Below are 57,671 nucleotides of genomic sequence, written 5' to 3' on the forward strand. Positions count from 1 at the left end.
CGATGAACTTCGTTCCACAACATGAACCGCCGTATACCGAACGGTACGTACGGTGGTGTGAGAGGACGGGAGTTAATCACTCCCTCCTACTCGATCACCGGTTAACTAATTAGTTTCTTTTTCCTTAACATCCCGGTTGTGATGGGCCATTCTGCTGGCCGCTGCCGCCACAATGCCGCAGACCAGGTCGTCCAAAAAGGTGTTCACCCTTCCCGGTGTGGTGTCAAGGTTTTTAATAATTCCCGGCTTAACCTTATCCAAGTAACCGAAATTGGTTGAACCAATGGTGCCGTACAGCGTTCCCATACCCAGGGCTAAAATTTCGTCAATACCGTATAAGCCGTCATCCTTACGCAGTATAGAAAGTAAAGGTTCCTCCAGCATTCCTTTTTCTGCCAGCTCATCCAGCGCAATACCGGTTAAAATGGTATGCTGAATTTCTCTTTTATCCAGCACCGCTAAAATACTTTCTTCGCACTCCTTCATGGTCAGGTCGGGAATATAGGGCTTCTGCAAATCGTACAGTATCGGCACCATGTCTTTTATTTCCACGCCCCGGTCTTTCAATTTTTTGATCACCTGCTGTTTCATTTCCATCCCCCGCTTGTCCGTATTAGTTGTACTGCATAATTATATTATACTGCATATTGTTACAATTTTCTTTGGAATATTTTTTTTCCGTCTTCATATAATCGCCATAAATGTCTGAAAATTGAACAGGTATAGGATGTTTTAATTATGCATTTTTTCAAAAAAATATTCTTCTTAAGCAGGAATTTAGAAAAAGGTGCAGAAGTATATAATGTCAACGTCAAATTATTAAACACCTGGTTGTCAAGTGTTAATGAAAAATTTTCATCGACACGAACTTCGATGTTCATTAAAAAATTAGAGGTGGTGCAGTTTGGAAGCGCAGCATGACTTTAACCTGCGCGTGAGAGATATAACCATTATTCCGGTAAAAAAAGCTGTCAATGATAAAAGGTTGAGGATATTAAAAAACAGTGCTTTGGGAGTAAATGAAAATGACCCGCTGCTGGATGTGCTGTCCAACGAGCAGTATAACGGGCAGCCGCTGCTGGTGGTGGCGGCAAACGGGGAAGCCAAGGGTTTGATTACCCCGGAAATATTAATTAAAGACTTATGTAAATTCTACAGCCGGTTGTTAAAATACTTGGAATCTAAGCTGCTGGAAGGCGGGCGGGGAAAAGCATCCGGGCCTTGTTCTGCTTTAAACAAACTGGTGGGCCGTTCACCAAAGATAAAGGAAGTAATTAAAGTGGGGAAAAAGGCAGCCCGTACCGATGCTCCCATTTTAGTGAGGGGGGAAAGCGGCACCGGGAAAGAGTCTTTTGCCCGGGCCATTCACCTGGACAGTCCCCGGAAAAATGCCCCTTTTATTACCATTAACTGCGGCGCCATACCCGCTAACTTGTTTGAAAGTGAATTATTTGGTTACGCTGCCGAGGCTTTTATCGGTGCGGGGTCTAAAAGCAAGCCGGGGATGTTTGAACTGGCTGACGGCGGCACCATTTTTTTGGATGAAGTGGGAGAGCTGCCTTTGGAAATACAGGTTAAACTGCTGCAGCTGCTGGAACATAAAACCTTTGTTAGAGTTGGATCCACCAAGCCCACAGAAGTGGATGTAAGGGTGATAGCGGCCACCCACCGGGATTTGGAAAACATGATTAAAAATGAACAATTCCGGGAGGATTTATATTACCGCCTGAGCGTGATAACGGTGGATATGCCCCCGCTTAGAGAGCGAAAGGAAGACATTCCCGAGCTGGTACACCTGTTTTTGCAGGAGTTCAGCCAAACCTACGGTAAGGTTATCAGCAGGGTAGAACCGGAGGTGACCGGTGCGTTTTTGGATTACTCCTGGCCGGGTAACGTGCGGGAGTTGAAAAACGTGGTGGAAAGACTGGTGGTTTTGGCGGAAAATGATGTAATTAATGCAGATTGCCTGCCGGAAAACCTGCGCCGTCATACGTACATATCAGTTTCCACACCGGATGGAGGCAGCTTAATGAACGTGGCGGTGGAAGCAGAACGGCAGTTGATTTCTAAAACCCTGGAAAAGGCTAAGGGTAACAGGTCGGAAGCGGCGAGAATGCTGGGAATACCCCGCAGCACACTGTATTATAAACTGCGGCAGCTGGGTATACCGGCTAAAAGTCAGAGGGGTAAACATTCTAAAACAGGGGGTGAAAAAAAGAAATAGAGCCAAAAATAAAAATATTATTTAGTTATTTAACTGCTGTTATATTGAAATAATGGGGAGGCAAAGATATGAAAAAAAAGGGTTTGCTGTTAACGATAATGGTTCTTTTGACGCTGGCGCTGTTAGCTGCCGGCTGCGGTGGTGAAAAAGACAGCAAGGATACCGCTGCTTCCGGTTCCGGCGGCGGGGATACTATCAAAATAGGTTTTTTGGGTGCCACAACCGGTGACCAGGCGGATTTCGGTAGTAAAACCCTGGCCGGTATGAAGATGGCTGCCGAAGACCTGAACAAAGAAGGCGGCGTGCTGGGCAAGAAAATTGAAATTGTGGAAGAGGATCACGGCAGTAAACTTAGTGAAGGCGTTAACGTTGTTCAAAAGCTGATCAACCGTGACAAGGTGGTAGCCATTGTTGGTGACCCCACCACCGGTATTACAAAAGCGGTGGCGCCTATTGCTGAAAGCAGCCATGTGGTACTGCTTTCTGCCGGTGCTGTGGGTGCCAATGTTGTTAACACCGAAGACGGTAAGCTGCGGGAATATGTGTACCGCAACACATTGCTGGATGCCGTTGCCGCTCCGGCGGTAGTAAAGTATTTAGCTGAAGAACTGGGCTGGAAAAAGGTGGCGATTGTTACTACCAAAGACCTGGATTACAGCGTTGGTTTGACTAAAATCTTTAAAAAAGCATTGGCAGACAACGGTATTGAAGTTGTAACCGAAGAAACCATCATGGATAAAGACCGCAACTTTGCCGCCACAGTAACGGCTATTAAGCCCCACCAGCCTGACGGTATCGTGTTTACCGGTTATTATACTGCCGGTGGACTGTTTATGAAAGAAGTTAAAAAACAGGGTCTGGATATTAATATGGTTGGCGGCGACGGGCTGTTGGGCTCTACCCTGTGGGAAATGGGTGGCGAAGCTGTTAACGGCAGCATGGTATACTGCGGATTTGAAGCTGACCCCTCTATGGCCCAGGGGAAAACCAAAGACTTTATTGAGCGCTACAGTGAAGCTAACAACGGTGAAATGCCGAACATGTTTGTAGCCCAGGGTTACGATGCTGTAATGATGCTGGCCGATGCCATTAAAGCGGCCAACAGTGATGATCCGGTTAAATTTAAGGAAGAAATTAAAAAGCTGAAAAATTGGCAGGGTGTTTCCGGCACCATTACCATCAGAGAAAACCACGAGCCGCTGAAGAGTCCCGTTTACCTGCTGGAAGTTGTAGAGGGTGAAAACGGGCAGCAGTTTAAGGTTAAAGCTGCTATTCCGGTGGAAGGATAAACTTTCTTAAACCTAATGTGTAAATATGGGCCAATGGCCATTGTGTTTTCGCAATGGCCGTTGCCCTGTTTATACTACCTGAATGGAGGAAACGTTGCATGTTTGAACAGCAAATAATAAACGGTTTAACCCTGGGGGCGGTTTATGCATTAATTGCTTTGGGATACACCATGGTATATGGAATTATTCAACTTATCAACTTTGCCCACGGAGAAATATACATGATTGGGGCTTTTGTGGGAGTTATGATGGTTACTATTTTGGGCCAGGGTTTTTTTGTGTCCATTATAGCGGCCATGATGGTTTGTATGATTTTAGGTGTGCTGCTGGAGCGGGTGGCATACCGGCCGCTGCGAAAGTCAACCCGCTTGGCGGCATTAATTTCGGCCATCGGTGCTTCTATTTTTTTACAAAATGCCATGATGCTGTGGAAAGGTCCGCAACCCGTGGGGTTTCCCCAAGTAATTAATGATGCCATTTATCATATTGGTTCCGTAGAAGTTACTAAGGTGCAGTTAATTATCCTGGCTACCTCGGCGGTATTGATGGCCATATTAAACTACATCGTTAAATATGTGAAAATTGGTAAAGCCATGCGTGCTGCCTCCCAGGATTACGATACGGCATCACTGATGGGTATTAACATTAACCGGGTGATTTCTTTTACCTTTGCCATCGGTTCTGCACTGGCTGCTGCCGGCGGGGTGCTGGTGGGCATATATTTCAACACTGTAGAACCGTTAATGGGTGTTATGGCCGGGTTAAAGGCCTTTTGCGCCGCTGTGCTGGGCGGAATCGGCAGTATTCCCGGTGCGGTGCTGGGAGGCATCTTCCTTGGTGTGGCTGAAACGATAGGTATTGCCGCCGGTTTCAGTACTTATAAAGATGCCATAGCTTTTTCACTGCTGATTATTGTACTTTTGTTTAAGCCTACCGGATTATTAGGCAAGCCAATTCAAAGGAAAGTGTAGGTGACACGGGCATGAGTGCCTTTTTAGAATCAATATTGGATCCTTATTATATACAAGTTTTAACCCTGTTGGGTGTCTATATAATTGCGGCGCTGGGCCTTAACCTGATTACGGGGGTCACGGGAATGTTTTCATTTGGCCATGCGGCGTATTTTGCTGTGGGTGCTTATGGAGCAGCTATATTAACTGTAAAATACCAGTTTCCCTTTTACGGGGCCCTGTTGGCCGGGGGAATAATGGCGGCGCTGGCGGCAGTAATCATTGGTTTTCCCGCGCTGCGCCTTACCGGTGACTATCTTGGTATCGTTACCCTGGGGTTTGGTGAAATTATTAGGGTTGTTTTTTTAAACCTGGATATTACCGGGGGGGCACTGGGTTTGGCCGGTATAGCTAAGGAATCAAGTATTGTGCTGGTTTATACCCTGGTGCTGGTGACAATATATGTAATGTATGCGCTGCAAAACTCCCGTTTTGGCCGGGCGCTGGTGGCCATCCGGGAAGACGATATTGCAGCAGAGGCCATGGGTATTAACATATCTGCCTATAAAATTAAAGCCTTTGCCATCGGCTGTTTTTTTGCCGGTGTTGCGGGGGCCTTATATGCCCACCTGCTGCTGTTTTTAAATCCCACTGATTTTGGATTTGCTAAATCATTTGAGTTTTTATGTTTTGTGGTATTGGGCGGGCTGGGCAGTATTCCCGGTGTTATTTTGGGCACCTCCGTGTTAACGCTGGCACCGGAATTTTTACGTTCACTGTCTGATTACCGGATGCTTATTTACGGTGCCTTGATGGTATTAATGATGATATTCCGCCCCAACGGTTTGCTGGGCGGCGTGGATCTGCAGCGGTTAGTTTTTAAGAACAAGTATAAAAGCCAAGCGGGCCGGAGCACTGCTGCCGGGGGCTAAAGATTGTAAGCGGAGGGAGTGATGGATATGTCGGCGTTGCTGGAATTGCAGAATGTAACTATCCGCTTCGGGGGCCTGACGGCAGTGGATGGAGTGGACATGAAAATTGACCGGGGGACAATCAGAGCGTTAATCGGACCTAACGGAGCGGGCAAGAGTACCATATTTAATATTGTAACCGGGATTTATTCACCCACCGCCGGTAGGGTGCTGTTTAACGGGCAGGAAATTACCGGTTTGCCGCCCCATGTAATTACTAAAAAGGGTATTGCCCGTACCTTTCAAAATATAAGGCTTTTTGGCAAAATGACGGTATTGGATAACGTAAAAATCGGCCAGCACTGCCGCAGCAGTTGTGATTTTTTAAGTGCCGTAACAGGATTTTTCAACCCGAAAGTAAAAAAAGAAGAAAAGGAAATTGAAGAACGGTCGTTAGAAGCTTTAGAATTAATGGAATTGGCCGATAAAAGATATGAGTACGCGCAGAGCCTGTCATACGGTGAGCAGCGGCGTTTGGAAATTGCCCGGGCTTTAGCCACTAAGCCTTCACTGCTGCTGCTGGACGAGCCGGCAGCGGGCATGAACCCCCAGGAAAAACAAACATTAATGAAGATGATTAGAAAAATTCAAGACATGGGGTTAACCATATTTTTGGTGGAACACGATATGAAGTTTGTGATGAACCTGTCGGACCGCATTGCCGTTCTGGATTACGGGCGGAAAATTGCCGCCGGTTCGCCGGAAGAGGTGCAGAAGAACCCGGATGTTATTGCCGCCTACTTGGGAAAGGATGTGGATTAAATGCTGTTAGAAGTAAATAACTTGCATGTTTCCTATGGTGCCATCCGGGCGTTGGCAGGAATTTCCTTTACCTTGAATAAGGGGGAAATAGTGGCTTTAATTGGTGCAAACGGTGCCGGCAAAAGCACCACGCTGTGCACCATATCCGGGTTAATAAAACCTGCCCAGGGTTCAATAATGTTTAAAAATATGGATTTGGTAAAAATGCCCCCGCACAAAATTGTTAATTTGGGAATATCCCAGGTGCCGGAGGGCAGGCGGGTTTTTCCCGACATGACGGTGCTGGAAAACCTGGAGATGGGTGCCTATACCCGGAAGAATAGGTCGGAAATAAAGGAGAGCTTAAAAAATGTTTTTCAGCGCTTTCCCCGGTTGGAAGAGCGCAAGCACCAGCTGGCGGGCACTCTTTCCGGCGGGGAACAGCAGATGCTGGCCATGGGCCGGGCGCTGATGTCCAAGCCCGAGGTTATGCTTTTGGATGAACCCTCCATGGGACTGGCGCCCATGCTGGTTAAAGAAATATTTGAAATTATTAAAGATATTAACCGGTCAGGGACCACCATCCTGCTGGTGGAACAAAACGCCCACATGGCACTGTCCATTGCCCACCGGGCTTATGTTTTGGAAACGGGAGAGATTGCCCTTTCCGGCCGGGCGGAAGAACTGGCTAATAATGAACAGGTGCGCAAAGCATACCTGGGCGAAGATTAAAAAAGTAGGAGCAATCCTACTTTTTAGTCTATATATAACATATAACCAAACATTTTCATTGCTGGTGGTAAATGGCACGAGGGAGGATTAAAATGAATCAGTATGGCCTGTTGACCGTGGAAGAAATGCTGGATGGAAACTTTGTGGAAGTGGCCCCGAATATAACAGTAAGTGAAGGCCGTATTGCGGCTGCCAAGAACCAATCCGCTTTGATGGTGGTAAAAAATAACCAGCTGGTTGGTATTGTACTGTACAACAAGCTGTTTAAAACGGAGTTTGACCCCGATACAAGCATCAGTGAAGTGATGCGCACCGATTTTACCATTTTAGAACACGATTCACTGGCAGACGACATTATGACCTATTTGCCGGAACTGAGGTATCACCCGCTGGTGGTAATGGGTGAAAATAATACAATTTTGGGTTTACTGGTGTTTGACGGGTTGTTTGCCCGGTTGGCCTGGCAGTTAAAAGTAACCCAGGCCAGGCTTGAGGCGGTATTAAACACCGTTGATGAAGCGGTGTGTATAATAGATGAAAATGACACGGTGGTGAACTGGAATCCCCGGGCAGAAACCCTGTATAACATCAAGGCGGGAAATATTTTAAATCACAATATAGAAGAATATTTTTCTAACTTGATGGTTACCAAAGTGATTAAAGAGCACCAGGGTGTACGTTCTGTTTATCACCAGCCCTGCAGGGATACCCATGTTTTAATCAGTGCCAGTCCGGTAAAAATTGGCGGTCAAGTGGTGGGCGGCGTTTCCGTAGAGCGGGATATTACCGAGGTAGTACAGTTAAATAAAGAATTAAACCATGCCAGCAGCCAGGTGAAGGAACTGCGCAGCGAGATCAACCGCATTACCGGCGGCCGCAATCCCTTTGCCCGCATTAAAGGGCACCACCATAAGCTGTCTGAATTGATTAACATGGCCAAAAAGGTGGCCAGGACCAGCGCGGCGGTTTTAATCAGGGGCGAAAGCGGAACAGGTAAGGAGTTGTTTGCCCGGGCCATTCACGATGCCAGCGACCGGGCGGATAAACCCTTTGTAGTGGTAAACTGTGCTGCCATACCGCCAACGCTATTTGAGAGTGAAGTGTTTGGTTACGAAGGCGGAGCCTTTACCGGGGCAGACCGCCGGGGTAAAGCGGGATATTTTGAAAATGCCAACGGCGGCACGCTCTTTCTGGATGAAGTGGCAGAACTGCCGCCGGATTTGCAGGTAAAACTGCTGCGGGTGCTGCAGGACAAAAAATTCTACCGGGTGGGCGGTTCCACTCCCATAGAAGTGGATGTGCGCATTATTGCCGCCACCCACCGCAACCTGGAGGAAATGCTCAGCAAAGAACTGTTTAGAGAAGACCTCTACTACCGGTTAAATGTGGTTACGCTGGAAGTGCCGCCGTTAAGAGAGAGAAGGGACGATATTCCCGAGCTGGTGTATCAGTTTACCCAGGAATACAGCCAGCTGTACGGCAAGCATATCTCCAGGTTGGAACCGGAAGTGATGGCGCTGTTACTGGCCTATCCATGGCCGGGCAACGTGCGGGAGATGAAAAACGTTATCGAGCGTATGGTAATACTGGCGGAAGATGATGTAATTACCGAAGAGTGTGTGCCGGCAGCACTGAAACAGCAGGGTAAACACCAACTGCCCTATCAATCGGGTTTGGTATCGGTGACAGAACAAACAGAGAGGGAACTGATCCTGCGTACGCTGGAGCAGACCAACGGCAATCGTTCCCAGGCGGCCAGAATGCTGGGCATTCCCCGCAGCACGCTGTATTATAAAATGCATCAACTGGGCCTGATATAAAGCGGTGATGAATCACCGCTTCAGACTGTCGACAAAGTCGACAGTCTAATTTTTTTCGCCCTACAGAACGCCAATTTTTAGTAAAATAAATGTAGATTAAAATAAAAATTTTTTAGCTTTTAATTATTGCAGTATTAAACTGTATAATAATATTATAGAATATAAATACAATAATTAACGTTTGTATAATTTCTTGACATACCGGCCAGCTAACTGGAAAATTTGTTGGATTGAAAAAGGAGATTATAAATGACTGCCAAACCGGATACCAGGCTCGATAAAGTATCACTTTTAGAAATATTGGTCACCTTTTTGCGCATTGGTGCTGCCTCCTTCAGCCTGGCAGCACTGGGAGAGGCCAAAAAATTGCTGGTGCAGCAGAAAAAATGGTTTAGCGATGAAGACTACCTGCAGGGGGTGGCATTGTCACAGCTGATACCCGGTGCCCCTGCCTTTAGCTTAATGACCTACCTGGGTTACCGCCTGCGCGGTTTTTGGGGGGCCATGATTTCCGCCTGTTCCTATATGCTGCCGGCCTTTTTACTGATGGTGCTGCTTACACACTTGTACCAGATTTATGGTGATTTAGACCTGCTGTCCAACCTGTTTACAGGCTTGGGTGCCCTGGTGGTGGGCCTGGTGGTCAACACCGTGCTGGGCCTTTGGCAGTCCGGGGTAAAAAGCAGGCAGAACCTGCTGCTGGCTGTTATGGGTTTTGCGTTAATTTACTTTGCTAAACTGAACATATACTGGATACTGCTTTCGGCCACGCTGTTAAGTATAACCTTTATCATTTTAGCCCGGTACAGCAGCTGGTGGAAGAACTGCATGGCGGCAGAAAGGGGGATAAAGCAACAGCAGCGGTTTACACCTCAGCCAATCAACTGGCAGAAGCAGTTCATTACAGTGGGCTGGGTGACGGCATTAACAGCCGGTGCCCTGGTGCTGTTTTGTCAAAATGAAGTATATATGAATTTAGGTAAATCCTTCAGCAGCATAGGCGGTCTGGTCTTCGGCAGCGGCTATGCCATGCTGCCGTTTTTCCAGGAAGCCTCGGTGGACCGGTTTGCCTGGATTACCAGCCGGGAATTCACGGTTGCTTTAGCACTGGCCCTGGTAACGCCGGGCCCTATTACCAAAATAGTTACCTTTGTAGGGTACAAAGCCGCCGGCCTGCCGGGAGCCCTGGTGGCCACCACAGCCATGTACCTGCCGTCGTTCTGTGTGCTGAACTTAACCACAGACCTGTACAGAAGGGCTGGCCAGGTTACAGCGGTAAGAATGCTTATTAAAGGGGTGGTGGCTGCTTTTATAGGCACACTGTGGGCGGTGGTAATCAGATTAACCACTGACATTCTGGTGGATATACCAACAGTGATATTTGCATTGGCCGCTTTTGCAGTGCAGCGTTATACCAGGATAGATACATTATGGATAATAATAGCTGGGGCAGTGCTTTCGTTAATAGTGTTCAATGTTTTATAAGGTTTAGAATCAGTAATGGTGAACCGTACCCATTAAGTAACGGCGGTTTTAACTGAATGCTAGGTATATCGATTAGTGTATAGGATTGGCATGTGATATGCTTATAGCCATAAATAAAATAATTTTATTTTAAAAAATATATAGTCAGCGGCCGTAAAATGCGGGTTAAAAAGCTGGCTAAAAAGATCAATACCCTTCCTGGGGAAGGAAAAGGGATGACCCGAAAGGCGAAGCGGCTCTTTAACCGGCTGGATGAGAAACTTATCCTGTACAACGGGTTAACCAGGTATAAATTAGGAAGTTTTTTATTCTATCTGGCACGACTTAAAGCAGCTGGCTTTGCTGAGTAAGTGACCCCGTTTAACTGGAGTGCGGACAAACCGGTAGGGCGGTTCTAACAGAGCGCGGGAAGTGAAGGTCAACCTTCCGCGCAGCGGTAAACCCATGCCCGCTGCGTCCAGTTCTCCCGTCCGGGTGGGACTCCCGGACCCAAGGTCTCCCTGTTGCAATACCTGCTTATGAGAGCAGGTAAATCCAAACAGAAAGGAGCGAAAGCCTGGTCATGGGGAAGCCGCTTGACTGTTTTAAAAACAGTTAAGTTTTTTGAACCAGGTAAACTACCGTGACAGCATTACGTAGAAAGAAGACAGTTATCATAGTTTTAATGGTGCTTGCATTAGCTGCTGCCGTATTTAACGTAAAAATTCTTTACCTTTTTCAAGAAGGTAATCCCTTACCCGTACTATGGGGAATCATAAAACTGGAATTTACCGATGCTGATATAGTTCCATTTGCAGAAGATAAACTTATTCAGGAAGTTGGCCCTGAAACTCCACTCACTAACTATCTAGCTGAACGCGGCTGGACTTTTAAAGATAGGCTGGGGGCAGGAATTTTCTACAAAAAAGATAATGCTGACCTTTCCGTAGAAGCCCGTATGTTTACTCGTTATTATGTAGTATACGAGCTTGAACATCCTTTGTAGAAGAAGGTGATGCTGTAAAAGATGCCTGCTTTTCCGGGCAATGTAATTGTAGACCGGGAACACATGGACGGATTCCATGTGGAGGGGATACCCTTTCGGGTATACTTGATGCTGAGTTAGAGAACATTTCGACAGTAGGAAACACAGCATAAAGGGTAGTGACGATTTATATTTATGGGAGGTACTTTTTGTATCTCCCTTTATTCTTTATAGTTTTTATTACCTCATTTGCCTACTAAAATTTTACTCTAAGCAGCGGAGTTTATTTTAAATTTTTTTCAAACAAAATAAAACTTAGTCCGTATATATATTACGAAAGGGTGAATGGGGTTTGGATATAGAAAATATGATTGATATTTATAAAGATGATCTTTATAAACTATGTCTTAAGTTAACCAATAACAAAATAGATGCTGATGACCTTTTTCAAGATACTTGGTTAAAGATATATAATAATTTTTATAAACTAGACGAACAAAAATCTATAAAAAATTGGATATACACTGTTTGTATCAATACTTATAAAGATGTTTATTCAAAAAAGAAAAGATGGTTAAATATAATAACTGATTTTTTTAATTTTAAAAGTAAAGACGAAATTATGGAACAGCAAAGCGTAGACATAGATGAAACTCAAACAATAATATGAACCGTAACGCAGGCAGCGGTTTAGTGAATTTATTTTATAAGATATATTGACATTGACCTTAGGGCAGGCTTTAAACTAAAAATACACCGGTGTAAAGGAGAAAAACATGTATACCATCGGCCAGTTTTCAAAAATATGCAAAGTGACAGTAAAGGCGCTGCGCCATTATGAAAAAATCGGGTTAATTACCCCGGATAAAGTGGAAGAGAGTAACAAATATCGCTATTACAGTAAGGAACAGGTATCCTTAATCAAAAAAATCTCTTTTTTAAAGGAATTAGGTGTTCCTCTAAAATTAGTTAAACAAATAATTGATAAAGAAACTATTCCGGATGAGATAAAAGTTCTTTTAGAGGAGCATCGAAAGATTCTGCTGGAACAACTGGATCTTTGTAACAGTAGGTTGGTTAAACTGGCCTGGTGGGAAAAAACACTGGAGGGAAAAGAACTGACCGAAGCTAAAAATTACGATATTCGTATTAGAGGAGTAGCGGAAACCCCTGTTCGTTCATTAAGGAAACATATAAAGGCAAAAGAGATAGCACCCATGATAAGATCGCTCCTGGAGGAAATAAATTCTCTAGGTGGAGTGCATGCCGGGCCTCCGATAATGCTTTTCTTTGATGAAGATTTCAACCCCGAAAATATGGACATGGAAGCAGCTTTGCCGGTATTGGATGTAAACTTGTCTAACAAAACCCTGCCTGCCGTTTTAGCAGCAACCTGCATATACGTAGGGCCTTATGATGGCCTTGAAGACGCATACGAGGCTGTGTTTGCATGGATTAACCAAAACGGATACCGGGCTGAATATCCTACCAGAGAAATATCTTATAATGATCCCCAAACCACACCACCTGAACAGCTGGTTACTGAAATAATTGTACCGGTGACCAAGGTTTAAAGCGGCAACATAATACTTCTTTATAAAAGGTCAATCACAGAAAAAATGTGATTGACCTTTGTCAATTATATAACTGGTTAATCTTTACTTTTACAAGTGAATTTTATATAATCATCGTTAACCAGTAATGTAAATATGGTTAACGAAAGAGGTGTGAAGCTTGCCGGGCTATTTTATTACCGGTACGGATACCGGTGTGGGGAAGACCTTTGTAACGGCATTAATGGCTAACTTGCTGCAAAGGCAGGGACGGAAAGCAGCTGTATACAAGCCAATTGAAACCGGGGGGAAATTTGAAAGACAGCGATATGTATCCAACGATATGGAATTTGTCAAAAATTTAGCCAAACTGCCGCAGCCGGTGACAGAAATGAATACTTACTGTTTACGTGAAGCTGTTTCTCCCAGTTTGGCGGCGGAACTGGAAAACAAAACTATAAATTTAGATTTGATACTAACTCACTTTAATAAACTGCAGGCCAATTATGACTGGGTTTTAGTTGAAGGGGCAGGGGGTATTTGCGTCCCCGTTTCCGGTACTGAAATTTTAATATCTGATCTAATAAAATTATTAAATTTACCGGTAATTGTGGTTGCCAGGCCAAATTTGGGGACCATTAACCATACAGTGCTGACCGTTAAATATGCCCAGAGTATGGGGCTGGTGGTTAAAGGTGTTATTATAAACTATACGCAGAGAAAAGCAGCAACTGTTGTTGAAAAAACAAACCCGCGATATATTGCAGATATTACCGGCGTACCCGTTTTAGGTATCATTCCCTATATGGATGCTGATGAACGGGTTGGTAAATTCTCTGCTCCGGAACAATATTTGAACTGTGAAAAAATCTTTAAGGTGTCAAAATGACTGATTTCTACGGTGAGATGCAAAAAGAATTAGATATTTTAAAAGCCAGCTCTTTGTTTCGCCAAACCATAACCGTTGAAACACCTCCCGAACCGTGGATAGCAGTTGGCAGCCAAACCATGCTGAACCTTGCCGGAAATAACTATCTTGGGCTGGCAAATCACCCGGTCTTAAAAGAGGCAGCGGTACATGCTTTGCAAAAATATGGAACGGGAACAGCCGGTTCCAGGCTGGTGGTGGGAACTTCAGCTTTGCATGAAGAAGTTGAAGAAGCGCTGGCCCGGTTTCAGGGCCGGGAAAGTGCTCTTTTGTTCAGTTCGGGCTATTGTGCCAATTTAGGAGTTATCCAAGCTTTGGTAGGTAGAAACGATTATGTTTTCAGTGACAAGTTGAACCATGCCAGTATTGTTGATGGCATTATACTCAGCAGGGCAAAGCTAAAAAGATACCGGCACAAGGATTTGGATCATTTAGAAAAACTGCTTAAAAATACAACCGCACCCGGGCGAAAACTGATTATCACCGATAGTATTTTCAGTATGGACGGTGATCGGGCACCAATAAAGGAACTGGTGGAATTAAAGCAGCGATACGGTGCAATGCTGATGCTGGACGAAGCCCATGGAGAGGGGGTTTTTGGTCCAAAGGGCCGGGGGTTGGCTGCCCATGAAATGGCAGCTGAGCACATTGACATACATTTGGGAACGCTGAGCAAAGCATTTGGCTGTTTGGGAGCCTATGTGGCTGGCAGTAAAACACTTGTGGATTACTTGCGCAATAAATGCCGTTCTTTTATATATACCACATCTTTACCCCCGGCGGTGTTGGGAAGTATTCTGGGTGCTCTTAAAGTAATTGCCGGTACAGCAGGGGATAGATTGAGAAGGGATTTACGTAATAAATCCAAATGGATGATTAATGAACTGAATAAATTGGGATTTTCTACTTTGGATAGCGACAGTCAAATTATTCCCATTTTGATTCCGGGAAATGATAACGTAATTAATTTTAGTAAAAAGTTAAGGCAGAGGGGGATTTTAGCCCTGCCCATTAGGGTTCCCACTGTACCCAAAAATAGCGAGCGAATCAGGGTTTCTTTAATGGCAACCCACAGCATGCAGGACTTGACTTATGCTGTTGAGCAGTTTGCAAACATTAAAAGAGAGGAAAGGGTTTAATGGTGACAGAGCTTGTTTTTTTACCGGGCTGGGCTCACAGGCCGTCTGTTTGGGTTAAGCAGCAGGTGTTTGCTGAAAGATACCGCTGTCACTTTATCGACCTGGAAGATTACTGGCATAAGCAAAAAATATATAACATTACTCCGGGCCGGTCATTACTTGCTGAAGCTCTAGCAGCGCTGTTAGATGATTTGCAAAATCCGGTTTTGATAGGATGGTCAATGGGGTCTTTGTTGGCCTTGGAAATATCCCTTAAAATGAGGCAGAAGCTTAAAGGATTGATTTTGGTGGGAGCTACTGCCCGCTTTACCACTGATGTTGATTATGCCGGAGGACTGCCGCCGGTTATTGTAAAAAGAATGCAAAGACAGCTGGAAGCGGATATGAATAAAACTTTAACTAAATTTTACAGCCTGATCTTTACTGACGTTGAAAAAGAAGCTGGATTCAGCAGGCAGTTAGCAGATATTTACAATCGAAATAATGCCGATTTTAGCACTGATTTTTTACAGGCGGGGCTGGAATATTTGTTGAAGACGGATTTGCGGGAAGATTTGGCAAAAAGCAGCTGTGGTTGGCCTGCAATACTGCTTGTTCATGGTGGTGATGACAGTATTTGTCCTTTTAAGGGAGGGATAACTTTAGCCAAATTGTTAACTAAAGCAGCAGATGAGGTTAACCTGATTGAACTGCCCAAAGCAGGACATGCCTGTTTTTTTACCAGTGCTGAAGTTTTTAATGAAACAGTTGAAAAATATCTTGTAAAACTGGGTGATTAGATAATGAGTGGTGTTATCAACAAAAAACTGGTTCAGAAGCGTTTTTCCCAGGCGGTTGGCAGCTATGATCAATATGCCTGTATACAAAAAATTATGGCCGGGGAATTACTGCGGCTGCTGGAAGCAGTGAATTTTGCCGGTAAGGTTGAAAAGATTCTGGAAATCGGCTGTGGTACGGGATACTTTACCCAGCTGATTATGCATTCCTTAATGGCAAACAAAAGATTTTCTTCATCAGAAATATTAATTACAGATATTTCTTCAGACATGCTGGAAGTTTGCAAAAACAAAATTAGCAGGCAGTTTGGCTTAAACAATAACCTTTATTTTGTACAAATGGACGGAGAGAAAATAAGTCTTGATAAGCCAGTGGACTTAATTGTTTCTAATGCCGCCTTTCAGTGGTTTCAAGATTTAAACAGTGCTTTGGGTTTGCTGGGGAAAAATTTAAATAAAAATGGCTGGCTGTTTTTTAGTACCTTTGGAGAAAGCACTTTTCAGGAATTGCGTCAAATTTTCAGCTCGGTATTAGGTGATAAGCGGCGGCCGGGGCAGCAGTTTATCTCTGCCCGGGCCTTGGATGAACTGATGGTAAATAACGATTTTAAAGAAGTTAAAGTAATTAAGGATTATTACCGCCAGTACTTTCCTCGAGCAAGGGATTTTTTTGCAGCGATAAAAAAAGTAGGGGCATCAAATGCCTGTACACCCCAAACCGGGTCAAAAGGTTATTTAGGCAAAAAACATTATCGAGATATACTGAATTACTATCAAAAAAATTACAGCACAGTTGAAGGTGTGTACTGCACCTATGAAATTTTGTACTGTTATGGGAGGAAGGCATAAATTGTACTCAAAGAAAACGCTGGAACATTGGGATAAAGAGTATGTTTGGCATCCATTTACTCAAATGCAGCAGTATAGGGAAGAAGAAATATTAATGATAGCCAGAGGGGAAGGCAGCTATTTATATGATTTGGAAGGGAATAAATATCTTGATGCTGTTTCTTCTATTTGGGTTACAGTTCATGGACATGCTCGACCGGAAATTAATAATGCCATTAAGAAACAGTTGGATTTGGTGGCGCACTCCACTCTTCTTGGCCAGGCAAACTTGCCTTCAACTTTGCTGGCCCAAAAACTGGTAGATATAACACCGGAGGGTTTAAATAAAGTATTTTATTCAGATAACGGTGCCACTTCCACAGAAGTAGCCCTTAAACTGGCCTTTCAATACTGGCAGCAAAAAGGTGCGGAATATAAAAGAAAAACTAAATTTATTTCTTTGAAAAAAGGTTATCATGGCGATACCATCGGCTCTGTATCTGTGGGAGGCGTAGATTTGTTTCATGCCATTTTCCGCCCCCTTCTTTTTCAGGGCTATAAGGCAGATGCTCCCTATTGTTATCGCTGTCCCCTTGGTTTGGAAAAAGAGAACTGCGGTTTAGCCTGTACCGGGCAGGTAGAAAAAATAATGAAGAATAATCATGATGAAATAGCGGCGATGATAATGGAACCTGAAATGATTGCTGCCGGGGGCATGCTGGCTGTTCCCAGGGGCTATCTGGCAAAAATTCGTCAGCTGTGCAGTGATTATAATATTTTATTGATTTTAGACGAAGTAGCTGTGGGGTTTGGGCGAACGGGAAAAATGTTTGCTTGTGAACATGAAAATGTATCCCCGGATATTATCTGCCTATCCAAAGGCATTACCGGGGGATATTTGCCTTTGGCTGCCACATTAACCACCGATGAGATTTATAACGCTTTTTTAGGCCTGCCTGAGGAACATAAAAAGTTTACCCACGGCCATTCTTATACCGGTAATCAGCTGGGGTGTGCCGCCGCGCTGGCCAATTTAGATATTTTTGAAAGGGAAAAAACAATAGACAAGCTGCAGCCTAAAATAAGTTTCCTTAATGAACAGTTGAAAAGATTTTGGGAATTGGACAATGTGGGGGATATTAGACAAAAGGGTTTTATGGTCGGCATTGAACTGGTTAAAGATTGTAGAACTAAAGAACCTTATCCCTGCAGCAGTCAGATCGGTCACCGGGTTATTATAGAAGCGCGCAAACGGGGGCTTTTATTACGACCGATAGTGGACGTGATAGAAATTGTACCCCCGTTAACCGTATCTGAAGAGCAGTTAGAATTCATTTGTGAAAATACACTTGCTGCCATTAAAGCAGTTATCGGAAAGGAATAGATTGACCATCGGGAACCCGGTGGAAAAAATAATACCCCGCCATTGTGGCGGGGACTGTTTTCAGCTTGCGTTTTGTTCCAGCGCTTTACGGTATTTTACCAAATCTTCGATTGTGAGTACCGGTATGCTGTGCTTTTCGGCAAAGGCCACTATTTCCGGCAGGCGTGCCATTGTCCCATCGGGATTGGTAAGTTCACACAGCACACCATAGGGTTTCAGCCCCGCCAGGCGCATCAGATCAACGGTTGCTTCGGTATGCCCCTGACGTTCCAGCACACCACCGGGACGGGCTCTTAAGGGAAACACGTGACCGGGGCGGTGGAGATCCTGGGGTTTGGCGTCATCTGCAATAGCTGTTCTTACCGTTGTAACTCGATCGGCGGCAGACACGCCGGTGGTAACTCCCTTTGCTGCTTCGATGGATACGGTAAAGGCGGTTTTGAAGCGGCTGGAGTTGTTTTCCACCATCATCGGCAGCGCCAGCGAACGCACCTTTTCACTGGTCAGACAAAGACAGACAATGCCGCTGCATTCACGGATCAACATGGCCATTTGGGCCTCGGTAATGGATTCAGCGGCAAAAATCAGGTCACCTTCGTTTTCCCGCTGTTCATCATCGGTGACCAGTACGCCCTGGCCGCTGCGCAGCGCATGCAGCGCGTTCTCTACCCGTTCAAACGAGTTACCAAATCGAGTTAGCAGATTCTGATTCATGGTAATCCTCCTTTAATATTTTATAGACTTACCAGAATCAGGGCGCAGAGACAGACAGCTGCCTAAACACACACGGGCAGTCTCGCGCCAGGCGGGATGCCTGTGACTGGTTGCTGCTGGCTGCCTTATCCTCTTTCATCCGGACTTTTACCGTCGGCTCTGGCTTTTCACCAGATCTGCTGACCTCCCTCCGGAACGAAAGGAGCGCTCGCGGGCTCCCCAGCGTAAGCTGGGATACCGCCGGTGGGGACTTTCACCCCGCCCTGAGAATAAGTTATTTAATAATATACAAGTTTTCGAATTGTTGTCAATGGCTGCGGGCTTTCTTTAGGTATTTTTTTCATAAAAAGCTTTAGAACTGTTTTAAATTTCTCATATTACATATTAAAATTCTTAAATAATTGTTAAAAATCCTGCCAAAATCATTAAAATTTTCCGTCGACATCCAGGGGGGTGCTTATCTATGTAGTAAATTATACCGCTTACCACTATCCGGTTACGCACCTCTATCACCTTTCAATATTTGGACGTAACCTTGTGTTCCGTCCATGCGAATATAGTCGCCGTCTTTAATAATCTCGGTTGCTTTATCGATGCCTACAACTGCAGGAATCCCATATTCGCGCGCAACCACTGCCCCGTGAGTCATCATACCGCCGACCTCCATAATCAGACCTTTTGCTGAATTAAAGAGAGGAGTCCATCCCGGATCGGTAAAGGGGGCAACCAATATTTCACCTGGGTTGAGTTTGGCTTCCTCCGGTCTCAGAACCACTCGTGCAACTCCTTCTACAACCCCCGCGGAAACCGGCGTACCGGTCAATGCGCCTTCTGGGGATTCAATATCACGTCGTCTTCCCGTAATCACTTCTCCTTCGCTTGTCATGACGCGAGGAGGAGTGAGTTTTTGGTATTGTTCGTATTTTATTTTTCGTGATTGAACAAGTTCGCGGATGCTGCCGGAAAAACGATTCTCTTCCAATGCTAGAAGTTCTTCCAGTGATAGATAGAATACATCCTGCTCATGTTCCAAGATACCTTTACCAACAAGGGCCCGTCCTTCATCCAAAATGGCTTGCTTGTAAATATCAAAATGCTGAACAATAATGTACTTTGGATGCTCTCGCATTGCCATTCCATTACGAAATACAGTAATAAGGCGGGACATTAGTTTCTTTTTGAGATATCCGCCGCGGATCTTTCCGATACGTGAGAGAATCTCCTTAGCCGCTTGTTCGGCTTCCCTCTCTCCCCGTCTGAACTTCTCCCGATGTTCACCGGGAGCAACACTTCGGATATGGCTCATAATGGACGGTACAAGCAGGGTCGGTGCTTCTCGCCATCGTGGATTGGTTACATCAATTTCACCGGGACAGCGCATCCCGTATTTATCCATAAATTGAACCAGCTTCCTCCCAAATGCATCTCCTCCCCGAATCCGACCAAGCCCTTCATAAAAGGTCTCATCCTTCGCTCTTTGCAGGTAGTCGATCACTTGAGGATACGGCCTTGCTGCATCAGCCAAATCTCCAATCATCAATCCCAGTTCGGTTGTAACATTTCCGGGTAACGATTTCTTTAATTTATTTAACAGGTGAACGCTTTGCTGATCCCCCAACCACTTTTGACTCAGACGTTCGATCAGCTTCCATGCCACAACTCCCGAAAGCGGATAAGGCAGGGCATTCGAGGATAGCAGCAGATTCCCGAGGCTCTCTTGGATTCGTTTGATTCTCTCTGCTCCAAAAACCCCATTCACAAAGCTGTCACATTCTTTAATTGATCGCAGCATGAAATCATTGACGTATTTTATTCCCTGAGAAGGATCCCTGAAAAACAAGTTTTTGATGATGTTTTTGGCAATCGGAAGAACCGTTCGAACCACTTTTCTTTTTACCTGTTTGTTTGGCTTACATTGAATGTCACCGCGTTCGATCAATTCGGATATGGCACTGGCGATTAACTCATCAATACCGCTCAAAACGCGAGGCAAAATCTTTCGAACCGGCTTCAGGCAAAGAAGTTCAGTAATGTCAATAAATAACCTTCCGCCGGCTTCAAGAAATGCATGGCTCTCGGAACGGACCGAACCTTTTTTTCCGAAAGGCATCATGGTGCGCCAAAAGGAAATGGCCAGCGGTTTCATTGCCGCTGTCATCATCTGCTGGTGGCCAAACGAAAAAAACACGTGTAATTTGTCATCCGTGATATGCGGCACTGGATAGAGAGAGGTGATAGGTCGGCTCTGTACGATGTAAAATTTCCCGTCCACCAAACACCATTCAATGTCTTGTTCCGATCTGTAATGTTCCTCAATCTTCTGACCTATTTTCGCCAATTGGAGGATTTTCCGGTCAGACAGCGCCTGGGCTTCTTGTTTTTCGGCAGGGATGTTCTTTGTAATTGTTCCACCTTCCGGCACGGGATAGATCGCGATTTTCTTTCTGGCTATCTGTTTTTTGATGATTTCACCGGACCGAACTTGATATAAATCGGGTGATACAAGCCCAGATACAAGCGCTTCGCCCAAACCAAAACTGGCATTAATGGAAATGATTTTTCGATTACCCGAAATGGGGTCCGCCGTAAACATGATCCCCGACACTTCCGGAAAAACCATTTCTTGGACGACAACCGAAAGAAATACGGAACGATGGTCGAACCCGTTTTTCGCCCGGTATGAGATGGCACGGTCCGTAAACAGAGAAGTCCAGCACCTTTGTATGGCATGGAGCAGTTGCTCCTGCCCTCGTACATTCAAATACGTTTCTTGCTGCCCCGCAAAAGAGGCAGTTGGCAAGTCTTCCGCCGTTGCACTGGAACGAACTGCATACGATTTTCCATCTCCGGTACGTTCCCATGCCTGCAGAATCGCAGATTGAATATCATCGGGCATGGAAATGGATTGCAGGTGTTTCCGAATACGTTGTCCCAATTCACGAATTTCTTCTAAAGAGTCCGGACTTACCCTATCGAGCCGGTTGAAAAGTTCCTCCATCTCTTGACTTGTTTCGATAAATTTACGATAGGCCAAGGTCGTCACGCAAAAACCTTGAGGAACCGGAATTCCTGTTTTTGTCATTTCACCCAGATTTGCTCCCTTTCCGCCCACAAACGGCAAGTGTGTCTTGTCGATCTCTTTGAAATACAACACGTATTTCTCCATTTCATCATCCCTTTCTCTTCGTTTATCTCCTGCGTTTATTTGGCAACCAGAGAGGCTTTATCCGGTCATGTCTACACTTTAAAGAATTTATGGAACCAGGGGAACGTTTATATTATTTATGGTTACTGATCGGCGGGGCAGTCTGCCATTTGCATAAAACCACTCCAATCAGTTTTAAGAAAACCAAGGAAACCAAAAATGTATTTCTGTTTCTAATATAAATCACATTAATATGTTTATAAACAGATTTTTTTCGAGACGCATCGCTGCTTCTTAACATGTAGAAGCCATTTGCAAAATTAGTTTAAACTTAATGGCAGCATAATTGTTAATTTACAATAAAAATTGCCCCCCCTCAATTTCCAGGGAGAAATTAATACGGGGCCGGTGTGGATAAAGAGCCATATGCAGGTGTACAGCCTTCTTGGCCGGGCCGGGTACCCTTATGTCAGGTGCCCGATAAAATCAGGGAGAGATCTAGAGAGTAAAGCAAGAACGCTTGTTATTTTTATAAATCAGCTGAGGGAAAAATCGGTGACCAGTTCGGAAACCCGGAAGTTACAACCGGTGGACGCGCGTTGAAATTCTACAGTACATTAAGGCTGGATGTTAAAAAGGGGCAGAAAATTAAGGGTAAGAATGCAGAAATCATCGGAAGCCGGGTAAAAATCAAAGTTACAAAAAATAAGGTTGCTCCACCGTTTAGGCAAACTGAGGTTGATTTGTATTACGGTGAAGGAATATCACGCGAAACCTGTTTGCTGGACTTGGGAGAGAAGTACAAGGTTATCGAAGGAAATTGAAAAAATTAGTACCAGCCTTTGTTGAAGCAGGTTTTGGAAGAGGGTGGAGATTCAAGGACTGTCCCTGGTTTGTGGTTATTTTACCTAATAGCTGCCAGCGGAAACGAATGATTTTTAAGAAGGAATATATCGATTTTTGACGAATACTACAAGCTAAGTTTTTTAACAGCCGGATTATATACCAGGTTTTCTGCAAGCATAAATAGAAAGGGTTGTTCGTTTCATGGTCAGCTTTTTGGAAAAGTTAGTTTCTGCAAGTAATGAAGTCCTGTCTTATGTACTAATTGTATTACTGATTGGTTTGGGAATTTATTTTACTTTTAAAACTAATTTTGTGCAGTTTAGGCTGATAGGTGAAATGCTTAGGTTATTGGGAAATGGTGTGGGAGCCTCTTCCCAAAAACTAAAAGGGGTTTCCTCTTTCCAGGCTTTTTGCATCAGTACCGCCTCAAGGGTTGGAACCGGTAACCTGGCGGGTGTAGCCATTGCCATTACAGTGGGTGGCCCCGGGGCGATATTTTGGATGTGGCTGATTGCCGTCATTGGTGCAGCCTCCGGTTTTGTTGAAAGTACGCTGGCCCAGATTTATAAAGTGAAGGGTGACAAGGGGTACAGGGGCGGCCCTGCCTACTACATGGAAAGGGCTCTTAACCAGAGATGGATGGGTGTTCTTTTTGCCATTTTAATTACTTTGTGTTTTGGACTGGTGTTTAACTCTGTACAGGCCAATACCATTGCACTGGCCTTTGAAACAGCGTACGGGGTAGATAGGTTTAACATGGGATTGGTTTTGGCGGTTATTACGGCCTTCATTATCTTCGGAGGAATAAAAAGAATTGCCAAAGTTTCCCAGTGGATGGTGCCGATTATGGCGGGCGGGTATATATTAATTGCTGTATTTGTTATTTTAAAGAATTTTTCTGCCGTTCCGACGGTACTTATGACTATTGTCAGCAGTGCCTTCGGATTTAAAGAAGCTGTTGGCGGCGGAATCGGTGCGGCTTTGATGATGGGAATGAAAAGAGGGCTTTTCTCCAACGAGGCCGGGATGGGAAGTGTACCCAATGCTGCTGCGGCGGCTGAAGTAAGCCACCCGGTAAAACAGGGCCTTATCCAATCACTGGGTGTATTTGCAGATACACTTTTGGTTTGCAGTGCCACTGCCTTTATAATTTTATTATCTGATGCTTATACCACAGAGGGACTGACGGGGATTGAACTTACCCAAGCGGCCCTTAGTTCTCATATTGGCTCCTGGGCCACCAATGCGGTTGCCGTTATGGTTTTCCTTTTTGCACTTAGTTCGGTGATTGGAAACTATTATTACGGGGAAACCAATATTGAATTTATAAAATCAAGTAAGGTTTGGCTGTTTGTTTACCGGCTGGCGGTAGTGGGAATGGTTCTTTTTGGAGCGATGGCAGAGATTAAAATTGTATGGGATATGGCGGACTTATTTATGAGTTTAATGGCGCTGACCAATTTGGTTGCCATTGCTCTGCTGGGTAAAATTGCCCATGCTGCTTTAAAAGATTACATTGGACAAAAAAAGGCAGGAAAAGACCCTGTATTCCATGTGAGTAATATTGAGGGATTAAAAAATGTTGAATGCTGGGGAAAAGAGAGCACAAAAACACTATAGAAGTGTGCTAAGTGTCAAATCCCTTGCCCAATACTGGGGCAAGGGATTTTTGGCTGCTGGGCTGCTGCAGCATGCTGTTACTGCTTCTCCACCGGTATAATTATTTCCGAAACCAGCTTCTCTGCCGGTGTGGTCCGGGGGTCGTTGAGGCTTATTTGCCTGGTGGGGTATTTTTCCCGGTACCCGTTCCGGTTAATCCATGAGAATATGGCCTCGTATGCTTCGTCAAGCCGGTCATAGGGTCCCACGTGTATGCAGGTTGCTGCTAGCACTGCGGGAAGGGTTTTGCCGGCCAGGCTGCTGTTTCCCACCGGCCATGCTATTTCCAAATCCGTTTTGTCGGGGTTGAACTCTTCATCGTAAAAAAGCAGTATCGGTGGGCCGGCGGGTACCCCGCCCAAAGAATGTATTTCCTCCTGTACGGATCTAATTACCGGTCCGGTCTTTTGGATGGCAATTTTCTTTCTCAAAGAGCGGACGAAGATTTCCGGTATATCTCTTATACGGATGTCGTAATGTTTAGTTTCGGTCATTTTTTTTACCTCCAGTGATTTTTGCCACCGGGCCAATTTAACCAGCCTGCTGTTGTAAAGATCTAACTGCTGGATGAGATACTGGCGGTGTTCTTCTAAAATAACCCGAATTTCTTCCGGCTGTGTTATTTTGTCATTAATTTCAGCAATGATTTTTAATGGAATTCCCAGTTCCTTAAGAAAACAGATGTTTTTAACTACCGGTATTTGATCACTGGTGTAGTAGCGGTACTGGTTATTTTCATCCACCTTGGCCGGGACAAGCAGGCCGATATTTTCATAGTGGCGCAAAGCTCTTGTGGTAACTTTGCAGATTTTTGAAAATTGGCCGATGGTATACATATTTATTCTCTCCTTTGCACCGGTGCAGTTTTAGTTTAAAGGTTAACGCTGTGTTAAAGTCAATATCTTTTTTAAAAAATTTTTAAACTGCCGTGATTTTTCAGAATAGTGTCAAAAGTGTCAGTGTTGTGTCAGTGTGTACAGAAAGCAGACGTTTGTATACTGTATAAGAACAAAAGCGTGCTTATATATAAGTTATTTGCAGGTTATATCATATCTTTTTGCGTATATTTTCTTTGTTTTTTACTGGATTTTAAGTTTATACAAATATTTAAGCGGTGCCGGCGCCGGCACCGCTGTTTTTTGGTACGGTTATTGCATAAAACATGTGCTGAGGGGAGGTATCAGGTAGATGCGGGTAAATGAACATCCCATTCTCAATTTCACAAAGGGTAAAAAAGTGAAGTTTTATTACAATGGTCAGCAGTTAGAAGGTTATGAAGGGGAGACCATTGCTGCTGCGCTGCACGCCAATGGCGTGCGGGTGATGAGAGAAAGCATCCGTTTACACCGTCCCAGGGGACTTTTTTGCAACATCGGCAACTGTTCATCCTGCTTGATGATTGTAAACGGCAAACCCAACGTAAGGGTATGCGTAGAAAAATTACAGGAAGGTATGGTTGTAGAAACCCAGAGAGGGAAGGGTGAATTAAAGTGAGACATACCGAAATTTGTATTGTCGGCGGCGGGCCGGCGGGATTAACAGCGGCACTCAGGGCGGCTGCGCTGGGAGCGGCGGTGCTCCTGATAGACCGCAATGATTATCTCGGCGGCCAGTTAATTAAGCAGACTCACCGCTTTTTTGGTTCCAAGCAGCAAAGGGCATCGGAACGGGGGATCAACATTGCCCGGGAGCTGGCATATGCGGTGCAGGAGGAAGAAAAAATTACGGTGCTCACCGAAGCCACCGCGCTGGGATATTACAAAGACGGTGTTGTACTGGTGGAGCAAAATGAAAAAATCATTAAGATCAAGCCTAAAAAACTAATAGTGGCCACAGGCGGGGCGGAAAAGACCCTGCTTTTCCCCAACAATGACCTGCCCGGGGTTTACGGGGCCGGGGCAGTACAAACCCTGGTCAATGTGTATGGTGTTAAACCGGGCAAAAGGGTATTAATGGTTGGTGCCGGCAACATCGGTGTGATTGTAAGTTACCAGCTGCTGCAGGCCGGGGTGGAAGTGGCCGGTATTGTGGAAGCGGCTCCAAGGATTGGTGCTTACTGGGTGCATGCTTCCAAGGTGGTGAGGGCCGGGGTGCCCATTTACACCAGCCACACCATTAAGCGGGCCTGGGGTGAAAGTGAAGTTGAAGGGGCCACCATTGTCCAGCTGGACGAAAATTGGCAGCCCATTGAAGGAACAGAAAAGGATTTTGACGTGGACGTTATTTGTCTTTCGGTGGGTTTAAGCCCCCTGACCGAACTGTTATGGCAGGCCGGGTGTAAAATGGAGTTTGTTCCCGAATTGGGCGGCCGCGTGCCGGTTAGAAACGAAAACCTGGAGACGTCGGTACCGGGTATTTATGTGGCCGGGGACGTCAGCGGTATTGAAGAGGCATCGGCAGCCATGATGGAGGGGGCGCTGGCCGGTTTAAACGCTGCCCGGGCTCTGGGTTATAACGCCCCGGATCTGCTGCAGCGGAAAGCTGAAATATTAAAAGAACTGGAAGGCCTGCGATCCGGGCCGGTGGGAGAAAAGATAAGAACCGGTCTGGCAAAGGTTACCTGTTAGGTTCAAGGAAGGGAGGAGCTTTTAAATGCTAGCGCAAAACGGTGTGCCCGCGCCGGAAGACCTGGCCGAAGTTATGCCCAGTGAAGAAAGGCTGGCCCGGGGGCCGGTGGCCATGGCCGAGTGCTTTCAAAATATACCCTGTGATCCCTGCTATCACAGCTGCAGGCGGCAGGCTATTAAACCCTTTAGCGATATCAACGACCGGCCGCAAATAGACCATGAGCTGTGCAATGGCTGCGGAATGTGCCTCAGCCGCTGCCCCGGTTTAGCTATATTTGTAATTGACCAAACGTACGGTGAAAAAGAAGCCCTGGTGAAAATTCCTTATGAGTACCTGCCCCTGCCCGGTGAAGGCGATGTGGTGGAAGCGGTAAACCGGGCAGGTGAAACGGTGGGGGAAGCCAGGGTGGCCAAGGTACAGAGCGGGGCTAAACTGGATGGCACCGCCATTGTCTGGCTGGTGGTACCAAGGGAGCTGTCTATGGAAGTGCGTCACTTTAAGATAAAGGGGGGGCGGTAAATGGCAGGCTGCAGCTGTAAAGATAAAGATGTAAATATTGTTTGCCGTTGTGAAGACATAACCATTGAAGAAGTCCGTGCCTATATAGATAAAGGAATCACGGATTTAGAGCAGTTAAAACGGCTGCTGCGCGTGGGAATGGGTCCCTGTCAGGGGCGCACCTGTACACCGGTGATAGTGCGGGAAATAGCGGCAGCCACCGGAAAACCGGTGGGGGAGGTTCCGCTAACCGCATTCCGGCCGCCAACCGCACCGGTTAAACTGGGAGTACTGGCAAGGGGTGAAGAAGATGATTAAAACCGCAGATGCAGTGGTAATTGGCGGCGGTATTGTGGGCTGTTCCACCGCTTATAACCTGGCCAAAAAGGGTTTGAAAAAGGTGGTGCTGGTGGAGGAAAAATACCTGGCCAGCGGGGCCACCGGGCGCTGCGGTGCCGGTGTGCGGATGCAGTGGGGTACGGAACCAAACTGCGTGCTTTCCCGGGACAGCATCAAAATGTTTGAAACACTGGAAGAGGATTTAGGTTATAAAGAGAGCATAGAATTTAAACAAAGCGGCTACCTGCTGCTGGCCTATAACGAAAAAATGGTGGAGCAGTTTCACAAAAACCTTGGTTTGCAGCACCGGTTGGGTATTCCCTCCCGCTGGGTAACCCCGGAGGAGTGCAAAGAGTTGATACCTCACTTAAGTTTGCAGGGGCTGCGTGGGGGAACCTTCTGTCCCAAAGACGGTCACTGCAATCCCTTTAAAGCCACCGATGCCTATGCCCAGGCTGCCAAGCGCCTGGGGGTGGAAATAATGACCTATACCAAGGTAACCGGCCTGATTAAAGAGGGAGACAGGATTAAAGGGGTGGAAACCACCGCCGGTACCATTGAAACACCGCTGGTAATCAGCTGTGCCGGGGCATACACCAGGGAACTGGGACGCATGGTGGGGGTTGAGCTGCCCATTTACCCGGAGCGGCACCAGATACTGGTGACCGAGCCGGTTGCTCCCATGCAGGGTCCCATGGCCATGTCCTTTTACCACGGCATTTACTGCCAGCAGGTACCCCACGGCGGCTTTGTAATGGGATTGGGTGATCCCAATGAAATTAAAGATTACGATCAAGATTCCAGTTGGCAGTTCCTGCACGAAATGGCGGCAAAAGTTACATTTATACTGCCGGTGTTGAAGGAACTGCGGGTAGTTCGCCAGTGGGCCGGCCTTTATGACCTGACTCCGGATAAAACTCAAATTTTAGGTGCCATACCGGAAGTGCCGGGCTTCTTTGTGGCGGCAGGGTTTTCCGGCCACGGCTTTATGATCGCCCCTGTGGTAGGCAAACTGATGGCTGAAGTGATGCTGGGTGAAGAACCGGAGTATCCCATTGATATGTATGGGGTTAAGCGTTTTGAAAGCGGCAATCTTTACGAGGAACCGGCGGTTGTTTAAGTGAAGACAAATATTATTTTATTAAAAGTGACTTCCCTCCGGAAGGAGGCGAAGTCACTTATAGCGTTGCCCTAAAACTTATAACATCAGTTTCTAAAAAACAACAAAATAATCTTTGTTTATTTTTGGAGGTGAGCAGAAATTGAAAAAGTTGGTTAAAAATGAAAAGCTGTGCACGGCATGTGGAGCCTGCCAGCGGATTTGTTCCCAAACTTACTTTAAAGAAGATAACAAAGAAAAATCTGCCATTGGAATCAAAGCAGAAGACAGCGGCACCACCATAATTGCCTGCAGCCAGTGCGGCGAATGTATAGACCTCTGCCCGGCAGAAGCCATTTACCGGGATCAAAAGGGGGTTGTGAGAATTAAGAACAGTATTTGCGTTGGCTGTTTTTCATGCGTTGGGTTTTGTCCCGAAGGGGCCATGTTTTACCATGGAGATTATACAGAACCATTTAAATGTACTGCCTGCGGGCTGTGTGTAAAAGAATGCCCCTCCGGTGCAATTACCATCCAAGGATAACAGGACAAAAAAATGATTGGGGAGGCGGAGCAATTGACTGTAAGTAAATTAAAGGAAAGTCACAAACTGCTGGCCGAATACAAATATGTACCGGCAAAAGTTGATAAGGGATATACCAATAAATCGTTATATGTAAACTTGTCCGGCAATAAAATTAAAGCAAAAGAAGTAACCGCGATGATGAAGGAAAAATTCATCGGCGGCAGGGGATTTGGCCTTTGGTACCTGTGGAATGCGGTGACACCGCAGACCAAATGGAACGATCCGGAAAATGAAATTATCATTTCCCCCGGTCCGGTGGCCGGTATTACCCAGTATCCCGGGGCGGGCAAGTCGCTGGTGGTAACTTTATCTCCCAACACCCAAACGGTGGTTGACAGCAATGTGGGCGGTTATTTCGGGCCGCTGTTGAAGTTTTCCGGTTGGGATGCCCTGGAGGTACAGGGTAAGGCGGAGAATGACGTTGTTATTTTCATTGATGGCAGCGAAGGGGTAGTAAGGGTGGAAGAAGCACCGGAAGAGGCTGTAGACAGTCACCTGTTGGCCGAACAGTTAACAGAGCTTTATGCAGATTGTGAAGAAGACAAAAGGAATATTTCCGTTGTATCTGCCGGCACAGCGGCCGACAATACCATGCTGGGCATGCTGAACTTTTCATTTTATGATCCGAGAAGAAAAACGGTGCGGTTGAAGCAGGCCGGCCGGGGCGGCATTGGAACGGTACTGAGAGATAAAAAGATAAAAGGTATTGTAGTTAAATTTAAAGGCCTGAAGGGTAATTTAAACAACCCGGCTGATTTTGCCAAGATAGTTAACACCGGGGTTAAACTGCATAAAGAAATCAACCGGCTGGACGACTACCAAAATAGAATGCGGCACAACGGTACCACCTTCCTGGCCGGGATAATGAATGACTATGATTTGCTGCCCACCTGCAACTTTAAATTTGGTTCCCACCCGGAGGGTGAAAAAATTGCCGCTCCAAACTGGGTGAAAATGTTTGATGCGGGTAAGGCTGACGGGTGCTGGTACGGATGTACACTGGCCTGTTCCAAGGTGGTATGCGGCTTTGAATTAAAGACCGGCCCTTACAAAGGTCAAAAAGTGGTTGTTGACGGGCCGGAGTATGAAACCATTGCCGGTGTTGGCTCCAACTGCGGCATATTCGACCGGGATTATATTTTGGAGTGCAATTTCTACTGTGATACCTACGGTATAGATACCATATCCTTTGGTACTACCACCGCATTTATTATGGAATGCTACGAAAACGGCATCATCAACAAGGAGATAACCGGCGGCTTAGAACTGAACTTTGGCAGCAAAGAAGCAGCTATGGAACTGCTGCACCAGATGGCCAGGGGAGAAGGCTTTGGGAAAATTGCCGGTTTGGGTATTAAAAGACTGAAAGAGATATTTGTAAGGGAATACGGTGCCGATGCCGGTTTCCTCAACGATATCGGCATGGAAGCCAAGGGATTGGAATATGCAGAGTATGTAAGTAAGGAATCGCTGGTGCAGCAGGCCGGCTTTGGCCTGGCGAACAAAGGACCCCAGCATGACGAAGCCTGGTTGATTTTTATGGATATGGTGAACAACCAGCTGCCCACCTTTGAAGATAAGGCTGAAGCTTTACACTACTTCCCCATGTTTAGAACCTGGCTGGGCTTGGTGGGCCTGTGTAAACTGCCCTGGAACGACATTGTACCGGAAAGTAATAAAGACACCGAAGAACCGGCCAAAATAATTGAACACGTGCAGAACTATGTGGACTTGTTTAATGCGGTAACCGGCCAAAATATTGATATAGATGGTATGATCAGGCAGTCAGAGGGAGTTTATCAATTCCAGAGGGTATTTAACTTGAGAATGGGCTTTGGCACCAGGGAGTATGATAAAGTACCCTATCGATCCATGGGACCGGTTACGGTGGAGGAGTACCAATCCCGGCAGGAAAGATATGATGGCCAGTTAAAAGAGCTGCTGGGCATAGACCCCGAAGGAAAGAGCACTGAAGAAAAGATAAAATTATTAAGAAAGTACCGGGAAGAACAGTATGAAAAAATAACCGATGCCGTTTACGAGAGAAGGGGCTGGACCAAAAACGGTGTTCCCAAACTGGAAACGCTGCAAAAATTTGGCATGGACTTCCCGGAACTGGTGGAGCTGGTAAAGCAGCATCAATAATCAGCACTTGGGAGTGGGCAGATGATTAAAGTTAACGGCAGGGAATTTCCGTGGGAAGAAGGGCTAACGGTTAAGAAACTTTTACAGAAAAAAAATTATACCTTCCCGTCTATAGTGGTAAAAATTAATGACCGAACCATAGCGGAAGATGAATATGCAGATGCATTAATAGAAGACGGGGATGATGTCAAGGTCATTCACCTGATTACAGGTGGTTAAAATATTACAGGCGCGCAGTGTTTATTAAAGAACGTTACCATAGCCGCTGGCTCAGCGGGATAACTTTTTTCAGGATAGTGACAATTTTAAGCAGGAGAATTTTATTAATTGTAGAATAATCTATACAATTTTTATGGCCCAAGATAGCACGGTGTTCAGTTAATTGAATAGATTAGAATAATATTAAAATATAAGCCCGGTTGAAATTTAGGCAACCGGGCTTCAAGCTAAAGGAAATTGTCAAAATTATGCCACTATTAAGAAAGGTGGGACAACAGCGGTGCAAACAGAGGTGGTACCGAAGATTAAAGAAACGGTGGTGAAGGTTAACGAAGCCTGGTGCAAAAAGTGCGGCATTTGCGCTGCTTTCTGCCGGAAGGGGGTTTTAGTACAAAATAAAGATAAAAAAATTTACGTACAAAATCCAGAAAATTGTGTAGGTTGTGGATTTTGTGTCAATTTGTGTCCGGACTATGCCATTACCCTGGAGGTGGTGGAACAATGATGCCGGCCAGGTTAATGCAGGGGAACGAAGCCTGTGCGGAAGGTGCGCTGGCAGCGGGTTTGAGTTTTTATGCCGGCTATCCCATTACGCCATCCACAGAAATTACGGAAATATTGTCCCGTAAACTGCCGGCCCGCGGCGGCCGGTTTATACAAATGGAAGATGAAATAGCCAGTATGGCTGCGGTAATCGGCGCTTCACTAACCGGGGCCAAAGCGTTAACCGCCACCAGCGGGCCCGGTTTTTCCTTAAAGCAGGAAAACATTGGCTTTGCCGCCCTGGCAGAGGTGCCCTGTGTGATAATTAACGTGCAGAGGCTGGGCCCCAGCACCGGCGTGGCCACCGCCCCCGCCCAGGGGGATGTGATGCAGGCTAAGTGGGGTACCCATGGCGATCACCCGGTTATTGTTTTGTCGCCGGCATCGGTGAAAGAGTGTTTTATGTTAACGGTGCGCTCCTTTAACCTGGCGGAACGATTCAGGGTACCGGTGATAATGCTGCTGGATGAAGTGGTGGGGCACATGCGGGAACGGGTGGAACTGCCGGCGGTGGGGGAGTTAAATATTATCAACCGCAGAAAACCGGAGGTTGAACCGCACCGGTATGTGCCGTACCGTGCCGGTGATGATAAGGTCCCCCCCATGGCCTGTTTCGGGGAAGGATACCGCTATCATGTTACCGGGTTAATTCACGATGAAAACGGCTTTGCCACCGAGAAACCGGATGCAGTTCAATCACATTTAAAGCGGCTGCAGGATAAAATATTACTGCATCATTCAGAAATAGTAGACAGCGAGCAGGTAAATACCGGGGAAGCGGAAGTGGTATTAATAGCTTACGGAAGTACCGCCCGGTCGGCAGCCAGGGCCGTGCGCCTGGCCGGGGAAGAAGGATTGAAGGTGGGGTTGTTCCGTCCCATCAGTATCTGGCCTTTCCCGGAACAGCAGCTTAAAGAACTGGCCCGGAAGAAGGTTAAGTTTATTGTTGCCGAGATGAACTTCGGTCAACTGGCACTGGACATTGAACGGCTGGTTGGCGGGCTGTGCCCGGTGCACCGGCTTAACCAGGTAAACGGTGAACTGATAAAACCGGGTACCATTCTGGAAAAAATTAGGGAGGTGTACTGATATGCTGCCGGAGGTTGAGCAGTACTTTCGCATTGAGAAACTGCCCCACATGTGGTGTCCCGGCTGCGGCAACGGCATTGTACTGCATTCACTGGTCAATGCCATATCCGGCTTGGGTTTAAACCAGGATAAAACGGTAATAGTATCCGGTATTGGGTGTGCCTCCCGGGCGGCCGGCTACTTAGATTTCGATACGCTGCACACCACCCACGGCCGGGCACTGGCCTTTGCCACCGGTATAAAATTTTCCCGGCCGGAGCTGAACGTGTTCGTGTTAATGGGTGACGGGGACTGCACTGCCATCGGGGGAAACCATTTAATTCACGCTGCCCGTCGCAACATAAACCTCACGGCCATAGTATTTAATAACCATATTTACGGCATGACCGGGGGACAGTATTCACCGATGACCCCAAGCAAAAAAAGAGCCACCACTGCCGTCTTTGGCAGCGTGGAAAGAGCCTTTAACCTGCCGGAGCTGGTTAAAGGAGCAGGGGCCACCTATGTGGCCAGGGCTACAACCTATCACACCGCTTTACTGACCAATTTAATAATGGAAGCACACAAAAATAAGGGATTTTCCCTAGTTGAAGTTATTACCGCCTGTCCCACCGCTTACGGCCGTTATAACAAACTTGGTTCACCGGCAGAGATGCTGAAAGCGCAGAGGGAAAATGCCGTTAATATAAAAGACCTTCGCGGCAGTAATGGTGAGGTGCCGGAGGGCAAAGTGGTGATTGGAGAGCTCTACCGGGCTGAGGCACCGGAATATATAGAAGAGTACCTTGCTGCAGTGAAAGCACTGCAGGAGAAAGGTGGGAAATAGCATGGCACAGAGCTGGGAAGTACGGTTAAGCGGTTCCGGCGGTCAGGGACTGATATTGGCAGGAATAATCCTGGCCGAAGCGGGAATTTTGGATGGGCAGAACGTGGTGCAGACCCAATCCTACGGGCCTGCCGCCCGCGGCGGTGCAAGCAAGGCGGAGGTTATTATCAGCCCGGGGGATATTGATTATCCCAAGGTGCTGGCCTGCGACGTGCTGCTGGCGCTAAACCAGGAATCTTGCATTAAATATTCCGGGGATTTAAAAAATAACAGTGTCACCATTGTTGATTCGTCACTGGTGAAACACATTCCGCCGGTGGCGGGAAAAATTTATCCCCTGCCCATTACCAAAACAGCCCGCGAAGAAGTGGGCCGCGAACTGGTAGCCAACGTGGTAGCCCTTGGAGCGCTGGTGGGATTAACCGGTGTAGTTTCCCGGGAAGCGATAACCAATGCGCTGATGGCCCGTGTGCCCAGGGGAACGGAAGAACTGAATGCCAAGGCGCTGGAAGTAGGATTTAAAATGGCCGCAGAAGCCCGAAACAGCCAAAAGAATGTTCAGCAGGTTAGTTAGTAGAGCTTTGTTCAGGTGCGCGAAAAGCGCACATTTTTTTTGTCGTAACGCAGCTGCTGGGCATGTTATTATAATGGTGATGGGGGGGAGAAATGTGCTGGTAAAGAAAGATAACCAGCAGCAGAAAAAGTACCGGCTGCAGCAGGAACTGGAAAAATTATTCATTGAGGAATGGGGTGGGCCGCGCAGCGAACTGGCCCTGGTTTACCTGCGCCAAAATGTTATTCCCCGGCTGGTATCCTGTATAATCACCAATCACCATTATTTAGAGAATAATACCTTCTTGGATATATTAGCCAATAAGTTAAATACAGAATTTGCTTACCCACCGGCCTTTGCCGAAGGACTGTCCGCAGATGTGGTAAATACAGCCATAAAGGTGCTGGGCAGGCATGAAACGCCCCAAAACCACCCCTGGCACCCCTGGGAAGTAATACTGCGCATGCTGACCATAGGCAAAAGCATCAATGACATTGTTGAAAAAACCTGTTTTTCAGAATCATACATTGAAGTTTTCCGCAAAAAATATCTGAATTTCTCCAAAGCAGCCCAGGGGGAGGGGGAATGGTCTGATGATTTTGCCCGCCTGCCGGAACTGGGCGGTTACGGCAGCCAGCTGATAAGATTTATGGAAGACTTTAGAAGGCGATTTAAAGTATTTAAAAACTATTACGCCCGGCTGCAGGCGGAGCAGGTTATATTTGACCTGGAACTGCCGGTTGATGCCGGCAGGCTGCTGCGTTTATTGGAAGGCATGTATCATTTGGAAGGGCGGTTTACCCGCGGTGAAATGATACGGCTGCTGACAGAGAAAACGGGCCGGGCGGTTAATCAATGCAGCGGCATGCTGGCTGACCGGGATAAAGGTGAAGTGACAGAACTAATAGATAAACTGATAGAAAATCACTGGTTGGTATCTTCCGGCGGCAGTGACACGAAGCTGTTTTTAGCACCCAAAGGGGCCCGGCTGGTGGTACCTGTTTTGGCTCCCCGGTTGGCCGGAGAAATAATGGAAATATTACGTTCAAATAAAAGCAGCCGCATCTCATGCGCCGCAGAACTGCTGATGGGAAAAAATCCTGAAGTGGTGGTTCATGTCATTAAGCAGCTGGTGCAGCAGCAGGATCCGGTGGTTCCGGTTTTATTTAAAGCCCTGTTTCACAAGGTGAGCAAGCCGGTGCTGTTAGAAATCATCGCCGGGTGCGGTGAGCTGGGTGGAAACACTGCCGCTGAATTGTTAACCGGGGCATTACAGCACCGGGACAGCATGGTGCGGGTAAAAGCCTGCCAATCCATTGGTAAGCTGGGGGATAGATCCTTCTATTTTCATTTAATCGGTGCCCTGCAGGACAAGGTGCCGCTGGTGAGGGAAAACGCCGTTAAGGCCCTGGGTATGCTGGGAATGCAGCCGGCTGTTAGTCACCTGGAAAAGGTGATGAATAATCCCGAAGAGTCACCCTCTGTACGGCACGGGGCCAGGGAAGCCATAAGCCAATTAAAAGCGGCGCCGGAAAAAAATAGGCAGGGTGATCCGCTGACCTAACCCTGCCTGTAAAGGCTTCACCTTAACCAACAATAATCCGTTCTTTAACGTAATGGATTTTTGATTTTCTGCCCGGTCTGTGGGGTAAAAGCAGCAGTGATAATAAACCGATTCTCCCGATAAACATTAGTAATATGAGAATGATTTTGCTGGCCGTGCTCAGCTGCGGAGTAATGCCCAGGGACAAACCGGTGGTTCCGAAGGCCGAGCATACTTCAAAAAGCACCTGGGTGGCAGAAAACGGCTCAATTTCCAGTATTGCCACCGTTGAGAAAAATACCAGTATAATGGCCAGCGTGAAAACTGCGTAAGAGCGGTGTATATCTTCCGCATACAGCTCCCGCTTAAATACCTGCACGTTTTCTTTATCCCGCCAGAATGTAAAAATACTCATTAAAACTACTGCAAATGTGGTGGTACGGATACCGCCCCCGCAGCTGCTGGGAGAGGCGCCGATAAACATCAGCAGGCAGAAGAACATTAACGTGGCATTGTGAAACTGGGTAATATCATAGGTTGAAAATCCGCCGTTGCGGGTGGTTAAGGATTGGAAAAGGGCCACCGCTATTTTTTGATGCCACGGTAAACTGTTTAAGGAACTTCCCGCTTCGCCAATAAGAACTACCAAAAAACCCACCACCAGTAAAGCAAAGAACGTCAGCGTGGTAACCTTGGTAAATAGAGAAAACCGGCGGCGGTATAATATTTTACACCGTATCTCCAGTAAGACCGGAAAACCGATGGCTCCCAGGATTAACAGTACAGCGATAACTGTGTGTAAAAAGTAATCCTGGGGAAAACCCTGCAGGCTGTCGCCGAACAGATCAAAGCCGGCGTTGGTAAAAGCTGACAGAGCGTGAAATACCCCCAGTTTTAAAGCGGTTTTAAATTCATAGGCATAGTGAAAATAAAAATGGCCGGTAAGTATTACTGCGGCTATTAATTCCAAAAATACAGCCAGTTTAAGTATAAAGAGCATCAGCACCACCAAACCTTCCAGTGAGGTTTGGTTTTGATCTACTTTAATTAACATGCGTCCGCGCAGGTTTATCTGCCGGCCAAACACCACGTACATTAATGTACCCAGTGTCATAATACCGATACCGCCGAACTGCAGCCAGATCATTAGAATGGCCAAACCAACATTGCTGAACGTTTCGTTGGTGGCGGTAACGGTTAACCCGGTAACACTGATGGCGCTGGTGGCGGTAAACAGCGCGTCGATGAAAGATAATTCCACGCCGGGTTGAAGGGAAATGGGCAGGCTCAGTAACAGGGTGCCCAGCAGGGCAAAGGATAAATAACCGATAACAATTAATTGTACAGGAGTGATTTTGCTCTTTTTGACATTAAATCCCTTGGGCCTGGTTTTGCTTTCTGCTATCATAATGGTAATCTTCTCCTTGGAATATTATACAAAGATTATTTTACCTTTACTTTTTCCGCTATACAAGTGCCTTATGAAATTAAAGCTTTGCAGCAGATTTTGCAGTGCAACCGGAGGCGAATTACTTGACGAATATTTTGGAAAAATGCAATAATATAGTTAAAAAATAATATACTTAAAAATATGAATATGGGTGGTGCAAGAATGGAAATCAGAGATTTAGCAATAATTGGCGGGGGGCCGGCAGGACTGACTGCAGGGCTGTATGCCGCCCGGGCAGCATTAAATACAGTGTTATTCGAAAGGGGCATGCCTGGCGGTCAGGCTGCTTCCACCGAGCGTATTGAAAACTATCCCGGCTTTCCAGAGGGTATAGATGGACCTGAATTAGCCATTAAAATGTCAGAACAAGCCCAGCGCTTTGGCTGTGAAATAATTTACTCTGATGTAGACAAGTTGGAACGGCAGGAAAAGGGATTTAAAATTACATATGGGGAAAATGAGCTGCTGGCCAAAGCTGTAATTTTGGCCACCGGGGCAAAACCCAAATTCCTGGGGGTAAAGGGAGAAAAAGAATTTCACGGCCGGGGTGTATCCTACTGCGCCACATGTGACGGTGCATTTTTCCGGGACGGTACACTGGCTGTAATAGGCGGTGGCGATGCCGCGGTTGAAGAAGCAATCTTTTTAACCAAGTTTGCCGCCAAAGTATATATTGTGCACCGGCGGGGTGAACTGCGGGCCGCTAAAATACTGCAGCAGCGGGCCTTTGATAACCCTAAAATTGAACTGGTTTGGCATTCGGTGCTGGAAGAAGTTAAAGGCGGTCAAAAAGTAGAGAGCGTGCTGTTAAAAGATGTTCGTACCGGTGAAAAGAAAGAAATCGCCGTGGACGGGGTATTTATATACGTGGGCACCGAGGCCAACTCCAACCTGTTGAAAGATCTGGTGGAATTAGATGCAAACGGCTATGTTAAAGCCCAGGAAGACACCGCTACCGGTGTGCCGGGGTTATATGTAGCGGGTGATTTGCGTAAAAAACCACTGCGCCAGGTTGTTACCGCCGTGGCAGACGGTGCGGTGGCGGTGGCCCAGGTGGAAAAGTACCTCTCTTCCCTGGAATAAAAAATGCTGTATCAGGAAAGATACAGCGATAAAGGGAGAGGAGATTAGAAACGGTAATTCCGGTGTTAGATTTAGTATAACCAATATAGGCAATGTTTATAAAAAGGGCTGAGCAGCCCTTTTTTTTACTTTTTACGGCCTTGTCAACGAACATTTGTTTTGTATAATATATACTACAAACAAATGTTCCGGAGGTGTTTGGTATGAGTGTTCACTGGCAGCGGATATTGAAAATATCAGTACACGGCGGTTTTATGGATGGACAGGAAATTGAATTCAGCCCCCATTTAAATTGTTTGATTGGCGGCCGGGGTTCCGGCAAAAGCACGGTGGTGGAATTACTGCGTTACGCCCTGGATTGTGTACCCGGTGACCAAGTTTTTAAAAAACGCAGCCAGCGGCATGTTCAGGCTGTGCTCGGCGGCGGTACTGTTACCGTTACGGTACAGTCTGCCGGGGGAAGCATTTATAAAATAAAGCGGCAGATGGGATACAGGCCCCAGGTGCTGGATGAAAAGGGCCGGCCGCTGGGGCTGGAGCTGCACCACAGCCTGCAGTTTCCCTTAATGGTATTTGGTCAAAGCGAACTGGAACAGGTGGCAGATGATGCTGCGGCCAGGTTGGCGGTGCTGGACGGCATGATTCCGGAGCGGCAGAGGTATACCGGTGCCACCAATCAGCTGCGGCGGCAGCTGGAAACCATTCGGCCGGAGGTGGCGGCGCTGGAGGAAAAAATAAAGCAGCTGGAGCAAAAAACCAAGCTGATACCCGGCTTGAAAGAACGGCTTAAAGAGCTGGAAGAGTATGATTTAGACGGCCTAATGGCCAGGCGGCAGCAGCGGGAACAGGAACGGTTTTGGCTGAGGGAACTGTACCGGGAGACGCAGAGAAAACAGCGTTATTATAGACAAAAAGCTGCTGAATTAACCTTTACCATGCCGGAACGGTTTGAGAGTTGGGCCAATGCTCACCTGATAGAACAGGCCCTTTCGGCCTTTGCCGGGATGCTGGAAAGAGAGAAAAAGAAATTTTCCACCCTGGCGGTGGAGTGGGAAAAACTGCACTATCAACTGGAACCGCTGCAAAACGAACTTGCTGACCGGCACCGGGAAGCAGAGGAGCAGGACCGCCCGCTGGTGGGCAAATTGTATGGACAAAATTTGGCCAAAGCGATGGATGAGCGCAGTGAGTGCACCGGTATGCTGCTGGAACTGGAACAGTTGGAAAGACAGTTAAAGGAAAAGCAGCAAAAATTAAACCACCTCAACGGGGAAAGAAAAAAATGGCTGGCAGAGCTGGAGGAACTGGAGAGGGAGCTTTTTGTACTGCGCAGTGAAGCAGCCCGGCAGGCCGGTGAGCAGATGGGTGAAAAGTTAAGAGTTACCGTGTCCCGCCAGGGGGACTGCCGGCATTACCGCCGCTTTCTGGCGGATATACTGGCCGCTAGCGGCCTGCATTATAATCGGCTGGTGGAGCTCATCGTCACCCAAGTACCACCGGGCCTCTTGGCCCAAATAATTAGAAACAGGGAATCACACCTGCTGGTAACCCTTGCTGGGTTGGATGAAGACCGGGCCGACAAAGTAATGAATTCTTTAAGCAGCCGCTTAACGCCGGAACTTTTATTAGAACTGGAGGAAATGCCGGTGGCCGATTGGGTGGAGGTGGAACTGCTGGACGGCCATACCTGGAAGCCCAGTGATATACTTTCCAAAGGACAGCGCTGCACCGCCATCCTGCCCCTTTTACTGCTGGACAGCTCGCAGCCCTTAATTATAGACCAGCCCGAGGACCATTTAGATAATGCCTATATATACAGTACGGTGGTGCCGGCGTTGAAAAAAATTAAAACCGGCCGGCAGATAATACTGGCCACCCACAACGCCAACATTCCGGTGCTGGGCCGGGCGGAAAAAAATATCGTATTGGATTCCAACGGCCGGAGGGGATGGGTGGCCTGCAGCGGCGGTTTGGAAAAACAGCAGGTACTGGAACTGTTGGAACTGCTTTTAGAAGGGGGAGCCGGTGCGCTGCAGAGCCGGTTAGAAACATACCGTCAAAGGGGTGAAGCCGGTGGGGGAAGAAAAACGAGCCCGGTATGTGATTTTTAATGAGCAGTATATTAACAGACTGGCTGCTGCCGCCGGCAGTGCCCGGGCGGAAGAAAGATTAAAAGCGGTGCTGGCACTGCAAAAACTGCCGGGGGGCATATCTATGCCGCTGTTAAATAAAATGATTAACGACAGCAGCCCCTGGGTGCGGCACCACGCCCGCCGGGCGCAGCGCCTGGTGCAAAAGAAAACAAACCCCGGGGTGGTTAAATATTCCCGGCAGCAAAATACCAGTGCGGTAATCAAAGAAGAGCCCGGCCGAATAAAAATACTGCTGGAAAAACAGCCTTTCATCTTCCCCCACCTGCTGATTGACAGCGGTAAAGGTATGGTACGGGTAAATGATAAACCGGTTCGGCTTACGGCAGCGGAGTTTAGGCTGCTGCTGACCTTGGCTGAAAATCAGGGCTGCTATGTGTCCAAAGACAGGCTTTACGCCCTGGCGGTGGACGACGGGGCGGCAGTGGGTAACGACACCGCGTTAAAGACCCATATTAAAAGAATACGCCAAAAACTGGGTGACGACGGGCGGAATCAAAAATATATACAGTGTTTTAAAAGATACGGTTACCGCCTGCGTGAAGATATAGATGTAAAGATCAGCTCCCGGGACTGAAATTTTCCCGGGAGCTGATTTTTAGGTATACGACCTAAAAGTTACCGTAAAGTCACCGCCGCGGCACCGTAACTTCACCCTCTGGTTTTATAGTGAGCTAAATATATAAAGCCGAGGGAGGTTTTTTAATGAGCAGTAAAAGCAAATTACCCCCATTGTTAATGTTCATTCCCAGGTATATCGACGGCAGCGGTGATATTACCGAACTTGTTACCACGGAAGGAGCAGCACTGCGGGATTATCGCGGCATACGCAGCGTGCGTGCTGCCCTGTGCAGGCAGCATGCCGTTGATTACACGGCGCTGCGCAGCATTTGCCGGGAAATGTGCGGGCCGGGGGTTACCCCGCTGCTGCTGGCCCCGGGTTACACTTTGGTGCCGGTAAAAACCAGGGAGGCAATGTTTTCCGGTGACCCCTGCTATGGCTATGTAAACTTGGCCCTTGTAACCGCTGTGCAGCCGTTAAACGAGGGAAAATATAGGGCAGAGATAAAAACCGCCGTTAAAAATATCGGCGTAAAAACATTGACATCGGCCGGTACGGTAAAACAAAACCTGCGCCGGGCAGAACTGCTGCAGAGGTGCCATTGGCCCGGCGATATATCTCACCGCCTGCAGCGGCAGGAACTGTTAAAGTTAATACTAAAAACAATAAACTTAAATTGAGAAATATTAAAGCATATTACTTAAATTAGTGATATATTTATTAGTAACATTAATAGTAAAATATGTTTATCCAGGGGAGGGGAGTAAAGTGAAAAAGCAGCTGCTTAAGTTGTTTTTAGAAAAGTTTACCGGTGGCGGATTTAAAGTGGTGTTTTGGGATGGGGAAGAAGTTCAATACGGGACGGGCCCCCCGCGGGTGAAGATAATTTTCAACCAGCCTCTGCCGTTAACCTTTAACCTGGAAGATCCAATACTGGCCTTTGGTGAAGCATACATGGATGGAATTATAGATTTTGAAGGGGACTTTGAAGAAATAATACGGATTGTAGAAATGAACAAACAGAATATTACAGGAGATGGTTTTACCGGTAAAATAACCTCTGCTTTAAAAACCCTTAACAGCACGGCGGTGAAACTGAAGCAAAAGGAAAATATCCAGCATCATTATGACCTGGGGAATGACTTTTTTTCGCTGTGGCTGGATGAAACAATGAGTTATTCATGCGCTTACTTTAAAAGCCCGGAGGATTCTTTGTACCAGGCACAGCTGCAAAAGATAGATCATATTCTTAAAAAACTGCAGCTCAAACCCGGGGAGAGGCTTTTAGATATCGGCAGCGGCTGGGGATGGCTTATAATCAGGGCGGCCCAGCAGTACAATGTCAGGGCGTTAGGTATTACTTTAAGCGAGGAACAATTTAAAAGCACCCGGGAGCGCATCAAAGAACTGGGCTTATCGGGTCAGGTTGAAGTAAAGATGCTGGATTACCTGGATTTAGATGAAAATGAGTACCGGTTTGACAAAATAGTAAGTGTAGGGATGTTTGAACATGTCGGTAAAGAAAATTTACCCCGGTATATGGAAAAGATAAATCAACTGCTGGTTCCCGGCGGCCTGTCAATACTGCATACCATAACAGGAGTGACGGAAAACCCCGTTAACTCATGGATAAAAAAATACATTTTCCCCGGCGGCTATATCCCTTCCCTAAGGGAAATTATATGGCTTTTACCGGATTATAACTTTCACCTTTTGCACCTTGAAAGCCTGCGCCTGCATTACGCCATGACGCTGGACAGGTGGTACAAAAACTTCTGCCGGCACATTGATCGAATTGAAAAAATGTTTGACCGGCGGTTTGTGCGCATGTGGGGGCTGTACCTGCGGGGCTGTGCTGCTTCCTTTAGGGTTTCCGGTTTAAATATTTACCAGCTGCTGTTTTCAAAGGGACTTAACAACAACCTGCCGTTAACGCTGGAGTATGTATATAAATAATTTTGAGCTGGTGCGGTTATGACCGATTTGAATAAAGCGGGATAACTTTTCAAGTTAATTCCCGCTTTATTTTTTTAACGTACTTTTCTATCTAAAAAGAGGTATTTATTTAAAAATATAGAATAGTACAAAAAATCATACAAAGGGGTATTTGTATGAAATTGTTTGAGTACATGGGTAAAAAATTGTTTAAAAAGTTCGACATTGCTGTGCCCAAGGGGGAGGTTTTTTTCAGCGGTGAAGGTATCGAGCAGTTTACCGCCCGGTTGGGTGATGTGGTGGTTAAATCCCAGGTGCTGTCCGGCGGCCGGGGCAAAGCCGGGGGGATTAAATTTGCTTCCACCCCCGGGGAAGCCAGGGAAGCGGCAGAGGAACTGCTGCGGTCAGAGGTGAAAGGTTGCCCGGTGAAAGCGGTGCTGGTGGAAGAAAAATTACCAATTGACCGGGAGCTTTATTTAGCTGTCACTGTGGACGGGGCGTTAAAGCGCCCGGTGGTGATAGCGTCAGCTGACGGTGGGGTGGACATTGAAGCGCTGCCGGAGGATAAAATTGTAAAAATACCGGTGGATGTGCATATTGGGGTCCAGCCCCATTTGGGCCGGGAAACAGCCCGGCAGCTGTCATTAGCGGGTGATTACCTTAAACAATTTACTGATGTATTAGTTAAATTATATCGGTTGTTCCGCAGTTATGATTGTGAACTGGTGGAAATTAACCCGCTGGCAATCAGTAATGGAAAATTTATAGCTGTAGATGCCAAAGTAACGGTGGATGATGAGGCGGCATTCCGTTATCCCGCTGATTTACCCGCTGTTGATGAGCGCACCGAGCGGGAAAAAAGGGCCCATGAACTGGGTATTTCCTACGTGGAGCTGTGCGGGGATATAGCGGTGATGGCCAACGGTGCCGGGATTACCATGGCCACGCTGGATATTATCAATCATTACGGCGGTACTCCCAGAAACTTTATGGATGCCGGCGGCGGTGCCGGTACCGAGGCCACCGCCCGGGCGCTGGAAATACTGCTGTCCACCCGGCCCAAGGTGATACTGGCCAATATTTTTGGCGGTATTACCCGCTGTGATGAAGTGGCCAATGCCTTTGTGCAGGTAAAAGAAAAGCTGGGCATTTCGGTGCCGCTGGTTATTCGCCTGATGGGCACCAATGAAAAAGAAGGGGTGCGGATACTGCAGCGGCAGAATATTGAGAGTTTTCGCACCGTACAGGAAGCGGTGGCCAAAGCGGTGGAATTGGCAGCCGGCAGGGAAGGGAGCGGTATTTAGTCGTGGCGGTAATTATAAACGAGAATACCAGGGTGCTGGTACAGGGGATTACCGGCCGTCAGGGGAGTTTTCACACTAAACAAATGCTGGATTACGGTACCAGAGTGGTGGCCGGGGTTACACCGGGCAGGGGTGGGCAGAGAGTGCACGGTGTACCGGTATATGACACCGTGGCCGAAGCAGTGAGCAATCACGATATTAATGCTTCAATTATGTTTATCCCGGCAGCGGGGGTAAAAGATGCTGCCCTGGAGGCAATGGTGGCCGGCATTAAAACGGTGGTAATCATCACCGAGCATGTACCGCTGCACGATGAACTGGACATCATGGCCTATGCAGAAAAAACATCCACCACCATTATCGGTCCCAATACCTTCGGTATTATATCCCCGGGGCGGAGCAAAATGGGAATTATGCCCAATGGAATATACAAACCGGGCCCGGTTGGCCTGGTGGCCCGCAGCGGGACCCTAAGTTATGAAATTGCCTTTAACTTAACCGGTGCCGGGTTGGGACAGTCTACAGTAATAGGATTGGGCGGCGACCGGGTGGTGGGGATGTCATTTACCGCTGTGCTGCCCATGTTTGAAGAGGACCCGGATACAAAGGCAGTGGTGCTGGTGGGAGAAATCGGCGGCAGTGCCGAGGAAGAGGCCGCCAAATTTATCGCCGGCATGACCAAACCGGTGGTGGCATTTATTGCCGGCAGCAGCGCTCCCCCGGGGAAGCGGATGGGCCATGCCGGGGCCATTATAGAGAGGGGCAGGGGAACCTTTGAAAGTAAGATAGAAGCCCTAACCTCTGCCGGGGCGAAAGTAGCTTCACTGCCCTGGGAAGTGCCGGATTTGGTGAAAGGTGTACTGAGCAGGGGAAATTAAAGGTGCAGATTGCTATATAAAATAAATGCGTATAAATGTGCAGCCCGAAACCGGGCTGTTATTTTTGTAAACACAAGTGTTTACCGGCTTCAACAAAATTAAGTATTATTTATTAAAAAAATCATGTAAATATTACAAAAAAATTTTAACAAAAAAGAAGGAAAACTAAAAAATTTGTTGAAACTAATATAAAGTAAAATATAACTTTCACAAAGCGATGCGGGTGCTTAAAAATTTTGTGTAAAACTTACTAAAAAATTTTAATAAAAAAGAAGGAAATTTACAAACTTTGTTGAAGTATTAAAATAAAGTTTAAAGTTATAAAATTCAACAATGTTTGTTAAATCACTTAGCAAGTTATATTCCTGGTGAATTATGGAGGTTAATGTTAATGGAAAAAGGGACATGGACGGTAAAAAAAGGCCTGGCTGAAATGCTTAAAGGCGGAGTAATCATGGATGTAACCACCCCTGAACAGGCTAAAATAGCTGAAGAGGCTGGAGCCTGTGCGGTTATGGCCCTGGAAAGGGTTCCTGCCGATATCAGGGCTGCCGGTGGTGTGGCCAGAATGGCTGATCCCACCGTGATTGAAAGAATTATGGACGCAGTAACCATACCGGTAATGGCAAAGGCAAGAATTGGGCACTTTGTAGAAGCACAGGTTTTACAGGCTCTGGGTGTAGATTATATAGATGAAAGTGAAGTATTAACACCCGCCGATGAAGAATTTCATATTAACAAGCATGAGTTTAAAGTGCCCTTTGTATGCGGGGCCAGAAACCTGGGTGAGGCTCTGCGCAGAATTGGCGAAGGTGCAGCCATGATCCGTACCAAAGGTGAACCGGGTACCGGCAACGTGGTGGAAGCGGTTCGTCACATGCGCAAAGTAATGGGTGAAATTCGCTATATTCAAAACCTGCCGGAAGAAGAATTGATGACTGCAGCTAAAAAAATGGCCGCACCCTATGACCTGGTGGTTAAAGTGGCGGAACTGGGCCGTCTTCCGGTGGTTAATTTCGCTGCCGGCGGTATAGCCACCCCGGCTGATGCGGCATTAATGATGCAGCTGGGTTGTGACGGTATATTTGTGGGTTCCGGTATCTTTAAATCAAAGGATCCGGTGGCCAGGGCCAAGGCGATAGTTGCTGCCACCACCCACTACAATGACCCCAAAATACTGGCTGAAATATCCAGGGACCTGGGTGAGGCTATGCCCGGTATAGAAATAAGCGCCATCGCACCGGAAGAACGCATGCAGGAGCGCGGCTGGTAGCAGGAAAGATAATTTTTCAGGGTAGGGATGCAGATGCTGGTAGGAGTTTTGGCATTACAAGGAGCATTTATAGAACATGAAAAATCGCTGCGCGCCTGTGGGGCAGAAACCCGCCAGGTGCGCCTGCCGGGGCAGTTAAAGGATTTGGATGCCCTGGTGATACCGGGCGGTGAAAGCACCACCATGGGGAAGCTGCTGATTGATTACCAACTGCTGGAGCCCATAAAAGAACTGGCTCAAAACGGCATGCCTATATTTGGCACCTGTGCCGGGTTAATAATGCTGTCCAAAGATGTTGTTGGCTCTAAACAGCCAACGCTGGGGCTGATGGATACTTCGGTACAGCGCAATGCCTTTGGACGGCAGGTGGACAGCTTTGAAACCGCTGTAAGCATCCCGGTGCTGGGCGGTAAAAGTTACCCGGCGGTGTTTATCAGGGCGCCGTATATTCAATCAGTGGGTCCCGGGGTGGAAGTGCTGGCTGCCTATGATGAAAAAATAGTACTGGCCAGGCAGGGCAGCCTGCTGGCAGCGGCCTTTCATCCGGAATTAACCGATGACCTGCGCTTGCACCAGTATTTTTTAAGCCTAGTATCTACTAAAAAATTTTAGTATTACTAAATAGATTTTAATAAGTAATGAAGGAACTTTGTATAAGGGGGAATGGGGGTCCATTGGAAGTATTAAAAGATAACGATATTCCACCAATTATTAAGTCGCTTATTCCGATGGTTGAGGGATTGGGCAAAACACTGGGCAGTCACTGTGAGGTAGTTTTGCATGATCTTTCTAAAGCAGAGTGTTCCATTGTTGCCATTGCCAATGGCCATGTTACGGGAAGAAATGTGGGTTCTCCGGTGACAGATTTTCTTATAGAAATGGTTAACTCCGAAAACTTGGGAGATAAAGAAATGGAGTTAAACTATATTACCCGCACCAAAGACGGGAGAAAACTTAAGTCGTCCACATTCCTGATCCGGGATGAAAACAAACAGGTGATAGGTGCCCTGTGCATCAATATGGATGTAACCTATATTGATATGGCCCGTAAGTTCATAGAGGAAATTACCATGGTGGAAAAGGAAGATACTCCGGAGAATTTTCCGGAAGATGTAAGGGACTTTTTAAGCATTATGATTGAAAAGGGCATGAAGTTAGTGGACAAACCTGTTTCCCTGATGACTAAAGATGATAAGCTAAAAATAGTTAAGTACCTGCATAAAAACAAGGTATTTAACATTAAAGGAGCCGTGGATGCCGTGGCCAAGGAGCTGAACGTATCCCGGTATACAATATACAACTATATTGATGAAGTTAATGCCTAAAGTTTAAGTGTTTAATTTACACTTAAAAACAATAAATAATAATTAACATCATGGAGGGATGTAAATGTCTAAAATTCGTCGTGTACCAGAACCTTTCAAAATTAAAATGGTAGAGCCGCTGAAAGTGGTAAGCCGTGAAGAGCGGGAAGAGGCTTTGAAGCGTGCCGGCTACAACCTCTTTGCTCTGAGGGCAGATGAAGTATACATCGACCTGCTCACCGACAGCGGTACCGGTGCCATGAGTGACAACCAGTGGGCCGGTTTGATGCTGGGTGATGAAGCTTATTCCGGCAGCAGAAACTTCTACAACCTGGCCAAAGCTGTAAAAGATATTTTTGGCTATGAATACACCATTCCCACCCACCAGGGTAGAGGTGCTGAACAAGTATTGTTCCCCATTTTAATTAAGAAACCCGGTCAATATGTAATAAGCAACATGCACTTTGATACCACCAAAGCTCACGTGGAAATTTCCGGCGGCCGGGCAGTAAACATGGTGCATGAAAAAGCCTTTGATACCACTACTTACGATCCCTTTAAAGGTGACTTTGACCTGGAAAAAACCGAAGCCTTCATTAAAGAACAGGGTGCAGAAAACATTGCCTTTATTTTAATCACCATTACTTGCAACAGTGCCGGTGGACAGCCTGTATCCATGGCTAACATTAAGGCTGTAAGCGAACTGGGTAAAAAGTATGGTATTAGAGTATTCATCGACGCAGCAAGATATGCTGAGAACGCTTACTTCATTAAGACCAGGGAAGAAGGCTATGCCGACAAGTCCATCAAGGAAATTATCAAAGAAATGTTCAGCTATGCTGAAGGTTTCACCATGAGCGCCAAGAAAGACGCCATTGTAAACATCGGTGGTATTCTCGGTATCAAGGAAGACAAAGATCTTTACACCCAGGCTTCATCCAGAACCGTACCGATGGAAGGTTTCGTGACCTATGGTGGTCTGGCCGGCAGAGATATGGAAGCTCTGGCCAGAGGTTTATATGAAGGTATTGACTTCAACTACCTGGATTACAGAATCAACCAGGTTGCTTACCTGGGCGAAAGATTGAGAGAAGCAGGCATTCCCATTCAGTACCCCACCGGTGGTCACGCTGTATTTGTGGATGCCAAGAAAATCTGCCCGCACATTCCGTTCCATCAGTTCCCGGCTCAAGCATTGGGTAATGAGCTTTACCTGGAGTCCGGCGTACGGGGCGTTGAAGTTGGATCCTTCCTGCTGGGTAGAGATCCCGAAACCGGTGAACCGCTGGAATCTCCGCTGGAGCTGCTGCGTTTAACAATTCCTCGTCGTGTTTACACCTATGATCACATGGACGTTGTAGCAGAAGGATTAATTGCTGTTAAAGAAAGAGCTCATACCCTGAAAGGGCTGGAGTTCACCTACGAACCCAAGATCTTACGTCACTTCACTGCTAGACTGAAACCTGTTGAATAATTAGTTAATTAACCTTAATAGATTCCGGTGCAGCAGTTTGCTGCGGCAAACTGCTGCACTAAAAATGTTAACGGTTACCCACCAAATTGATTACCCAAAAAAAGCATGAGGGGGAGAACAAGTGTCAAAACGTGAAACTTGGTCAGGGAAGTACGGGTTTATTCTAGCCTGTATCGGTGCAGCTATGGGTTTGGGCAGTATTTGGATGTTTCCCTGGCGATTGGGTCAATACGGCGGTGCGGCGTTTCTAGTACCATATTTTATATTTATCTTTGGTTTGGCCGTTATTGGTTTGATGGGTGAGTTTGCCTTTGGTCGCAGTCAGCAAAGTGGTGCCATTGGGGCTTTTGAAAAGGTGTTGAAGGAGAAAAACAAAAATTACGGTTCACTGTTGGGAACGATACCGGTATTGGGTGTTACAGGGGTGTTTACATTTTACCTCATTGTGGTGGGGTGGATTATAAAATATTTTACCCTGTCATTAACCGGTTCCTTTAGTAAAATTAACATACCGGAGTATTTTGCCGGGTTTGCCGGTCAGCCGGAAAGTATTTTATGGCACTTTATAGCGCTGGTAGTAACGCTGGCCATTGTAAGAATGGGAATTAAAGATGGAATAGAAACAGCTAACAAATATATGATGCCGGCCTTATTTGGTATTCTGGTTATTTTAATGGTCAGATCTGTAACTCTGCCCGGCGCTATGGAAGGAATTAAGTTCCTGCTGGTGCCGGACTGGTCTCACTTGCTTAAGCCCGAAACATGGGTAATGGCGTTGGGAATGGCTTTCTTCACTGTATGCCTGGGTGGTGCAGCCATGGTGGTTTACGGAAGTTACTTGAAGCCTGATGAAGATATTCCTTCATCGGCAATAAACACTGCCATTTTTACAACCATTGCTTCTCTCCTGGCTGCCTTTGTAACAATACCTGCGGCCTTTGCCTTTGGTTTAAGTCCCCAGGCAGGCCCGCCGCTGCTCTTTATTACAGTGCCCAATATTTTCACTCAAATGAACGGTGGTTATTTCTTCGGGGTTTTATTCTTCCTCAGCGTAATATTTGCTGCCATTTCTTCGGCCATTAACTTGATGGAAGTACCGGTTGAAGCGCTGATGGAGCGCTTCGGTATGAGCAGAACAAAGAGTGTGCTGACAGTGGCTATACTGGGCTTCCTGGTTGGTATACCGATGGATATAAACATGAATTTGTTCGGCATGTTTGCTGACTTTGTAACGGTATACCTGGTGCCCGCCGGAGCGGTGCTGGCAGCGATAGTTTTCTTCTGGGTTTACGGTTCTTCCAGGGCCAGAGAAGAAATCAACAATGGTGCAGCAAAACCATTGGGTAACTGGTTTGAACCCTTTGCCAAGTATGTATTTACCGGTGTGGCCATCGGCGTACTGGTAATGGGGGTTATTTTGGGCGGATTTTAATGATAGTCAAGCCAATTTTGACATAAATACTTAGACAGAGGTGGTATTATGACAGAAAAGACAGTAATAAAAACAGACAAAAGTCCTGCAGCTATCGGTCCTTATTCCCAAGCTATTAAGTTTGGCAACCTGGTAATGACCAGCGGTCAGATTCCTCTTACACCCCAGGGCGAACTGGTTAGTGATGATGTAAAGGAACAAACACGTCAAAGCTTGGAAAATGTTAAAGCTATACTGGAAGAAGCAGGTACCAGTATGGATAATGTGGTTAAAACCACTGTTTTCATCAGCGACATGAATGATTTTCCCAAAGTAAACGAGGTTTACAGCAGTTTCTTTAAGGAACCTTATCCGGCACGCAGTTGTGTGCAGGTAGCCAGACTGCCTAAGGATGTAAAGGTTGAGATTGAAGTTATTGCTTTGGTTAAGTAACTTTAACTGCATATTTAAACTGCATGTATGGGTTGGCGGTGACACTAATGTAAGGCTATCATCAGGTTTGAGATGATAGCCTTATTTTTAGGCTGCACGGGAAAATGTTATCCTGCTGAAATATTTCTTTACATTTTCTATGGCCACTGATTGTACTGGCGGCGCAGGTGCAGCAGATCCACCCCCCACAGAACAGCGATAAACCCAAGAACATTCAACCCCAAACTGTGGAGTGGACTCCAGTTAAGGTATTGAAAGTAGCCTAAATTGACAGCCAGCAGCTCCAGAGCTAAAAATACTGCTGCCAGTCCTACCGTAACAACCGGTTTCAATACGCCGTCGGTGGGAACAAAGCGGGCCAGTAACAGCCCGTTGGCAAAATTGCTAATGATATAAAATAACGGTACACCTCTAAAATCATATAATGTATTTTTAAAACGAAAGGCACCCAGCTCCACCAGGTTGACATCTAAAATTAACGTTACTGCCACTGCTGCCAATCCCGCTGGCCACAGCTTATTGATACTCGGACGGTGCACCAGCAGCAGTGCCAAGCCCCAGGATAGCAGCATTAATAGTACCCACAGCATGGGGTATAACACCTCTTAATTTTTAATGCCTCGGACCGGTAACTGCAGACTTAAATTTATCAAAGCCGATGCGCTCAATGGTGCTGCCGATGCGCTCGTTGGTTTTGGCATTGGCTTTGTACCACTCAATGCTGCGGTCCAATAACTGTATTCCTTCTTCTTCTGTTACGTTTTCAGCCAGTATCTCGGCAAACCGCGGGTTAATACCTCCGCTGCCGCCCACATATACCGTCCAGCCCTTTGCTGTGCCCATAAAGCCGAAATCGTTAATTAAGGTATCCATGCACTTTCTCGGGCAGCCGCTGACACTGATTTTGAATTTGTTCGGCAGACTCATACCGTGATATTTCTGGTCCAGCTTGCCGCCCAGCCCCACTGAGTCCTGTAATCCCCGTTTGCAGAAGGTGGTACCGGGGCAAAATTTAATTCTTCGTACACACAGCCCGATGGCTGCCCCCGGGTCCATGCCTAAATCCGCCCATGCCGAATCAATCTCATTTTCTTTCAATCCCACCAGCGCGATCCGCTGGGCAGAAGTTATCTTCACTGCCGGCAGATTGTATTTCTTGGCCACGGTGGCTATTTTAATCAGTAAATCCGGATCCGTGATTATACCGCCGGGAATGTGGGGAGCTATGGCGTAAGTGCCGTCCCGCTGCAGTATGGCGCCTTTTTCCAGCAGATCCCGGTTTCCCGGCGGTTTGTTTTGAAACCTGTGGTCCAATTTATTGGGTATATCCTTACCTCCCCCAGACTGAACCTGATCTAAAGATTCTGATATTTCCATGTCAGACAGTTTTTTTAGCACGGGATGTTTAGATTTACTGCTTTTCATGGTATACCTCCTGTGAATTAATCTATTTATCCTTTAATGTTCCACATAACTGATTTAAAATTACACTTTATTTATAAAAATTAAAAAAGTTTAGAGTATGTTTAAAGGGTTTAGAATAATAATGTCAAATGATATATTGTGAACAAAAGCAGCAAAGGGGATGAAGAACATGAAAATAACTTTCTTGGGTCATGCCGGGTTTCTTTTAGAACACCAGGAGGTAAAGGTGGCCATAGACCCCTTTATTACCGGTAATCCGGCGGCCAAAGCTAAAGTTGAAGATATTCAGGCCCACTATATACTGGTTACCCACGGTCACAGCGATCACCTGGGCGATGCGGTGCAGATTGCCAGGCAGTCCAATGGCACGGTGGTAGGTGTTTTTGAAGTGGCCAACTATTGTACCCGCCACGGGGCTCAGGCTCATCCCATGCACATTGGCGGCAGTTATGACTTTGGTAAGCTGAAGGTTAAATTAACCCAGGCGCTGCACGGCAGTTCTGCCGGTGGAGAAGAAGGTCCGGCGGAATACCTGGGCAATCCCTGCGGCTTCATAATTGAGCTGGGGGGTATTAAAGTATATCATGCCGGTGATACCGGGTTATTCGGCGACATGGAGTTGATAGGCCGGCGTACATCCGTTGATGTGGCGATGCTGCCCATTGGAGATAACTTTACCATGGGTGTTGATGACGCGGTGGAAGCGGTAAACATGATTAAACCGAAAACGGTAATTCCCATGCATTACAACACCTGGCCCCTGATTAAACAGGATCCCCAGCTGTTCAAGAAGAAAGTGGAAGATATTTCCCCGGCGCGGGTGGTAATTTTAAATCCCGGCGACAGTTATAACGCTGTATGATTTTTGTAAATATTTTGTAAATATATAGATGCATTTTTAAGTGGGGGGAGTAAAAATGGCATTAGAAATAGACCAGAATTTTGCCCGTCAAATGGTAAGGATGATTGGAGAACAGTTAAGTGAGGATGTAACTATTTTTGGCCATGGCGGGGTTGTAATTGCCAGCACTGTACCGGGAAGAGAAGGTTCCGTTCACAGTATTGCTAAACGCATTTTAGACGGCGAAATGAATTATTACGGGGTAACCAAGGAAGAAGAAGAAAAATTAGCCAACGTAAGAGCGGGGTTTAATACGGTTATTAAGTATAAAAATGAAAGGATTGGCGTTATCGGCATAACCGGTGATCCGGAAGCAGTTAAACCGGTGGCTTCTTTCGCGGCCCAGGTTATTGAGCTGCGTTTGCAGCGGGATGAAAGTATAGCTGTGGCCAGAAGCGTAGTGCAGGAATTAAAAAAGGAATTGGACTCCCTAACGGGTTTAATACAAGAAATTACCGCTGCTTCTGAGGAACAAGCCGGCACCAGCAGCTTAATGGTTCAAACGGCAAAGGAATCGGAGAAAAAAGTGGCTAATACCGAGGAAATACTGGGTTTAATTCAAGAAATTGCCGATATGACAAAATTATTAGGGTTAAATGCTGCTATTGAGGCGGCCAGGGCCGGTGAACGGGGTAAGGGTTTTAATGTGGTGGCTAATGAAGTGAGAAAATTGGCAGAAAACAGCTCTCAATCAGCCAAGCAGATCGGCACTGTGATTAAAGAAATTCAGCAGGCCAACGAGGAAACAGTGGAGTATTCCCGCCGTTTTGCCGCAAGCAGCGAGCAGCTGTCCCAGGCCCTAAACAAAATGGTATCGGATGTAGAAAACTTAAATACAATAGCTGATCAGCTGACCGTTATATATAAATAAGCAGCAGTTTAAGGTGAGAGAAAACGGTAAAGAAAAATAATTACCTTTAATCGGACAGAGAAAAAAGGAATATTTAAATATTTGTAGAATAGGCCTTTTATAACTTGATATAAAATCTCCGAGCCATAAAACCTAAAGCTGAAATGCCATGGGTTTATGGCCGATAGGGTTAACCGGGAAACGGGTTAGCCTCCCCCTTTGGAAAGGAGAGTATTTTACGGCTTAAGCGGTATGCTGGGGCTGGTTAGTGCTGCCTTTCTTAGGGGCATTTGCCGGCCCTTTTTATTTAAATAAATGTTCCATCCTCTTTAAGTTAAATCGCGCCTGTTAATATATTGGCCTGCCGGGGTTTTACCCCGGTTTTTTTCTGTCTAATGGTAAATACTTAGACAATTAAAAAATGAAAGGTTACAAAAGTTATAAAAGTTGCTTATAACTTCCGGTTGCACTCGCTAACTAACCTGCGATAGAATTGACCTGTTGATGTTAAATGAAAAGGGGGGACGGTTATGGTCCAATACAGGAATACTGGGTTAAAACATAAATTACCGGTTATTGTTGTCTTGGTGATGGTGGTACTATTTGCTGCCGGGTATGCGGTGGCCGGTGAAATGCTGTTCCCGCAGCCGGTTCAAAATGCCGGGCCGCCGGAAAAAAAGACTGAAGAATATAAAAAGGATCTTGAACCGCAGGTTGTGGAGCTGCCAAAGGAGCAGGTTACCTTTTTGGTACTGGGTATGGATGCCCGGCCCGGTGAAATAAAAACCCGTACCGACACAATGCTGTTTGTGAGTGTAAACAAAAAAACCAGCCGCATAGCCGTGATGTCTATACCCCGGGATACCAGGGTGCAAATTCCCGGAGCGGGCTATGATAAGATAAACAATGCCCATGTATACGGTGGACCGGAGCTGGCTAGAAAAACAGTGTCCCAACTGCTCGGGGTGTCAATTGATCACTATGTAGTGGTAAACTTTGCAGGTTTTAAAGAGGTGGTGGATGCCGTTGGCGGTGTAGATATGTATGTGGAGCAAAATATGAATTATTACGATCAAGCCGATGGTACTCACATCAACCTGAAAAAAGGCCAGCAGCATTTAGATGGGGAAAAAGCGCTGCAGTATGTACGCTTTCGCAGCTATCCCAGGGGCGATATTGACCGTGTTGAGCATCAGCAAAAATTTTTTAAAGCCCTGGTTGTTAAAACACTGCAGCCCGGTACGGTAACCAAACTGCCTGAACTGGTGAGCAGTATCAGAAAAGCGGTGAATACCGATTTAAGCCTTAAAGACATGCTTACCTTGGCTTATGCAGCGCGGAACTTCAGCAGCGCTGAAATTATTAGTCAAACCTTACCCGGCCGGTTTATGAATTATTCCGGTATCAGCTACTGGTATGTACAGCAGGAAAAAGCTGCCGCAGCAGTGCTGGCGCTGCTGGACGGTAAAAAAACACCTGTGTTTCAGGGCAGCCCCTGATGCCGTGTGCGGCACCACCAGAAAATGAGAAGCAGGCAAGTGAGCGTTTACGGATGAGCGGCAACCGGTAACAAAATAACATTTTGCTGATGTTTAACAAACTATGGACAAAATGGTTAATTACTGATATAACTAGTTATGAATTACAATTATAAACCAGTCCAGGTGCCTTTTATATGAGGTGAAAAGGGAACGCGGGTGAGAATCCCGGACGGTCCGGCCACTGTATTCGGGAAGCGGCTCCCCAACGGCCACTGGGTAAAAACCCGGGAAGGCGGGAGTATGCTGTGAACCGTAAGTCAGGAGACCTGCCTGGGCAAGTTTTAGCATGGCCTTCCGGGAGAGGTTGATGCTTAGGTGGACAGAAATTATCAGGCATGTTGACCAGTGACATGCCTGGTTTTGTCATGCTTAAATTGTTCACTTGATCATACCCTGACCCTTTACAGGTCAGGGTTTTTAAAATCTGCCAGAAAAAACAATAGGTAAGGGAAAACTATGACCGGTAATTCATTAATTGTTTTAGTTAAAAATAAACATTTTAAAGCCAGAATAAGCGGCTTTATCATGGCTGGGATTCTGCTGCTGGCGGCACTGATTTCCGTAAATCTTGGCTGGGCAAATATTAGCACTGCAGATGTTTTTTCTGTTATTGCCGGCAGGCTTACCGGCAGCAGTGACCTGTACAGCCATCTCGATGCCGCCAAAGCAGCAATTATCTGGGATATCAGGATACCCAGGATACTTTGTGCCGCCTTTGTGGGCTGCGGCCTGGCCGTTTCCGGGGCGGTTTTTCAAGCTATTTTAATGAATCCCCTGGCGGATTCCTATACCATGGGAGTGTCCACCGGTGCCGCCTTTGGGGCCAGCGCGGCCATATTTCTAAATGTTTTTTTTCTCACTAATCTGCCGGTGGTGCTGTTTGCCTTTGCCGGGGCACTGCTTACTTTGGCGGTGGTTATTTCCATTTCCCGCATGGGGGGATATGTTTCTTCTGCCAATTTGGTTATTTCGGGTATTATTGTCAGCTGTATTTTGTCCGCCGCCATCAGCCTGCTGAAAAGCATGTCCGGGGAACAGGTGTCGGCCATTGTTTCCTGGTTAATCGGCAGTTTGGCTGCCAGAAGCTGGCAGCACGTTATTTTCGGCTTTCCGGTGGTAATTATTTGTACCTTTTTCTGCTGCTATTATGCTGAAGATTTAAACATTCTTTCCCTGGGTGACCGGGAGGCCCGCAACCTGGGGATAGACGGCAGTAAACTGAGAATTATTTTTCTGTTTTGCGGTGCGCTGATTACCGCGGTTTGTGTTTCCACCAGCGGCATTATTGGTTTTGTGGGCTTGGTGGTGCCGCACCTGCTGCGGTCACTGGTGGGTTCGGACAACAGGTTGTTGATCCCCCTGTGTGCTTTAACCGGGGCGGTTCTTCTGCTGTTGGCAGATACCTTTGCCAGGTCATTTATGAATGTAGAAATACCGGTGGGTGTGCTGACCACCCTGCTGGGCGGTCCCTTTTTCTTTTATATTTTTAGGAAGAGAAATAAAATCATTCAGTAGGTGCTG

The 57,671-nt window shown here is 46.5% G+C and carries 56 protein-coding genes and 3 riboswitches; of the genes, 49 read left to right on the top strand and 7 right to left on the bottom strand.

Translation table 11 applies throughout. The features are described from left to right. Window positions 1-105: 105 nt before the first annotated feature. Window positions 106-591: a phosphatidylglycerophosphatase A family protein gene (locus JOC37_RS05375; RefSeq protein ID WP_238480771.1), complete on the bottom strand. Its 486-nt coding sequence runs from the start codon at window positions 589-591 to the stop codon at window positions 106-108. Window positions 592-904: 313 nt separating this feature from the next. On the opposite strand from JOC37_RS05375, the gene JOC37_RS05380 reads away from it, so the two are divergent. The 17 genes from JOC37_RS05380 (at window position 905) to bioA (ending at window position 17,784) form a co-directional block, all read left to right on the top strand. Next, window positions 905-2,224, top strand: coding sequence for a sigma-54 interaction domain-containing protein (locus tag JOC37_RS05380; protein WP_204616894.1), 1,320 nt, complete (start codon window positions 905-907; stop codon window positions 2,222-2,224). A 68-nt stretch (window positions 2,225-2,292) separates the two neighbouring features. Further along, on the top strand, window positions 2,293-3,513 hold the full coding sequence (locus JOC37_RS05385) for an ABC transporter substrate-binding protein (protein WP_204616896.1): 1,221 nt from the start codon (window positions 2,293-2,295) through the stop codon (window positions 3,511-3,513). Window positions 3,514-3,611: 98 nt separating this feature from the next. Next, on the top strand, window positions 3,612-4,484 hold the full coding sequence (locus JOC37_RS05390; RefSeq protein ID WP_204616898.1) for a branched-chain amino acid ABC transporter permease: 873 nt from the start codon (window positions 3,612-3,614) through the stop codon (window positions 4,482-4,484). Window positions 4,485-4,495: 11 nt separating this feature from the next. Further along, window positions 4,496-5,395, top strand: coding sequence for a branched-chain amino acid ABC transporter permease (locus tag JOC37_RS05395; RefSeq protein ID WP_204616900.1), 900 nt, complete (start codon window positions 4,496-4,498; stop codon window positions 5,393-5,395). A 27-nt stretch (window positions 5,396-5,422) separates the two neighbouring features. Then, window positions 5,423-6,196, top strand: a complete 774-nt coding sequence (locus tag JOC37_RS05400) for an ABC transporter ATP-binding protein (protein ID WP_204616901.1) — start codon at window positions 5,423-5,425, stop codon at window positions 6,194-6,196. Further along, window positions 6,197-6,907, top strand: a complete 711-nt coding sequence (locus JOC37_RS05405) for an ABC transporter ATP-binding protein (protein WP_204616903.1) — start codon at window positions 6,197-6,199, stop codon at window positions 6,905-6,907. A gap of 92 nt (window positions 6,908-6,999) precedes the next feature. Continuing rightward, a complete protein-coding gene (locus JOC37_RS05410; protein WP_204616905.1) occupies window positions 7,000-8,727 on the top strand; it encodes a sigma 54-interacting transcriptional regulator in 1,728 nt (575 codons plus the stop codon). A 249-nt stretch (window positions 8,728-8,976) separates the two neighbouring features. Further along, window positions 8,977-10,212, top strand: coding sequence for a chromate efflux transporter (gene chrA / locus JOC37_RS05415; RefSeq protein ID WP_204616907.1), 1,236 nt, complete (start codon window positions 8,977-8,979; stop codon window positions 10,210-10,212). Window positions 10,213-10,370: 158 nt separating this feature from the next. After that, a complete protein-coding gene (locus JOC37_RS05420) occupies window positions 10,371-10,562 on the top strand; it encodes a hypothetical protein (protein WP_204616909.1) in 192 nt (63 codons plus the stop codon). A 272-nt stretch (window positions 10,563-10,834) separates the two neighbouring features. After that, complete coding sequence (locus JOC37_RS05425; protein ID WP_204616911.1) at window positions 10,835-11,197, top strand: hypothetical protein; 363 nt, start codon at window positions 10,835-10,837, stop codon at window positions 11,195-11,197. Between the two features lie 331 nt (window positions 11,198-11,528). Continuing rightward, a complete protein-coding gene (locus JOC37_RS05430; protein WP_204616912.1) occupies window positions 11,529-11,846 on the top strand; it encodes a sigma-70 family RNA polymerase sigma factor in 318 nt (105 codons plus the stop codon). A 106-nt stretch (window positions 11,847-11,952) separates the two neighbouring features. Continuing rightward, entirely contained in the window at window positions 11,953-12,750 is a 798-nt protein-coding gene (locus JOC37_RS05435; protein WP_204616914.1) for a MerR family transcriptional regulator, read from the top strand. A gap of 160 nt (window positions 12,751-12,910) precedes the next feature. Continuing rightward, window positions 12,911-13,618 carry a dethiobiotin synthase gene (gene bioD, locus JOC37_RS05440; protein WP_204616916.1) on the top strand — a complete coding sequence of 236 codons (708 nt, stop codon included), beginning with the start codon at window positions 12,911-12,913 and terminating at the stop codon, window positions 13,616-13,618. Further along, window positions 13,615-14,796, top strand: coding sequence for an 8-amino-7-oxononanoate synthase (gene bioF / locus JOC37_RS05445; protein WP_204616918.1), 1,182 nt, complete (start codon window positions 13,615-13,617; stop codon window positions 14,794-14,796). Before bioD ends, bioF begins: the two co-directional genes overlap by 4 nt. Before the next feature lie 2 nt (window positions 14,797-14,798). After that, the gene (locus tag JOC37_RS05450) at window positions 14,799-15,575 is read left to right on the top strand and encodes an alpha/beta fold hydrolase (RefSeq protein ID WP_204616920.1); all 777 of its coding nucleotides are present in this window, start codon (window positions 14,799-14,801) and stop codon (window positions 15,573-15,575) included. A gap of 3 nt (window positions 15,576-15,578) precedes the next feature. Continuing rightward, window positions 15,579-16,421, top strand: coding sequence for a malonyl-ACP O-methyltransferase BioC (gene bioC / locus JOC37_RS05455; protein ID WP_204616922.1), 843 nt, complete (start codon window positions 15,579-15,581; stop codon window positions 16,419-16,421). Window position 16,422: 1 nt separating this feature from the next. After that, window positions 16,423-17,784: an adenosylmethionine--8-amino-7-oxononanoate transaminase gene (bioA, locus tag JOC37_RS05460; RefSeq protein ID WP_238480773.1), complete on the top strand. Its 1,362-nt coding sequence runs from the start codon at window positions 16,423-16,425 to the stop codon at window positions 17,782-17,784. A 60-nt stretch (window positions 17,785-17,844) separates the two neighbouring features. Here bioA and ribB read toward each other — a convergent pair whose 3' ends face one another. Both ribB and ppsA read right to left on the bottom strand, forming a co-directional pair. Further along, window positions 17,845-18,498 (bottom strand): 3,4-dihydroxy-2-butanone-4-phosphate synthase, encoded by a 654-nt coding sequence (gene ribB, locus JOC37_RS05465; protein ID WP_204616924.1) that lies wholly within the window; start codon window positions 18,496-18,498, stop codon window positions 17,845-17,847. A 123-nt stretch (window positions 18,499-18,621) separates the two neighbouring features. After that, a riboswitch (FMN riboswitch) is annotated at window positions 18,622-18,773 on the bottom strand. A 221-nt stretch (window positions 18,774-18,994) separates the two neighbouring features. Continuing rightward, entirely contained in the window at window positions 18,995-21,664 is a 2,670-nt protein-coding gene (ppsA, locus tag JOC37_RS05470; RefSeq protein ID WP_204616926.1) for a phosphoenolpyruvate synthase, read from the bottom strand. Window positions 21,665-22,194: 530 nt separating this feature from the next. Here ppsA and JOC37_RS13440 point away from each other — a divergent pair. Then, window positions 22,195-22,467, top strand: a complete 273-nt coding sequence (locus JOC37_RS13440) for a recombinase RecA family protein (RefSeq protein WP_338017343.1) — start codon at window positions 22,195-22,197, stop codon at window positions 22,465-22,467. Between the two features lie 223 nt (window positions 22,468-22,690). Continuing rightward, window positions 22,691-24,109: an alanine/glycine:cation symporter family protein gene (locus JOC37_RS05480; RefSeq protein WP_204616928.1), complete on the top strand. Its 1,419-nt coding sequence runs from the start codon at window positions 22,691-22,693 to the stop codon at window positions 24,107-24,109. A gap of 77 nt (window positions 24,110-24,186) precedes the next feature. Here JOC37_RS05480 and JOC37_RS05485 read toward each other — a convergent pair whose 3' ends face one another. After that, window positions 24,187-24,984, bottom strand: a complete 798-nt coding sequence (locus tag JOC37_RS05485) for a MerR family transcriptional regulator (protein ID WP_204616929.1) — start codon at window positions 24,982-24,984, stop codon at window positions 24,187-24,189. Between the two features lie 352 nt (window positions 24,985-25,336). On the opposite strand from JOC37_RS05485, the gene JOC37_RS05490 reads away from it, so the two are divergent. The 13 genes from JOC37_RS05490 to JOC37_RS05550 all read left to right on the top strand — a co-directional run bounded on the left by JOC37_RS05490 (window position 25,337) and on the right by JOC37_RS05550 (window position 36,177). Continuing rightward, window positions 25,337-25,642, top strand: coding sequence for a (2Fe-2S)-binding protein (locus JOC37_RS05490; RefSeq protein ID WP_204616931.1), 306 nt, complete (start codon window positions 25,337-25,339; stop codon window positions 25,640-25,642). Further along, complete coding sequence (locus JOC37_RS05495) at window positions 25,639-26,715, top strand: FAD-dependent oxidoreductase (RefSeq protein WP_204616933.1); 1,077 nt, start codon at window positions 25,639-25,641, stop codon at window positions 26,713-26,715. Before JOC37_RS05490 ends, JOC37_RS05495 begins: the two co-directional genes overlap by 4 nt. Window positions 26,716-26,740: 25 nt before the next feature. After that, window positions 26,741-27,235, top strand: coding sequence for a 4Fe-4S binding protein (locus JOC37_RS05500; protein ID WP_204616935.1), 495 nt, complete (start codon window positions 26,741-26,743; stop codon window positions 27,233-27,235). Then, complete coding sequence (locus JOC37_RS05505; RefSeq protein WP_204616937.1) at window positions 27,236-27,532, top strand: (2Fe-2S)-binding protein; 297 nt, start codon at window positions 27,236-27,238, stop codon at window positions 27,530-27,532. Further along, window positions 27,525-28,673, top strand: a complete 1,149-nt coding sequence (locus JOC37_RS05510; protein ID WP_204616939.1) for an NAD(P)/FAD-dependent oxidoreductase — start codon at window positions 27,525-27,527, stop codon at window positions 28,671-28,673. The genes JOC37_RS05505 and JOC37_RS05510 overlap by 8 nt, the downstream gene beginning before the upstream one ends. 142 nt (window positions 28,674-28,815) lie before the next feature. Continuing rightward, window positions 28,816-29,196 (top strand): 4Fe-4S binding protein, encoded by a 381-nt coding sequence (locus JOC37_RS05515; RefSeq protein WP_204616941.1) that lies wholly within the window; start codon window positions 28,816-28,818, stop codon window positions 29,194-29,196. A gap of 33 nt (window positions 29,197-29,229) precedes the next feature. Continuing rightward, window positions 29,230-31,383 carry an aldehyde ferredoxin oxidoreductase family protein gene (locus JOC37_RS05520; protein WP_204616943.1) on the top strand — a complete coding sequence of 718 codons (2,154 nt, stop codon included), beginning with the start codon at window positions 29,230-29,232 and terminating at the stop codon, window positions 31,381-31,383. Window positions 31,384-31,404: 21 nt separating this feature from the next. Continuing rightward, window positions 31,405-31,602: a sulfur carrier protein ThiS gene (thiS, locus tag JOC37_RS05525; RefSeq protein WP_204616945.1), complete on the top strand. Its 198-nt coding sequence runs from the start codon at window positions 31,405-31,407 to the stop codon at window positions 31,600-31,602. Between the two features lie 280 nt (window positions 31,603-31,882). Continuing rightward, entirely contained in the window at window positions 31,883-32,107 is a 225-nt protein-coding gene (locus JOC37_RS05530; RefSeq protein ID WP_338017342.1) for an ATP-binding protein, read from the top strand. Next, a complete protein-coding gene (locus JOC37_RS05535; RefSeq protein WP_204616946.1) occupies window positions 32,104-33,234 on the top strand; it encodes a 2-oxoacid:acceptor oxidoreductase subunit alpha in 1,131 nt (376 codons plus the stop codon). Before JOC37_RS05530 ends, JOC37_RS05535 begins: the two co-directional genes overlap by 4 nt. A 1-nt stretch (window position 33,235) precedes the next feature. Continuing rightward, entirely contained in the window at window positions 33,236-34,060 is an 825-nt protein-coding gene (locus tag JOC37_RS05540) for a 2-oxoacid:ferredoxin oxidoreductase subunit beta (RefSeq protein WP_204616948.1), read from the top strand. 1 nt (window position 34,061) lies between these two features. After that, window positions 34,062-34,634, top strand: a complete 573-nt coding sequence (locus tag JOC37_RS05545; protein WP_204616950.1) for a 2-oxoacid:acceptor oxidoreductase family protein — start codon at window positions 34,062-34,064, stop codon at window positions 34,632-34,634. A gap of 94 nt (window positions 34,635-34,728) precedes the next feature. Then, window positions 34,729-36,177, top strand: coding sequence for a HEAT repeat domain-containing protein (locus tag JOC37_RS05550; protein WP_204616952.1), 1,449 nt, complete (start codon window positions 34,729-34,731; stop codon window positions 36,175-36,177). 22 nt (window positions 36,178-36,199) lie between these two features. On the opposite strand, the gene JOC37_RS05555 is transcribed toward JOC37_RS05550, so the two are convergent. Beyond that, window positions 36,200-37,564 carry a TrkH family potassium uptake protein gene (locus JOC37_RS05555; protein ID WP_204616954.1) on the bottom strand — a complete coding sequence of 455 codons (1,365 nt, stop codon included), beginning with the start codon at window positions 37,562-37,564 and terminating at the stop codon, window positions 36,200-36,202. Window positions 37,565-37,768: 204 nt separating this feature from the next. Here JOC37_RS05555 and trxB point away from each other — a divergent pair, with 204 nt between their 5' ends. From trxB to JOC37_RS05620, 13 genes are all read left to right on the top strand, one after another. Continuing rightward, a complete protein-coding gene (gene trxB / locus JOC37_RS05560; RefSeq protein ID WP_204616956.1) occupies window positions 37,769-38,689 on the top strand; it encodes a thioredoxin-disulfide reductase in 921 nt (306 codons plus the stop codon). A 203-nt stretch (window positions 38,690-38,892) separates the two neighbouring features. Continuing rightward, complete coding sequence (locus JOC37_RS05565; RefSeq protein ID WP_204616958.1) at window positions 38,893-40,800, top strand: ATP-binding protein; 1,908 nt, start codon at window positions 38,893-38,895, stop codon at window positions 40,798-40,800. Then, the gene (locus JOC37_RS13575; protein ID WP_204616960.1) at window positions 40,763-41,416 is read left to right on the top strand and encodes a winged helix-turn-helix domain-containing protein; all 654 of its coding nucleotides are present in this window, start codon (window positions 40,763-40,765) and stop codon (window positions 41,414-41,416) included. The genes JOC37_RS05565 and JOC37_RS13575 overlap by 38 nt, the downstream gene beginning before the upstream one ends. A 128-nt stretch (window positions 41,417-41,544) precedes the next feature. Further along, entirely contained in the window at window positions 41,545-42,081 is a 537-nt protein-coding gene (locus JOC37_RS05575; RefSeq protein ID WP_204616962.1) for a hypothetical protein, read from the top strand. Between the two features lie 88 nt (window positions 42,082-42,169). Continuing rightward, window positions 42,170-43,357: a class I SAM-dependent methyltransferase gene (locus JOC37_RS05580; RefSeq protein WP_204616963.1), complete on the top strand. Its 1,188-nt coding sequence runs from the start codon at window positions 42,170-42,172 to the stop codon at window positions 43,355-43,357. A gap of 155 nt (window positions 43,358-43,512) precedes the next feature. Then, window positions 43,513-44,640: an ADP-forming succinate--CoA ligase subunit beta gene (sucC, locus tag JOC37_RS05585; RefSeq protein ID WP_204616965.1), complete on the top strand. Its 1,128-nt coding sequence runs from the start codon at window positions 43,513-43,515 to the stop codon at window positions 44,638-44,640. Between the two features lie 2 nt (window positions 44,641-44,642). Next, window positions 44,643-45,518, top strand: coding sequence for a succinate--CoA ligase subunit alpha (sucD, locus tag JOC37_RS05590; RefSeq protein ID WP_204616967.1), 876 nt, complete (start codon window positions 44,643-44,645; stop codon window positions 45,516-45,518). Between the two features lie 391 nt (window positions 45,519-45,909). Next, entirely contained in the window at window positions 45,910-46,791 is an 882-nt protein-coding gene (gene pdxS, locus JOC37_RS05595; RefSeq protein ID WP_420797279.1) for a pyridoxal 5'-phosphate synthase lyase subunit PdxS, read from the top strand. Between the two features lie 33 nt (window positions 46,792-46,824). Continuing rightward, window positions 46,825-47,403, top strand: coding sequence for a pyridoxal 5'-phosphate synthase glutaminase subunit PdxT (pdxT, locus tag JOC37_RS05600; RefSeq protein WP_204616971.1), 579 nt, complete (start codon window positions 46,825-46,827; stop codon window positions 47,401-47,403). Window positions 47,404-47,465: 62 nt separating this feature from the next. After that, complete coding sequence (locus JOC37_RS05605; RefSeq protein ID WP_238480774.1) at window positions 47,466-48,116, top strand: helix-turn-helix transcriptional regulator; 651 nt, start codon at window positions 47,466-47,468, stop codon at window positions 48,114-48,116. Between the two features lie 73 nt (window positions 48,117-48,189). Next, entirely contained in the window at window positions 48,190-49,569 is a 1,380-nt protein-coding gene (locus JOC37_RS05610) for a tryptophanase (RefSeq protein WP_204617031.1), read from the top strand. Window positions 49,570-49,690: 121 nt separating this feature from the next. Further along, on the top strand, window positions 49,691-51,001 hold the full coding sequence (locus tag JOC37_RS05615; protein WP_204616975.1) for a sodium-dependent transporter: 1,311 nt from the start codon (window positions 49,691-49,693) through the stop codon (window positions 50,999-51,001). A gap of 48 nt (window positions 51,002-51,049) precedes the next feature. Continuing rightward, window positions 51,050-51,433, top strand: coding sequence for a RidA family protein (locus JOC37_RS05620; protein ID WP_204616977.1), 384 nt, complete (start codon window positions 51,050-51,052; stop codon window positions 51,431-51,433). Window positions 51,434-51,570: 137 nt separating this feature from the next. Here the strand turns inward: JOC37_RS05620 and JOC37_RS05625 are convergent, their stop codons facing one another. Both JOC37_RS05625 and JOC37_RS05630 read right to left on the bottom strand, forming a co-directional pair. Then, window positions 51,571-52,023 (bottom strand): hypothetical protein, encoded by a 453-nt coding sequence (locus JOC37_RS05625; protein ID WP_204616978.1) that lies wholly within the window; start codon window positions 52,021-52,023, stop codon window positions 51,571-51,573. A 22-nt stretch (window positions 52,024-52,045) separates the two neighbouring features. Then, window positions 52,046-52,858, bottom strand: a complete 813-nt coding sequence (locus JOC37_RS05630) for a nitrite/sulfite reductase domain-containing protein (RefSeq protein WP_238480775.1) — start codon at window positions 52,856-52,858, stop codon at window positions 52,046-52,048. Between the two features lie 169 nt (window positions 52,859-53,027). On the opposite strand from JOC37_RS05630, the gene JOC37_RS05635 reads away from it, so the two are divergent. The 4 genes from JOC37_RS05635 (at window position 53,028) to JOC37_RS05650 (ending at window position 57,665) form a co-directional block, all read left to right on the top strand. Beyond that, window positions 53,028-53,720 (top strand): metal-dependent hydrolase, encoded by a 693-nt coding sequence (locus JOC37_RS05635; protein ID WP_204616980.1) that lies wholly within the window; start codon window positions 53,028-53,030, stop codon window positions 53,718-53,720. A 55-nt stretch (window positions 53,721-53,775) separates the two neighbouring features. Beyond that, complete coding sequence (locus JOC37_RS13445) at window positions 53,776-54,630, top strand: methyl-accepting chemotaxis protein (protein WP_204616981.1); 855 nt, start codon at window positions 53,776-53,778, stop codon at window positions 54,628-54,630. Window positions 54,631-54,734: 104 nt separating this feature from the next. Then, a riboswitch (molybdenum cofactor riboswitch) is annotated at window positions 54,735-54,855 on the top strand. A gap of 284 nt (window positions 54,856-55,139) precedes the next feature. Then, window positions 55,140-56,108, top strand: coding sequence for an LCP family protein (locus JOC37_RS05645; protein WP_204616983.1), 969 nt, complete (start codon window positions 55,140-55,142; stop codon window positions 56,106-56,108). Window positions 56,109-56,254: 146 nt separating this feature from the next. After that, window positions 56,255-56,438: riboswitch (cobalamin riboswitch) on the top strand. Between the two features lie 168 nt (window positions 56,439-56,606). Then, window positions 56,607-57,665, top strand: coding sequence for a FecCD family ABC transporter permease (locus tag JOC37_RS05650; RefSeq protein ID WP_204616985.1), 1,059 nt, complete (start codon window positions 56,607-56,609; stop codon window positions 57,663-57,665). The last annotated feature ends 6 nt before the right edge of the window (window positions 57,666-57,671 follow it).

Source organism: Desulforadius tongensis, assembly GCF_016907915.1.
Lineage (GTDB): Bacteria > Bacillota > Desulfotomaculia > Desulfotomaculales > Desulfohalotomaculaceae > Desulforadius > Desulforadius tongensis.

What these genes read in the sequence shown, in the direction of transcription:
- JOC37_RS05375 (WP_238480771.1), bottom strand. Translation starts at nt 591, where the DNA reads ATGAAACAGCAGGTGATCAAAAAATTGAAAGACCGGGGCGTGGAAATA.
- JOC37_RS05385 (WP_204616896.1), top strand. Translation starts at nt 2,293, where the DNA reads ATGAAAAAAAAGGGTTTGCTGTTAACGATAATGGTTCTTTTGACGCTG.
- JOC37_RS05390 (WP_204616898.1), top strand. Translation starts at nt 3,612, where the DNA reads ATGTTTGAACAGCAAATAATAAACGGTTTAACCCTGGGGGCGGTTTAT.
- JOC37_RS05395 (WP_204616900.1), top strand. Translation starts at nt 4,496, where the DNA reads ATGAGTGCCTTTTTAGAATCAATATTGGATCCTTATTATATACAAGTT.
- JOC37_RS05400 (WP_204616901.1), top strand. Translation starts at nt 5,423, where the DNA reads ATGTCGGCGTTGCTGGAATTGCAGAATGTAACTATCCGCTTCGGGGGC.
- JOC37_RS05405 (WP_204616903.1), top strand. Translation starts at nt 6,197, where the DNA reads ATGCTGTTAGAAGTAAATAACTTGCATGTTTCCTATGGTGCCATCCGG.
- JOC37_RS05410 (WP_204616905.1), top strand. Translation starts at nt 7,000, where the DNA reads ATGAATCAGTATGGCCTGTTGACCGTGGAAGAAATGCTGGATGGAAAC.
- chrA (WP_204616907.1), top strand. Translation starts at nt 8,977, where the DNA reads ATGACTGCCAAACCGGATACCAGGCTCGATAAAGTATCACTTTTAGAA.
- JOC37_RS05420 (WP_204616909.1), top strand. Translation starts at nt 10,371, where the DNA reads ATGCGGGTTAAAAAGCTGGCTAAAAAGATCAATACCCTTCCTGGGGAA.
- JOC37_RS05435 (WP_204616914.1), top strand. Translation starts at nt 11,953, where the DNA reads ATGTATACCATCGGCCAGTTTTCAAAAATATGCAAAGTGACAGTAAAG.
- bioF (WP_204616918.1), top strand. Translation starts at nt 13,615, where the DNA reads ATGACTGATTTCTACGGTGAGATGCAAAAAGAATTAGATATTTTAAAA.
- bioC (WP_204616922.1), top strand. Translation starts at nt 15,579, where the DNA reads ATGAGTGGTGTTATCAACAAAAAACTGGTTCAGAAGCGTTTTTCCCAG.
- ribB (WP_204616924.1), bottom strand. Translation starts at nt 18,498, where the DNA reads ATGAATCAGAATCTGCTAACTCGATTTGGTAACTCGTTTGAACGGGTA.
- ppsA (WP_204616926.1), bottom strand. Translation starts at nt 21,664, where the DNA reads ATGGAGAAATACGTGTTGTATTTCAAAGAGATCGACAAGACACACTTG.
- JOC37_RS05480 (WP_204616928.1), top strand. Translation starts at nt 22,691, where the DNA reads ATGGTCAGCTTTTTGGAAAAGTTAGTTTCTGCAAGTAATGAAGTCCTG.
- JOC37_RS05485 (WP_204616929.1), bottom strand. Translation starts at nt 24,984, where the DNA reads ATGTATACCATCGGCCAATTTTCAAAAATCTGCAAAGTTACCACAAGA.
- JOC37_RS05490 (WP_204616931.1), top strand. Translation starts at nt 25,337, where the DNA reads ATGCGGGTAAATGAACATCCCATTCTCAATTTCACAAAGGGTAAAAAA.
- JOC37_RS05500 (WP_204616935.1), top strand. Translation starts at nt 26,741, where the DNA reads ATGCTAGCGCAAAACGGTGTGCCCGCGCCGGAAGACCTGGCCGAAGTT.
- JOC37_RS05505 (WP_204616937.1), top strand. Translation starts at nt 27,236, where the DNA reads ATGGCAGGCTGCAGCTGTAAAGATAAAGATGTAAATATTGTTTGCCGT.
- JOC37_RS05510 (WP_204616939.1), top strand. Translation starts at nt 27,525, where the DNA reads ATGATTAAAACCGCAGATGCAGTGGTAATTGGCGGCGGTATTGTGGGC.
- thiS (WP_204616945.1), top strand. Translation starts at nt 31,405, where the DNA reads ATGATTAAAGTTAACGGCAGGGAATTTCCGTGGGAAGAAGGGCTAACG.
- JOC37_RS05535 (WP_204616946.1), top strand. Translation starts at nt 32,104, where the DNA reads ATGATGCCGGCCAGGTTAATGCAGGGGAACGAAGCCTGTGCGGAAGGT.
- JOC37_RS05540 (WP_204616948.1), top strand. Translation starts at nt 33,236, where the DNA reads ATGCTGCCGGAGGTTGAGCAGTACTTTCGCATTGAGAAACTGCCCCAC.
- JOC37_RS05545 (WP_204616950.1), top strand. Translation starts at nt 34,062, where the DNA reads ATGGCACAGAGCTGGGAAGTACGGTTAAGCGGTTCCGGCGGTCAGGGA.
- JOC37_RS05555 (WP_204616954.1), bottom strand. Translation starts at nt 37,564, where the DNA reads ATGATAGCAGAAAGCAAAACCAGGCCCAAGGGATTTAATGTCAAAAAG.
- trxB (WP_204616956.1), top strand. Translation starts at nt 37,769, where the DNA reads ATGGAAATCAGAGATTTAGCAATAATTGGCGGGGGGCCGGCAGGACTG.
- JOC37_RS05565 (WP_204616958.1), top strand. Translation starts at nt 38,893, where the DNA reads ATGAGTGTTCACTGGCAGCGGATATTGAAAATATCAGTACACGGCGGT.
- JOC37_RS05575 (WP_204616962.1), top strand. Translation starts at nt 41,545, where the DNA reads ATGAGCAGTAAAAGCAAATTACCCCCATTGTTAATGTTCATTCCCAGG.
- sucC (WP_204616965.1), top strand. Translation starts at nt 43,513, where the DNA reads ATGAAATTGTTTGAGTACATGGGTAAAAAATTGTTTAAAAAGTTCGAC.
- pdxS (WP_420797279.1), top strand. Translation starts at nt 45,910, where the DNA reads ATGGAAAAAGGGACATGGACGGTAAAAAAAGGCCTGGCTGAAATGCTT.
- pdxT (WP_204616971.1), top strand. Translation starts at nt 46,825, where the DNA reads ATGCTGGTAGGAGTTTTGGCATTACAAGGAGCATTTATAGAACATGAA.
- JOC37_RS05620 (WP_204616977.1), top strand. Translation starts at nt 51,050, where the DNA reads ATGACAGAAAAGACAGTAATAAAAACAGACAAAAGTCCTGCAGCTATC.
- JOC37_RS05625 (WP_204616978.1), bottom strand. Translation starts at nt 52,023, where the DNA reads ATGCTGTGGGTACTATTAATGCTGCTATCCTGGGGCTTGGCACTGCTG.
- JOC37_RS05630 (WP_238480775.1), bottom strand. Translation starts at nt 52,858, where the DNA reads ATGAAAAGCAGTAAATCTAAACATCCCGTGCTAAAAAAACTGTCTGAC.
- JOC37_RS05635 (WP_204616980.1), top strand. Translation starts at nt 53,028, where the DNA reads ATGAAAATAACTTTCTTGGGTCATGCCGGGTTTCTTTTAGAACACCAG.
- JOC37_RS13445 (WP_204616981.1), top strand. Translation starts at nt 53,776, where the DNA reads ATGGCATTAGAAATAGACCAGAATTTTGCCCGTCAAATGGTAAGGATG.
- JOC37_RS05645 (WP_204616983.1), top strand. Translation starts at nt 55,140, where the DNA reads ATGGTCCAATACAGGAATACTGGGTTAAAACATAAATTACCGGTTATT.
- JOC37_RS05650 (WP_204616985.1), top strand. Translation starts at nt 56,607, where the DNA reads ATGACCGGTAATTCATTAATTGTTTTAGTTAAAAATAAACATTTTAAA.